At 67.3% G+C, this 56291-nt stretch carries 52 protein-coding genes (2 of these 52 running past the window's edge); 39 read left to right on the top strand and 13 right to left on the bottom strand.

Annotated elements, in window-relative coordinates; translation table 11 throughout:
• Positions 1-253: the 3' end of a methionine ABC transporter permease gene (locus tag AC5P7I_RS03190; protein WP_014648472.1), read on the top strand. It extends 437 nt beyond the left edge of the window; the window shows 253 of its 690 coding nt (coding positions 438-690); the start codon falls outside the window, past its left edge; its stop codon occupies positions 251-253.
• 107 nt (positions 254-360) lie between these two features.
• On the opposite strand, the gene AC5P7I_RS03185 is transcribed toward AC5P7I_RS03190, so the two are convergent.
• The gene (locus AC5P7I_RS03185) at positions 361-963 is read right to left on the bottom strand and encodes a lipocalin family protein (protein ID WP_014648471.1); all 603 of its coding nucleotides are present in this window, start codon (positions 961-963) and stop codon (positions 361-363) included.
• A gap of 128 nt (positions 964-1091) precedes the next feature.
• Between AC5P7I_RS03185 and AC5P7I_RS03180 the strand changes: the two genes are divergently transcribed.
• Both AC5P7I_RS03180 and AC5P7I_RS03175 read left to right on the top strand, forming a co-directional pair.
• The gene (locus AC5P7I_RS03180; RefSeq protein ID WP_049439992.1) at positions 1092-1415 is read left to right on the top strand and encodes a hypothetical protein; all 324 of its coding nucleotides are present in this window, start codon (positions 1092-1094) and stop codon (positions 1413-1415) included.
• A gap of 69 nt (positions 1416-1484) precedes the next feature.
• Positions 1485-3581, top strand: coding sequence for a prolyl oligopeptidase family serine peptidase (locus AC5P7I_RS03175; protein ID WP_495222140.1), 2097 nt, complete (start codon positions 1485-1487; stop codon positions 3579-3581).
• A 118-nt stretch (positions 3582-3699) separates the two neighbouring features.
• Here the strand turns inward: AC5P7I_RS03175 and AC5P7I_RS03170 are convergent, their stop codons facing one another.
• On the bottom strand, positions 3700-4893 hold the full coding sequence (locus tag AC5P7I_RS03170) for a pyridoxal phosphate-dependent aminotransferase (protein WP_262088153.1): 1194 nt from the start codon (positions 4891-4893) through the stop codon (positions 3700-3702).
• A gap of 143 nt (positions 4894-5036) precedes the next feature.
• Here AC5P7I_RS03170 and AC5P7I_RS03165 point away from each other — a divergent pair, with 143 nt between their 5' ends.
• The 8 genes from AC5P7I_RS03165 to hslU all read left to right on the top strand — a co-directional run bounded on the left by AC5P7I_RS03165 (position 5037) and on the right by hslU (position 12528).
• On the top strand, positions 5037-7148 hold the full coding sequence (locus AC5P7I_RS03165; protein WP_262088152.1) for a S9 family peptidase: 2112 nt from the start codon (positions 5037-5039) through the stop codon (positions 7146-7148).
• A 54-nt stretch (positions 7149-7202) separates the two neighbouring features.
• Positions 7203-7631 (top strand): YbaN family protein, encoded by a 429-nt coding sequence (locus tag AC5P7I_RS03160; RefSeq protein ID WP_262088151.1) that lies wholly within the window; start codon positions 7203-7205, stop codon positions 7629-7631.
• 82 nt (positions 7632-7713) lie between these two features.
• Complete coding sequence (gene lptM / locus AC5P7I_RS03155; RefSeq protein WP_014648465.1) at positions 7714-7986, top strand: LPS translocon maturation chaperone LptM; 273 nt, start codon at positions 7714-7716, stop codon at positions 7984-7986.
• Positions 7979-8830 carry a diaminopimelate epimerase gene (gene dapF / locus AC5P7I_RS03150; protein WP_032961204.1) on the top strand — a complete coding sequence of 284 codons (852 nt, stop codon included), beginning with the start codon at positions 7979-7981 and terminating at the stop codon, positions 8828-8830. Before lptM ends, dapF begins: the two co-directional genes overlap by 8 nt.
• Positions 8827-9501 carry a DUF484 family protein gene (locus AC5P7I_RS03145; protein ID WP_014648463.1) on the top strand — a complete coding sequence of 225 codons (675 nt, stop codon included), beginning with the start codon at positions 8827-8829 and terminating at the stop codon, positions 9499-9501. Before dapF ends, AC5P7I_RS03145 begins: the two co-directional genes overlap by 4 nt.
• Positions 9502-9517: 16 nt before the next feature.
• Complete coding sequence (gene xerC, locus AC5P7I_RS03140) at positions 9518-10414, top strand: tyrosine recombinase XerC (protein WP_046432594.1); 897 nt, start codon at positions 9518-9520, stop codon at positions 10412-10414.
• Between the two features lie 85 nt (positions 10415-10499).
• Positions 10500-11051: an ATP-dependent protease subunit HslV gene (gene hslV, locus AC5P7I_RS03135; RefSeq protein ID WP_005411093.1), complete on the top strand. Its 552-nt coding sequence runs from the start codon at positions 10500-10502 to the stop codon at positions 11049-11051.
• A 103-nt stretch (positions 11052-11154) separates the two neighbouring features.
• Positions 11155-12528: an ATP-dependent protease ATPase subunit HslU gene (hslU, locus tag AC5P7I_RS03130; protein ID WP_014648461.1), complete on the top strand. Its 1374-nt coding sequence runs from the start codon at positions 11155-11157 to the stop codon at positions 12526-12528.
• Between the two features lie 96 nt (positions 12529-12624).
• On the opposite strand, the gene AC5P7I_RS03125 is transcribed toward hslU, so the two are convergent.
• Positions 12625-13617: a Gfo/Idh/MocA family protein gene (locus AC5P7I_RS03125; RefSeq protein WP_014648460.1), complete on the bottom strand. Its 993-nt coding sequence runs from the start codon at positions 13615-13617 to the stop codon at positions 12625-12627.
• A 46-nt stretch (positions 13618-13663) separates the two neighbouring features.
• Positions 13664-14323, bottom strand: coding sequence for an efflux transporter SmeDEF transcriptional repressor SmeT (gene smeT, locus AC5P7I_RS03120; protein ID WP_032961200.1), 660 nt, complete (start codon positions 14321-14323; stop codon positions 13664-13666).
• Between the two features lie 224 nt (positions 14324-14547).
• Between smeT and smeD the strand changes: the two genes are divergently transcribed.
• From smeD to smeF, 3 genes are all read left to right on the top strand, one after another.
• Positions 14548-15732: a multidrug efflux RND transporter periplasmic adaptor subunit SmeD gene (gene smeD, locus AC5P7I_RS03115; RefSeq protein WP_049439978.1), complete on the top strand. Its 1185-nt coding sequence runs from the start codon at positions 14548-14550 to the stop codon at positions 15730-15732.
• Between the two features lie 12 nt (positions 15733-15744).
• A complete protein-coding gene (gene smeE, locus AC5P7I_RS03110) occupies positions 15745-18867 on the top strand; it encodes a multidrug efflux RND transporter permease subunit SmeE (protein ID WP_014648457.1) in 3123 nt (1040 codons plus the stop codon).
• A gap of 92 nt (positions 18868-18959) precedes the next feature.
• Positions 18960-20360, top strand: a complete 1401-nt coding sequence (gene smeF / locus AC5P7I_RS03105; RefSeq protein WP_115444190.1) for a multidrug efflux RND transporter outer membrane subunit SmeF — start codon at positions 18960-18962, stop codon at positions 20358-20360.
• A gap of 142 nt (positions 20361-20502) precedes the next feature.
• Here smeF and AC5P7I_RS03100 read toward each other — a convergent pair whose 3' ends face one another.
• From AC5P7I_RS03100 to AC5P7I_RS03085, 4 genes are all read right to left on the bottom strand, one after another.
• Positions 20503-20925: a low affinity iron permease family protein gene (locus tag AC5P7I_RS03100; RefSeq protein ID WP_032961193.1), complete on the bottom strand. Its 423-nt coding sequence runs from the start codon at positions 20923-20925 to the stop codon at positions 20503-20505.
• Positions 20926-20992: 67 nt separating this feature from the next.
• Positions 20993-21328, bottom strand: a complete 336-nt coding sequence (locus tag AC5P7I_RS03095) for a hypothetical protein (RefSeq protein WP_005411085.1) — start codon at positions 21326-21328, stop codon at positions 20993-20995.
• 75 nt (positions 21329-21403) lie between these two features.
• Positions 21404-21664 (bottom strand): hypothetical protein, encoded by a 261-nt coding sequence (locus AC5P7I_RS03090; RefSeq protein WP_014648454.1) that lies wholly within the window; start codon positions 21662-21664, stop codon positions 21404-21406.
• 199 nt (positions 21665-21863) lie between these two features.
• Complete coding sequence (locus AC5P7I_RS03085; RefSeq protein ID WP_005419409.1) at positions 21864-22316, bottom strand: nucleoside deaminase; 453 nt, start codon at positions 22314-22316, stop codon at positions 21864-21866.
• 80 nt (positions 22317-22396) lie between these two features.
• Here AC5P7I_RS03085 and ubiE point away from each other — a divergent pair, with 80 nt between their 5' ends.
• From ubiE to AC5P7I_RS03065, 4 genes are all read left to right on the top strand, one after another.
• On the top strand, positions 22397-23158 hold the full coding sequence (gene ubiE / locus AC5P7I_RS03080) for a bifunctional demethylmenaquinone methyltransferase/2-methoxy-6-polyprenyl-1,4-benzoquinol methylase UbiE (protein WP_005411082.1): 762 nt from the start codon (positions 22397-22399) through the stop codon (positions 23156-23158).
• A gap of 330 nt (positions 23159-23488) precedes the next feature.
• A complete protein-coding gene (locus AC5P7I_RS03075) occupies positions 23489-25417 on the top strand; it encodes a M1 family metallopeptidase (RefSeq protein ID WP_041863838.1) in 1929 nt (642 codons plus the stop codon).
• Positions 25418-25544: 127 nt separating this feature from the next.
• Positions 25545-26276, top strand: a complete 732-nt coding sequence (locus tag AC5P7I_RS03070) for a hypothetical protein (protein WP_008265071.1) — start codon at positions 25545-25547, stop codon at positions 26274-26276.
• Positions 26276-26896, top strand: a complete 621-nt coding sequence (locus tag AC5P7I_RS03065) for an HAD family hydrolase (RefSeq protein ID WP_049439974.1) — start codon at positions 26276-26278, stop codon at positions 26894-26896. The genes AC5P7I_RS03070 and AC5P7I_RS03065 overlap by 1 nt, the downstream gene beginning before the upstream one ends.
• Positions 26897-27083: 187 nt before the next feature.
• Here AC5P7I_RS03065 and AC5P7I_RS03060 read toward each other — a convergent pair whose 3' ends face one another.
• On the bottom strand, positions 27084-28022 hold the full coding sequence (locus AC5P7I_RS03060) for a carbohydrate kinase family protein (protein ID WP_005411078.1): 939 nt from the start codon (positions 28020-28022) through the stop codon (positions 27084-27086).
• Positions 28023-28305: 283 nt separating this feature from the next.
• Here AC5P7I_RS03060 and AC5P7I_RS03055 point away from each other — a divergent pair, with 283 nt between their 5' ends.
• From AC5P7I_RS03055 to rodA (AC5P7I_RS03030), 6 genes are all read left to right on the top strand, one after another.
• The gene (locus AC5P7I_RS03055) at positions 28306-29352 is read left to right on the top strand and encodes a rod shape-determining protein (RefSeq protein ID WP_005419402.1); all 1047 of its coding nucleotides are present in this window, start codon (positions 28306-28308) and stop codon (positions 29350-29352) included.
• A 121-nt stretch (positions 29353-29473) separates the two neighbouring features.
• Positions 29474-30619, top strand: a complete 1146-nt coding sequence (mreC, locus tag AC5P7I_RS03050) for a rod shape-determining protein MreC (protein ID WP_227864090.1) — start codon at positions 29474-29476, stop codon at positions 30617-30619.
• Positions 30616-31101 carry a rod shape-determining protein MreD gene (gene mreD, locus AC5P7I_RS03045; protein ID WP_005419400.1) on the top strand — a complete coding sequence of 162 codons (486 nt, stop codon included), beginning with the start codon at positions 30616-30618 and terminating at the stop codon, positions 31099-31101. The genes mreC and mreD overlap by 4 nt, the downstream gene beginning before the upstream one ends.
• Positions 31102-31104: 3 nt before the next feature.
• Entirely contained in the window at positions 31105-33180 is a 2076-nt protein-coding gene (gene mrdA / locus AC5P7I_RS03040) for a penicillin-binding protein 2 (protein WP_262088150.1), read from the top strand.
• The gene (gene rodA, locus AC5P7I_RS03035) at positions 33177-34289 is read left to right on the top strand and encodes a rod shape-determining protein RodA (RefSeq protein ID WP_014648447.1); all 1113 of its coding nucleotides are present in this window, start codon (positions 33177-33179) and stop codon (positions 34287-34289) included. Before mrdA ends, rodA (AC5P7I_RS03035) begins: the two co-directional genes overlap by 4 nt.
• A 123-nt stretch (positions 34290-34412) precedes the next feature.
• Positions 34413-35507, top strand: coding sequence for a rod shape-determining protein RodA (gene rodA / locus AC5P7I_RS03030; protein ID WP_049406772.1), 1095 nt, complete (start codon positions 34413-34415; stop codon positions 35505-35507).
• A 624-nt stretch (positions 35508-36131) separates the two neighbouring features.
• On the opposite strand, the gene AC5P7I_RS03025 is transcribed toward rodA (AC5P7I_RS03030), so the two are convergent.
• Positions 36132-36452, bottom strand: a complete 321-nt coding sequence (locus AC5P7I_RS03025; RefSeq protein ID WP_401730966.1) for a DUF8588 domain-containing protein — start codon at positions 36450-36452, stop codon at positions 36132-36134.
• 45 nt (positions 36453-36497) lie between these two features.
• On the opposite strand from AC5P7I_RS03025, the gene mltB reads away from it, so the two are divergent.
• The 3 genes from mltB (at position 36498) to AC5P7I_RS03010 (ending at position 40229) form a co-directional block, all read left to right on the top strand.
• Positions 36498-37643 carry a lytic murein transglycosylase B gene (gene mltB / locus AC5P7I_RS03020; RefSeq protein WP_032957863.1) on the top strand — a complete coding sequence of 382 codons (1146 nt, stop codon included), beginning with the start codon at positions 36498-36500 and terminating at the stop codon, positions 37641-37643.
• Positions 37640-38908 (top strand): septal ring lytic transglycosylase RlpA family protein, encoded by a 1269-nt coding sequence (locus AC5P7I_RS03015; protein WP_069117853.1) that lies wholly within the window; start codon positions 37640-37642, stop codon positions 38906-38908. The genes mltB and AC5P7I_RS03015 overlap by 4 nt, the downstream gene beginning before the upstream one ends.
• Before the next feature lie 100 nt (positions 38909-39008).
• Complete coding sequence (locus AC5P7I_RS03010) at positions 39009-40229, top strand: D-alanyl-D-alanine carboxypeptidase family protein (RefSeq protein WP_262088149.1); 1221 nt, start codon at positions 39009-39011, stop codon at positions 40227-40229.
• Between the two features lie 247 nt (positions 40230-40476).
• On the opposite strand, the gene AC5P7I_RS03005 is transcribed toward AC5P7I_RS03010, so the two are convergent.
• Complete coding sequence (locus AC5P7I_RS03005) at positions 40477-41535, bottom strand: lipid A deacylase LpxR family protein (protein WP_080281880.1); 1059 nt, start codon at positions 41533-41535, stop codon at positions 40477-40479.
• Positions 41536-41887: 352 nt separating this feature from the next.
• Here AC5P7I_RS03005 and AC5P7I_RS03000 point away from each other — a divergent pair, with 352 nt between their 5' ends.
• The 7 genes from AC5P7I_RS03000 to gnd all read left to right on the top strand — a co-directional run bounded on the left by AC5P7I_RS03000 (position 41888) and on the right by gnd (position 49301).
• On the top strand, positions 41888-42166 hold the full coding sequence (locus AC5P7I_RS03000; RefSeq protein WP_005411067.1) for a YbeD family protein: 279 nt from the start codon (positions 41888-41890) through the stop codon (positions 42164-42166).
• Positions 42154-42864, top strand: coding sequence for a lipoyl(octanoyl) transferase LipB (lipB, locus tag AC5P7I_RS02995; protein WP_014648440.1), 711 nt, complete (start codon positions 42154-42156; stop codon positions 42862-42864). Before AC5P7I_RS03000 ends, lipB begins: the two co-directional genes overlap by 13 nt.
• Positions 42865-42882: 18 nt before the next feature.
• Positions 42883-43893: a lipoyl synthase gene (lipA, locus tag AC5P7I_RS02990; protein ID WP_032960206.1), complete on the top strand. Its 1011-nt coding sequence runs from the start codon at positions 42883-42885 to the stop codon at positions 43891-43893.
• A 247-nt stretch (positions 43894-44140) separates the two neighbouring features.
• On the top strand, positions 44141-46318 hold the full coding sequence (locus tag AC5P7I_RS02985; RefSeq protein WP_142235160.1) for a carboxy terminal-processing peptidase: 2178 nt from the start codon (positions 44141-44143) through the stop codon (positions 46316-46318).
• Between the two features lie 214 nt (positions 46319-46532).
• A complete protein-coding gene (locus AC5P7I_RS02980; protein ID WP_032960208.1) occupies positions 46533-47129 on the top strand; it encodes a DUF2242 domain-containing protein in 597 nt (198 codons plus the stop codon).
• A gap of 2 nt (positions 47130-47131) precedes the next feature.
• Positions 47132-48385, top strand: a complete 1254-nt coding sequence (locus AC5P7I_RS02975; RefSeq protein ID WP_142235161.1) for a hypothetical protein — start codon at positions 47132-47134, stop codon at positions 48383-48385.
• Positions 48386-48395: 10 nt separating this feature from the next.
• Entirely contained in the window at positions 48396-49301 is a 906-nt protein-coding gene (gene gnd / locus AC5P7I_RS02970; protein WP_014648435.1) for a phosphogluconate dehydrogenase (NAD(+)-dependent, decarboxylating), read from the top strand.
• 320 nt (positions 49302-49621) lie between these two features.
• On the opposite strand, the gene AC5P7I_RS02965 is transcribed toward gnd, so the two are convergent.
• Positions 49622-50665: an oxidoreductase gene (locus AC5P7I_RS02965; RefSeq protein WP_197606161.1), complete on the bottom strand. Its 1044-nt coding sequence runs from the start codon at positions 50663-50665 to the stop codon at positions 49622-49624.
• A gap of 170 nt (positions 50666-50835) precedes the next feature.
• Here AC5P7I_RS02965 and AC5P7I_RS02960 point away from each other — a divergent pair, with 170 nt between their 5' ends.
• From AC5P7I_RS02960 to AC5P7I_RS02945, 4 genes are all read left to right on the top strand, one after another.
• Positions 50836-51219: a BON domain-containing protein gene (locus tag AC5P7I_RS02960; RefSeq protein ID WP_014648433.1), complete on the top strand. Its 384-nt coding sequence runs from the start codon at positions 50836-50838 to the stop codon at positions 51217-51219.
• Positions 51220-51411: 192 nt separating this feature from the next.
• Positions 51412-53229 carry a sensor histidine kinase gene (locus tag AC5P7I_RS02955; RefSeq protein ID WP_014648432.1) on the top strand — a complete coding sequence of 606 codons (1818 nt, stop codon included), beginning with the start codon at positions 51412-51414 and terminating at the stop codon, positions 53227-53229.
• Positions 53226-53666, top strand: a complete 441-nt coding sequence (locus AC5P7I_RS02950) for a response regulator (protein WP_005411057.1) — start codon at positions 53226-53228, stop codon at positions 53664-53666. Before AC5P7I_RS02955 ends, AC5P7I_RS02950 begins: the two co-directional genes overlap by 4 nt.
• Positions 53667-53670: 4 nt before the next feature.
• Positions 53671-55182 (top strand): ATP-binding response regulator, encoded by a 1512-nt coding sequence (locus tag AC5P7I_RS02945; RefSeq protein ID WP_014648431.1) that lies wholly within the window; start codon positions 53671-53673, stop codon positions 55180-55182.
• Positions 55183-55257: 75 nt separating this feature from the next.
• Here AC5P7I_RS02945 and AC5P7I_RS02940 read toward each other — a convergent pair whose 3' ends face one another.
• On the bottom strand, positions 55258-56001 hold the full coding sequence (locus tag AC5P7I_RS02940) for a proteasome-type protease (protein ID WP_197621863.1): 744 nt from the start codon (positions 55999-56001) through the stop codon (positions 55258-55260).
• Between the two features lie 89 nt (positions 56002-56090).
• On the opposite strand from AC5P7I_RS02940, the gene folK reads away from it, so the two are divergent.
• Positions 56091-56291 carry the 5' end (the start) of a 2-amino-4-hydroxy-6-hydroxymethyldihydropteridine diphosphokinase gene (gene folK / locus AC5P7I_RS02935; protein ID WP_014648428.1) on the top strand. 285 nt of this gene lie beyond the right edge of the window, so the window shows 201 of its 486 coding nt (coding positions 1-201); it begins with the start codon at positions 56091-56093; its stop codon lies off the right edge, out of view.

Raw genomic sequence — 56291 nt, 5'->3', positions numbered from 1 at the left:
CACCCGGGTGCTGCTGCCGGAAGCACGACCGGGGCTGATCGCCGGGGCGACGGTCACCACCGTGGCCCTGATCGGCTTCACCGCGATGGGCGGTGCGATCGGTTCCGGTGGCCTCGGCGACCTGGCGTTCCGCGATGGTTACCAGCGTTCGCACACCGACGTGGCGCTGGTCACCGTGGTCCTGTTGCTGGTCCTGGTGCAGCTGCTGCAGATGCTCGGCGACCGCCTGGTCGCGCATTACAGCCGCAAGTAACAGAATGCCGGGCGGCAGCCGGGCGGCAGCCGGCCAGCGGCCGGCTCTACCCGATTGCCGGGAAAAAAACGGTAGTGCCGGCCGCTGGCCGGCAATTCCACGTGCGGTCAACGCGCGTTCGGTACTTCGTAGCCCAGCTTCCCGACCTGTTCCGGATGCTGAGGCACGCGCTTGAGCTTGTCGGTGTTCACGCCGTACTCGTCGCGCAGGCGCTCGGCCAGCTCCTTGTACAGGGCTTTGTCCATGTCCGGCTTGCGCGCGAAGATCCAGGCCATTTCGCGGCCCGGATAACCGATCAGTGCCCATGAATAGTCCGGGGCCACTTCCAGTACCCGCGAATGGGTCGGCACCACGCGATAGAACCAGGTTCGCCAGCCATGGTTGCCGCTGTCCGGATCGACGCTGGCACGTGCGCGAATTTCCTGCAGTGGTTCGCCGAAACCATCACGGTAGCGGTAGGTGATGGCGACCTTGTGCTCGTCGCGCAGCTCGTACTCGTTGACGCTGGCGACATGCCCGCGTTCGATGAAGTTCGGCACGCGGCCGATCACATACCAGGTGCCCATGAAGCGCTTCAGGTCGATCGGCGCCCCCGGGTCGGCCGCGTCGGTGGCGCTGGCGCGGGGCGACGGCGGCTCACTGGCGGCCATGGCAGGACCTGCCAGGGACAGAGCCAGCAGCACGGCGCAGAACGGGCGGATCGAAGTCATGCGGGAGCGGGCTCCAGTGGGCTTGCACGCGCATGGTCGACTGTGTGCACGCGATCCGTCAATGGTGTCGCATCCTGTGAGAAGGGGCTTGCCCAAGCTGTGTTGCATTGTCTACCGGAGAAGCCCCCATGAACGCTCGTTCCGTCCGTCGCCCTGCAACTGAACGCGTCATCGAACGCGCCGACCCGCGCCTGCTGCGCGGCGTGCGGCAGCTGGCCCTGGCTGGGCTGGCGCTGGTACTGGTCTGGCCGGCGGCGCGTGGCAGCAGCGCATGGCTGGGCTGGCTGCCGATGTGGCTGGTGGGCATGCCGCTCGCGGCCTGGTGGGCGCTGCTGCGCTTTCCGCTGCCGCACCCGTCATGGCGATGGCGGGCGCGGCGTACCGGTGGACAGGCGCGCCGTCGGCCGGCTTCCGCCGCACGCGGCCGGCGCGGTCCGGCGGCCACGGCCTGACCTTCGACACGGGGGAGGCCGCGACATTCCGTGCTAGCGTTCCCCGGCTTATGACTGCCTGGAGCTGCAATGTCACGACTCGCTTCCGCCTGCCTGCTGGCCGGCATGATGACCGCTGCCTCGGTGGGGACCGCCGTGGCCGCTGAAGACACCGATCGCTACGCCTGGCTGGAGGACGTCACCGGCGACAAGCCACTGTCCTGGGTCAAGGAACAGAATGCCAGGTCCGAGGCGCGCCTGGCGCAGACCCCGACCTTCAAGCAGATGGAGACCAGCATCCGCGAGGTGCTCGACTCCGACGCCAAGATTCCCGGCGTGCAGAAGATCGGTGACTACTACTACAACTTCTGGAAGGACCAGCAGCACGAGCGCGGCCTGTGGCGCCGCACCACCCTGGCCGAGTACCGCAGGGCCTCGCCGCAGTGGGAGACCGTGCTCGACCTGGATGCACTGAACAAGGCCGAGGGCGAGAACTGGGTCTGGCACGGCGCCGACTGCCTGCGCCCGGATTACAGCCGCTGCCTGATCGCGCTGTCGCGCGGCGGCGCCGACGCCGACGTCACCCGTGAGTTCGACCTGGCCAACAAGACCTGGATCAAGGACGGCTTCTTCCGTCCGGAGTCGAAGGGCGGCCTCAACTGGGTCGATCGCGACACCGTGTTCGTCTACACCGACTTCGGTGCCGGCTCGATGACCACCTCCGGCTACCCGCGCGTGGCCAAGCTGTGGAAGCGTGGCACGCCGATGTCCTCGGCCACCGTGGTGTACGAAGGCAAGCCGGAGGACATGTACATCGCGGCGATGCACGATGACACCCCGGGCTTCGAACGCAACCTGGTCAGCCGCACCCTGGCGTTCTACAACAACGAGCTCTACCTGCGTGGCGACGACGGCACGCTGACCAAGATCGACGCGCCGAACTCGGCCGAGAAGGGTTTGCACAAGCAGTGGCTGACCCTGGAACTGCGCGATCCGTGGACCGTGGGCGGCAAGACCTACGCGTCCGGTTCGCTGCTGGCGACGAAGCTGGACGATTTCCTGGCCGGCAAGCGCGACTTCGACGTGCTGTTCACCCCGACCGCGACCACCTCACTGGCCAGTGCCAGCTGGACCAAGAGCCACCTGGTGCTGAACGTGCTGGACGACGTCAAGAACCGCCTGTCGGTGCTGACCCCGGGTGCCGACGGCTGGCAGACCAGCCGCTTCGTCGGTGCCCCGGCCTTCGGCACGCTGGGCGTGGCTGCGGTGGACAGCAATGACAGCGACGCGGTGTGGCTGACCGCCACCGATTACCTGACGCCGACCACGCTGGCCCTGGCCGAGATCGGCCAGGCACCGGAAACGCTGAAGACCATGCCGGCCTTCTTCGATGCCAAGGGCAAGGTGATCGAGCAGCACTTCGCCACCAGCAAGGACGGCATCCGCGTGCCGTATTTCGTGGTGCACGACAGGGCGATGAAGCTCGATGGCTCCAACCCGACCCTGCTGTATGGCTACGGTGGTTTCGAGATCTCGCTGACCCCGAGCTATTCCGGTGGCATGGGTCGCGCCTGGCTGGAGAAGGGCGGCGTGTACGTGGTCGCCAACATCCGCGGCGGCGGCGAGTACGGCCCGCGCTGGCACCAGGCGGCGCTGAAGCAGAACCGTCACAAGGCCTATGAAGACATGGCCGCGGTGGCGCGGGACCTGGTCAAGCGCAAGATCACCAGCGCCAAGCACCTGGGCGTGCAGGGCGGCAGCAACGGTGGCCTGCTGACCGGCAACATGCTGACCCAGTACCCGGAGCTGTTCGGTGCGGTGGTGGTGCAGGTGCCGCTGCTGGACATGAAGCGCTACAGCCACCTGTTGGCCGGCGCCTCGTGGATGGCCGAGTACGGCAACCCGGACACCAGCGACTGGGAATTCATCAAGACCTTCTCGCCGTATCACCTGTTCAACGCGAAGAAGAACTACCCGCCGGTGCTGTTCACGACCTCCACCCGCGATGACCGCGTGCACCCGGGCCACGCCCGCAAGATGGCGGCGAAGATGATCGACGCCGGCAAGGACGTGACCTACTACGAGAACATCGAAGGGGGCCACGGCGGCGCAGCCAACAACGCACAGGCCGCGCATATGTCCGCGCTGGCCTACAGCTTCCTGTGGGAGCGGTTGGGCGGCAAGTAAGCAGAACGGAAAACGCCGCCCCAGGGCGGCGTTTTTCTTTACCGGTAGTGCCGGCCGCTGGCCGGCAACCGCATCATTCAGGCATTCCCGGGTTGCTGGCCAGCGGCCGGCACTACCCTCAACGTGATCCCTGCCAACGCTTCAACCCGCGCGCGATCCGCGCCACCGCCTCCTGCAACCGCGGTACCTGCTGGGTATACGCCAGCCGCACATGCTGGTTGGCGCGATGGAAGCCGAAATCCAGGCCCGGGGTGAACGCCACGTGCTCGGTTTCCAGGAAGTGCGCGCAGAACGCCTGCGCGTCGTCGGTGAACGCGCTGACATCGGCGTACAGGTAGAACGCGCCCTGCGGCTCGACTTCAATGCGGAAGCCGAGCTCACGCAACGCGGGCAGCAGGAAGTCGCGGCGTTGGCGGAACGCTTCCCGGCGCTGTTCGAAGATCGCCATCGATTCCTCGCTGAAGCAGGCGAGCGCGGCGTGCTGGGCGATGCTGGAGGCGCTGATGTACAGGTTCTGCGCCAGCTTTTCCAGGTCCGGTACCGCTGCAGGCGGTGCCACCAGCCAGCCCAGCCGCCAGCCGGTCATGCCGAAGTACTTGGAAAAGCTGTTCAGCACGAACGCGCTGTCGTCCACCTGCAGCACGCTGGGCGCATCCAGGCCGTAGGTCAGGCCGTGGTAGATCTCGTCCACCACCAGGTGGCCGCCCCGCGCGTGCAGGGCCTGCGACAGTGCCGCCAGTTCGTCGGCGGACAGCACGGTGCCGGTCGGATTGGCCGGTGAGGCGACCAGCGCGCCGACGCTGTCGTCATTCCAGTGCTGTTCCGCCAGCGAAGGGGTCAGCTGGTAGGCGGTGTCCGGGCCGACCGGCACCAGCTGCGCGCCGCCCTCGACGAGGCGCAGGAAGTGGCGGTTGCAGGGGTAGCCGGGGTCGGCCAGCAGCCAGTGGCGGCCGGGATCGACCAGCAGGCTGCTGGCCAGCAGCAGCGCACCGGACCCACCCGGGGTGACCAGGATGCGTTCGGGATCGACATCCAGCCCATAGTGGCTGCGGTAGAAACCGCTGATCGCCTGGCGCAGGGCCGGCAGGCCGCGCGCGGCGGTGTAGCGGGTGTGGCCGGCGGCCAGTGCGGCCTGGCCGGCACGCACGACGGGTTCGGCGGTAGTGAAGTCCGGTTCGCCGATTTCCAGGTGGATCACATCGTGGCCTGCCTGTTCCAGCGCCTGCGCGCGGGCCAGCAGGGACATCACGTGGAACGGAGCGATTTCATGGCTGCGCCGGCTGTAGCCCGGCGTGTGGGGCGGGGTGCTCATGTGCCCATGGTACGCCGGCCGGCGCAACCCATGACGTTCCGCAGGGTTGCCGCATTGCCGAGATTGGGGTCAGATCCCTTTTCGGGAAAAGGGATCTGACCCCGTCGAAGACCATTGCATTGATGCGCCAGGAGCCTTATCTCATGAAGTCCACCCTCTGCCTGTTGCTCGCCAGCCTGATGACCACGACTGCTACCGCCGCCACGCCGCCCGTTCCGCCGGATGCCGCCAAGCATCCGCATGTGGTCAAGGCGCCGTTCGGCGCGACCCGCAACGATGACTATTACTGGCTGCGCGACGACAAGCGCGAGAACAAGGACATGCTGGCCTACCTGCAGGCCGAGAATGCCTACGCCGACCAGCTGCTGGCACCGCTGAAGCCCCTGGAAGACACCTTGTACAAGGAGATCGCCGGCCGCATCAAGCAGGATGATTCCAGCGTGCCGGCGCGCGAGCGCGGCTACTGGTACTACAGCCGCTTCGAGACCGGCCAGGATTACCCCATCCACGCGCGCCGCAAGGGCAGCATGGAGGCGGCCGAGGAAATCCTGCTGGACGTCAACGCAATGGCCGCCGGCAAGGGCTACTTCAGCGTCGGCTCGATGGAAGTCAGCCAGGACAACCAGCTGCTGGCCTGGGCCGACGATGACGTCGGCCGCCGCCAGTACACGATCCGCTTCAAGGACCTGGCCACCGGCACGGTGCTGCCCGATGTGATCACCGGCAGCTCCGGCGACCTGGTCTGGGCCGACGACAACCGCACCGTGCTGTATGTCGAGAACGATCCGGAAACGCTGCTGACCGTGCGCGTGAAGAAGCACGTGCTGGGCACCCCGGCCAGCGCCGACACCGTCGTCTACGAAGAGAAGGACGACAGCTTCTACATGGGCATCGGCCGCACCCGCGACGATCGCTTCATCACCATCGGCGTGCACAGCACCGTGTCCTCGGAAGAGCGCTACGCGCCGGCCAGCGACCCGACCACCTTCACCGTGCTGGCGCCGCGCCAGCGCGATGTCGAGTACGACGCCGACCACCATGACGGCCGCTGGGTGATCCGCACCAACGACGGTGCGAAGAACTTCAAGCTGGTCACCGCGCCGACCGATGCCACCTCGCGCGCGCAATGGAAGGATTGGATCGCGCACGACGATGCGGTGTTCATCGAAGGCTTCGAACTGTTCGACACGTACACCGCCATCGCCGAACGGTCCGAGGGCCTGGAGCGCATCCGCCTGCTGTTCAAGGACGGGCGCAGCGACTACGTGAAGGCCGACGAGCCGGCCTATTCGATGGGCCTGGGCGACAACACCGAGGCCGATACGCCGTGGCTGCGCTACGTCTACACCTCGATGACCACCCCGACCACCGTGTTCGAGCTGAACACCGCCACCGGCGAGCGTCGCCAGCTGAAGGTGCAGCCGGTGATCGGCTATGACGCCTCGAAGTACGAGACCGACCGCGTCTGGATCACCGCGCGCGATGGCGTGAAGGTGCCGGTGTCGCTGGTCTACCGCAAGGGCTACCAGAAGGACGGCAAGGGCGCGCTGTTCCAGTACGCCTACGGCAGCTACGGCATGTCGATGGATCCGTACTTCAACCAGACCGCGGTCAGCCTGCTTGATCGTGGCGTGGTGTATGCCATCGCCCACATCCGTGGCGGCCAGGAGATGGGGCGCGACTGGTACGAGAACGGCAAGCTGCTGCACAAGCAGAACACCTTCAACGACTTCATCGACGTCACCCGTGGCCTGGTAGCACAGGGCTGGGCGGCGAAGGATCGCGTGGCCGCGTCCGGTGGCAGCGCCGGCGGCCTGCTGATGGGCGCGGTGGCCAACCAGGCGCCGCAGGATTACCGGGTGATGGTGGCGCAGGTGCCGTTCGTCGACGTGGTCACCACCATGCTCGACCCGACCATTCCGTTGACCACCAACGAATACGACGAGTGGGGCAACCCGGAGCAGAAGCCGTATTACGACTACATGCTGTCCTACTCGCCCTATGACAACGTGAAGCAGCAGGCGTACCCGGCGCTGTACGTGGGTACCGGCCTGTGGGATTCGCAGGTGCAGTACTGGGAGCCCGCCAAATGGGTGGCCAGGCTGCGTGATGACAACACCGGCCACTACCCGATCCTGTTCCGCACCAACATGGAAGCTGGCCACGGCGGCAAGTCGGGGCGCTTCCAGCGCTACCGCGAACTGTCCGAGTCGTACGCGTTCGTGCTGCAGCAGCTGGGCATCGCCCAGCCGTAACGGCGAAGGGGCGCCGGGCGCTGCCTGGCACCCCGAACCGGTATCCTTGCGGCCATGAGCCTGCCCGAGCCATCTGCACCCCGCGATAGCGCCACGACGCCGCGCGTGGTGCGTTTCCGCTGGGCATGGTGGCTGCTGGCGTACGTCAGCCTGGGCACCGGCATCGTCGGCATCTTCGTTCCGGGGCTGCCGACCACCGTATTCATCCTGATCTCGGCCTGGGCCGCCTCGCGCGGTTCGGAGCGCCTGCATACCTGGCTGCTGCAGCATCCGCGTTTCGGCCCGGCCATCGCCAACTGGCAGGCACACGGGGCGGTCAGCCGCTATGGCAAGTGGATGGCCACGATCACCATGGCGGTATGCGCCGGCATCATGCTGTGGTGCGTGCCGATCGCCTGGGTGAAGTGGTTCTCGATCGGCAGCATGACCGTGGTCGCAATCTGGCTGTGGACGCGGCCGCTGCCACCGCCGCCCGCGGATTGAGCGCCGGCGGTAGTGCCGGCCGCTGGCCGGCCACCCGATTCCCTGCACCAACCGCTCAGCCGCCAATGGCTATACTCGGGGCATGAAGATCCCCCATCGAAACGCCATCCTGATTCCGCTGGCAGCGGCCTCGCTGCTGCTCCTCGCCGCCTGCGGCAACAAGGGCCCGCTGGTACTGCCGCAGAAGCCGGTGCCGGTGGAAGAAACTGTCGAACCCGCTGCCGAGCCCGCCACCGAGGCGACTGCGCCGCAGACCCAGGGCAGCGGCACCCCGGCCACGACCGTGGAGCCGGCCGCACCGGCCACCCAGCCGGCGCCCACGCCCGCGAAGAAGGCGGGCAGCGGGAATGAGTAAGGCCGGTTCCAGGGCCCTGCGTTTCAGCAAGATGCATGGCGCGGGCAATGATTTCGTAGTGATCGACCTGCGTGACGGCACCGCACCGCCCACGCCCGAGCTGGCCGCGCGCCTGGCCGACCGCCACACCGGCGTTGGCTGCGACCAGATCCTGACCATCGAGGCACCGCGTGCGGACGGTTCGGTGGCCTCGTACCGCATCTGGAATGCCGACGGCTCCAATTCCGAGCAGTGCGGCAACGGCGCGCGCTGCATCGCCGCCTGGCTGGTGCGCGAGGGCAGTGCGCAGGGCGATGCATTCGTCATCGACAGCCCGCTGGCCAGCCATGAAGTGAAGGTGCTGGGCGAAGGGCAGTTTGCGGTGACGATGGGCGTGCCCGCCTTCGAGCCGGCCAACGTGCCGCTGATGGGCTTTGCGCACGCGCGCGAGGAATACCTGCTGCCGCTGCAGGGCGAGAGCGTACGCTTCGCCGCGGTGTCGATGGGCAACCCGCATGCGGTGATCGAAGTGGGCCTGGTCGATGCTGCACCGGTCGAGCGCGTCGGTGCGCTGCTGCAGCAGCATGCGTCGTTCCCGCGCTCGGTGAACGTGGGCTTCGCCCAGGTGATGAGCCCGGCCCACGCCCGCCTGCGCGTGTTCGAGCGCGGTGTCGGCGAGACCCTGGCCTGCGGCAGTGGTGCCTGTGCCGCCGCGGTGACCCTGATGCAGCGCGGTCGCCTGCAGCGCGATGCCCGCATCAGCCTGCCCGGTGGCGACCTGCGCATCCAGTGGCCGGGCGATGGCCAGCCGGTGGTGATGGCGGGCCCGACCGCATTCGTCTTCGAAGGGGAGTGGATCGCATGACCGAAACCGTCGACAAGCTCGGGGCCCATGAAGTCGCTGCCTGGTTGCGGCGTCATCCCGGCTTCCTCAAGCAGTTCCCGGACCTGGCCCTGACCCTGGTGGTGCCGCGTGACGACGGCCCGACCGCGTCGCTGGCCAGCTACCAGCTGGAAGTGCTGCGCGAGAAGAACCGCGAGCTGGCACGACGGTTGGCCGATCTGGGCGCGACCGCCCAGGTCAATGAGCGGCTGGCGGTGCGCACGCACCAGCTGACCCTGGCGCTGATGAAGCAGGACAACGCGGCTGACACCCTGCGCGCGATGGCCGCCTCGTTGCAGGAAGACTTCGCCGGCGACCTGGTGCGGCTGGTGGTGCACACGCCAGTGGCCGGGCTGGAACAGGCCGACTGGCTGCAGGTGATTGCCGCGGATGATCCGCAGCTGGGCCCGTTCCGCGATTGCCTGAACGATGGCGAGCCGATCTGCGGCCGCCTGCAGCCGGAAAAGAATGCCGTGCTGTACGGCGTGCGCAGCGAGGAAGTGCAGACCACCGCGCTGCTGCCGCTACCGGGCGTGGGCCTGATCGCGGTCGGCAGCCACGACCCGAACCGCTTCTACCCAGGCATGGGGACGTTGTTCCTGCGCATGATGGGCGACGCGCTGGTCACTGGCCTGAAGCGCTTCCCGGGCTGAGCAGGTTGCGACGGCGATGAGCGCGGTACAGGCCTTCCTGCAGCACCTGCAGGTGGAGCGGCGGATGTCGGCGCATACGCTCGACGCCTACCGCCGCGACCTGGACGCGCTGTCGGCCTGGGCCGAGCCGCGTGGCGTGGCGGTGGAGGCACTGGATGCCGAGGCCGTGCGCCAGTTCGTTGCCGACGAGCACCGGCGTGGCCTGTCGGCCAAGAGCCTGCAGCGCCGCCTGTCGGCCTGCCGAAGCTTCTATGCCTGGCTGCTCAAGCACGGGCGTATCGAGGTCAGCCCGGCAGCGACGCTGAAGGCACCGCGCGCACCGCGCCGGTTGCCACAGGTCCTCGACGCCGATGAGGCGGTGCAGCTGGTCGAGCTGGAGCCGGAGGGTGAGCTCGGCCGCCGTGACCGCGCGTTGCTGGAACTGTTCTATTCCTCTGGCCTGCGCCTGAGCGAAGTCTGCGCGCTGACCTGGCGCGATCTGGATTTCGACAGCGGGTTGGTGAACGTGCTGGGCAAGGGCAACCGCCAGCGCCGGGTGCCGTTCGGCCGGCCCGCGCGCGAAGCCCTGCAGGCGTGGCGCACGGAAAGTGGGGGCGGCCCGGCCTCGCCGGTGTTCCCCGGCCGCAACGGGCCGATCAGCCAGCGCGCGGTGCAGATCCGCATCCGCCAGCTGGCGCAGCGCCAGGGCCTGTTCAAGCACGTGCATCCGCACATGCTGCGGCACAGTTTCGCCAGCCACATCCTGGAATCGTCCGGCGACCTGCGCGGTGTGCAGGAGCTGCTGGGCCACGCCGACATCGCCACCACGCAGATCTATACCCACCTCGATTTCCAGCACCTGGCCAAGGTCTACGACGCCGCGCATCCGCGCGCGAAGCGCCGACGCAGCAACGAGGGCAGCGGAGAAAGCTGAACGTTGCCCCTGCGGCAGCCGGTCGCGGGTGGCTTGAAGGGCGCAGCGCAGTCCCCACCTCTGGTTCTGTCACCCCGGAGGCATCATGGACCCCAGTCAGAACCCCAACGTTTTCCACGCCACCACCATCGTCTGCGTCCGTCGCGGCGAGCACGTGGCCATTGCCGGCGACGGCCAGGTCACGCTGGGCCACACCGTGATGAAGGGCAACGCGCGCAAGGTGCGCCGCCTCGGCCGTGATGGCCAGGTGCTGGCCGGCTTCGCCGGTGCCGCCGCCGATGCCTTCACCCTGTTCGAGCTGTTCGAGGCCAAGCTGGAAAAGCATGGCCAGCTGCAGCGTGCTGCGGTCGAACTGGCCAAGGATTGGCGCACCGAGCGCCGCCTCGGCAAGCTGGAAGCTCTGCTGGCGGTGGCCGACAAGGAAACCTCGCTGATCATCAGCGGCACCGGCGATGTGATCGAGCCGGAGGACGGCATCATCGCCATCGGCTCGGGTGGCTCGTATGCACTGTCGGCCGCACGCGCCTTGATGGCGCACACCGAACTGGATGCGCGCACCATCGCCAGCGAAGCGATCGGCATCGCCGGCGACATCTGCATCTACACCAACCGCAACGTGGTGGTCGAGGAGCTGTGAGGGTAGCGTCGGGCGCTGGCCGGCAACCTCATGATTCCCCGCACGCGTGCCTGGTTGCCGGCCAGCGGCCGGCACTACCGACAAAGAATCCGTGAGCACATCCATGTCGAAGATCGAAGTTTCCTCCGCCACCATGACCCCGCGCGAGATCGTGCAGGAACTGGACCGGCACATCGTCGGCCAGCACGACGCCAAGCGCGCCGTGGCCATCGCCCTGCGCAACCGCTGGCGCCGCATGCAGCTGGTGCCCGAGCTGCGCAATGAAGTGATGCCGAAGAACATCCTGATGATCGGCCCGACCGGCGTCGGCAAGACCGAGATCGCGCGTCGCCTGGCCACGCTGGCCAACGCGCCGTTCGTGAAGGTCGAAGCCACCCGCTTCACCGAAGTCGGCTACGTCGGCAAGGACGTCGAGCAGATCATCCGCGACCTGGCCGATACCGCGGTCAAGCTCTATCGCGAACAGGCCAAGGTGCGCGTACGCACCCAGGCCGAAGAGCGTGCCGAAGACCGCATCCTGGATGCGCTGCTGCCGCGCCGCAGCGGTGGCATCGGCTTCGATCCGGAAGTCGCCCGCAACGAGCCGTCGGCGCAGGACAACGAGACCCGCATCAAGTTCCGCAAGATGCTGCGCAACGGTGAGCTGGACGAGCGCGAGATCGAACTCGACCTGGCCGCCAACGTCAGCATGGACATCATGACCCCGCCGGGCATGGAGGAAATGGGCCAGCAGCTGAAGTCGATGTTCGCCAACCTCGGCGGCGGCGCCAAGGCGCACAAGCGCACGCTGACCATCAAGGCCGCGCGCCCGCTGCTGATCGAGGAAGAAGCGGGCAAGCTGGTCAACGAGGACGACATCCGCACCGCCGCGATCGAGGCCTGCGAGCAGCACGGCATCGTCTTCATCGACGAGATCGACAAGGTCGCCAAGCGTGGCGACAACGTGGGTGGTGGTGACGTGTCGCGCGAAGGCGTGCAGCGCGACCTGCTGCCGCTGGTGGAAGGCTCCAACGTGTCCACCAAGTACGGCACGATCAAGACCGACCACATCCTGTTCATCGCGTCGGGCGCGTTCCATCTGGCCAAGCCCAGCGACCTGATTCCGGAGCTGCAGGGCCGCTTCCCGATCCGCGTGGAGCTGGGTGCGCTGAGCAAGAACGATTTCGTGCGCATCCTGACCGAACCGAAGGCCGCGCTGACCAAGCAGTACGAAGCACTGCTGGCCACCGAAGGCGTCAAGGTCAGCTTCACTGCCGATGCCATTGATCGTCTGGCCGAGATCGCTTTCCAGGTGAACGAACGCCAGGAAAACATCGGCGCGCGTCGCCTGCATACGGTGCTGGAGCGCCTGCTGGATTCGCTCAGCTACGAGGCACCGGACCGCGACGGCGAAACCCTGGCCATCGACAGCGCCTACGTGGACAAGCACCTGGGTGAGCTGGTGCAGGACCCGGACCTGAGCCGCTACATCCTGTAATGCCTGGTGGGGTCGGATCCCTCGCCGTGGCGAGGGCGCTGACCCCGCCCACTGCAGCAGAAAAGGCCGCCGCAAGGTGGCCTTTTTCCTGTGCGGTCAGTGCGATTGCCGGGTGCGGTAGTCCCGCAGCACCTGGTCGATCACTGCACTGGTGCGGGCGGCGCTGATGCCGTTCGAGGGCGAGTGCCCGTTGCCGCGCAGTTCGTCGACGAGGGAGGCGATCAACGGCTGCTGGATCGACGACGGGTTCGGGATGTCGAAGGCCTGCACGCCCGCTTCGGTTTCCAGCTCCACCGGAACGTCCTCGAAGGTGGCAAAGCGCAGCTGCCCACGGTCGCCGGTGATCTCGATCTGATCCTGGCGGCGGAACGCGCAGAAGCTCCATTGCGCGATGCCGTGTGTCCCCGTCCCGGTGCGGAAGCACATCGAGACGCTGTCCTCGGCGGCGTAGGCGCCGGTCAACGAGCTGGCCAGGCCACGCACATCGCTCAGCGGCCCCAGCAGATGGTCGAGCAGGTCCAGGGTATGCGAGCCCAGGTCGACGAACAGCCCGCCGCCGGCGATCGCGGGGTTGGTCCGCCAGAAGTCAGGCGATGCGGCATCCACTGAATGCGGCCGGTGCAGGGTGGCGCGCACGGCGCGCACTGTGCCGATCGCGCCGTCGTCCAGCAGCTGCTTCACCTGTGCGAAGCGGGGCAGGGCACGGCGGTAGTAGGCCACGAACACGGGCACGCCGCTGCGGGCGCTGGCCGCGATGATGCGCTGGCACTCGTCGTGGTCCATGGCCATCGGCTTTTCGATGTAGACCGGCTTGCCCGCAGCAATCGCCTGCAATGCGTAGTGCATGTGCGTGGAGGGCGGTGTTGCAACGTAGACCGCGTTCACCTCCGGATCGGCGATGAGTGCATCGGCGTCCGCGTACCAGCGCGGAATCGCGTGGCGGCGTGCATAGTCTTCGGCCAATGCGGCATTGCGGCGCATGACCGCCACTACCCGTGAGCCCGGCGTGTTGGCCAGGGCTGGCCCGCTCTTCTTCTCGGTGACGCTGCCACACCCGATGAAGCCCCACACCACGTTGTCCAGGATCATCGATCTGCCCTTGCAGGGGGTGCCGCAGTGATGGGAGCAGCCTCGTTCACGCCTCGGGCAGCGGCTCGGGGACGGTGCCGGGAACGAACACACCATCCTTCACGTAGGCGGCCAGGGTCATGTCCAGCGCGAGCATGCCATCGCGCTTGAGGTCCATCAGTTCCGGTTCGACCATCGCGCCGTGCAGCACGCCCAGCACGGTGGCGTGCAGCATGCGCGCGGCGATTTTCGGGTCGGCGCCTTCGCGCAGCTGGCCCAGATCGCGGGCGCGGCGCAGGGCACGCTCCATCCGGTCCAGCGCATCGCGGAATCCGGCCTGCTGCATTTCGGTCAGCACCCTGGTGTCCGCCGACGCATCGCTGCGCAGCATGATCTCCATGGTCTTGCGCAGGCGCTCGTCCTCGGACAGCTCGATGAACGAGTGGATCATCACCGCGCGCAGGTCGTGCACCGGGGTGTCGCGCTGGTCGGTGGAGGTGCGCTCCAGTTCCTGCATGAAGGGCAGGTGCACGCGCTCGACGATGGCGGCCAGCACCTCGCTCTTGTTCTTGAAGTGCCAGTAGACCGCGCCACGGGTGTAGCCGGCGCGGGCACCGATCATCTCCAGCGTGGTACGGGCCACGCCGTGTTCATGGAAGCAGGCTTCGGCGGCGTCAAGGATGCCTTCCCGGGTTGCCTGGGTGTCCTCTTTGGTCTTGCGGGCCATGGGTGTGGGTACGAGTGCGGGTGAAACGTGGCTGAATTGTACCGGTTTACAAACAAACAATCATGTATGTATATTTCGCACCCATCATTCCCGTCGTGTGCGTGGCAGGCCGGTCCGGCGCCTACTCCACCCGGGTGGGCGCGATCTGCGGGCTTTCACCGGAAGGGGAACGTCCATCGATATCAGCTCCCTCTGAGATTCCTTCCTCCAAGAGCCTTTCCGTCATGTTGCTGAGCCGAATCCGACCCTTTGCACTGTCGCTGGCAATCGCCGCGACCGTGGCTGCCTGCGGCGGCCAACCCCAGGCCCCCGAGCAGGGCCCGGGTGACGTCACCGTGGTCACGCTGAAGTCCGAGACCGTGGGCCTGACCCGCGAACTGCCGGGCCGTACCAATGCCTTCCTGGTCGCCGAAGTGCGCCCGCAGGTCAATGGCATCGTGGCCAAGCGCCTGTTTACCGAGGGCGGCATGGTCAAGGCCGGCGAGCCGCTGTACCAGCTCGACGATGCCAGCTACCGGGCCCAGGCCAACAACGCCCGCGCCCAGCTGGCCCGCGCCGAAGCCACCGCCAATGCCGCGCGCCTGAGTGCCAAGCGCATCACCGAGCTGGCCAAGGTCGATGCGGTCAGCCAGCAGGACCTGGAGAACGCCGTCGCCGCGCAGAAGCAGGCCGAGGCCGACGTCGGTGCCGCCAGGGCCTCGCTGGATGCGGCCAACGTCACCCTGGGCTACGCCCGCATCACCGCGCCGATCAGCGGCCGCATCGGCAAGTCCAGCGTCACCCAGGGTGCGCTGGTCAGCGCCGGCCAGGCCAACGCACTGGCCACCGTGCAGCAGCTGGACCCGATCTATGTCGACCTGACCCAGTCCTCGGCCGAGCTGCTGCAGCTGCGCCGCGAACTGGCCGCCGGCCGCCTGCAGGACAACCAGACCCTGCCGGTCAGCATCCTGATGGAAGACGGCAGCACCTTCGAGCACAAGGGCACGCTGGAGTTCTCCGAAGTCAGCGTCGATCCGACCACCGGCAGCTTCGGCCTGCGCGTGAAGGTGGACAACCCGGACGGCCTGCTGATGCCGGGCATGTACGTGCGTGCGGTGATCGGCGGCGGCGTGCGCAGCGATGCGGTGCTGGTGCCGATGCAGGGCATCGCCCGCGACCCGAAGGGCGACACCACCGCGATGGTGGTCGGCAAGGACAACAAGGTCGAAGTGCGCCCGGTCAAGGTCAGCCGCACGGTCGGCGACAAGTGGCTGGTCGAGGACGGCCTGAAGGCCGGTGACAAGGTCATCGTCGAAGGCCTGCAGAAGATCGGCCCCGGCATGCCGGTCAAGGCCACCGAGAAGGGCGACGCACCGGCCAAGCCGGCGGCAGCCGCCCAGCCTGCCGCCCCGGCCGGCGACGCGAAGTAAGCGGAGAACCCCATGGCACGCTTTTTCATCGATCGACCCATCTTTGCGTGGGTGATCGCCATCATCATCATGCTCGCCGGCGGCCTGGCGCTGTTCAAGCTGCCGGTCTCGATGTACCCCAACGTCGCACCGCCGGCGGTGGAAATCAGCGCCACCTACCCGGGTGCATCGGCCAAGGTGGTCGAGGACTCGGTGACGCAGATCATCGAGCAGAACATGAAGGGCCTTGATGGCCTGATCTACTTCTCCTCCAACAGCTCGTCCAACGGCCAGGCCACCATCACCCTGACCTTCGAGAGCGGCACCAACCCGGATATCGCCCAGGTGCAGGTGCAGAACAAGCTGCAGCTGGCCATGCCGCTGCTGCCGCAGGAAGTGCAGCGGCAGGGCATCAACGTGGCCAAGTCCAGCTCGGGCTTCCTGAACGTCATCGCGTTCGTGTCCGAGAACGGCAGCATGGACGCCAACGACATCGCCGACTACGTCGGTTCCAATGTCGTCGACCGCCTGAGCCGCGTGCCGGGCGTGGGCAACATCCAGGTGTTCGGTGGCAAGTACGCCATGCGCATCTGGCTGGACCCGAACAAGCTGCATACCTATGGCCTGTCGGTGCCGGAAGTGACCGCCGCGATCAAGGCGCAGAACGCCCAGGTGGCGATCGGCCAGCTCGGCGGTGCGCCGTCGGTGAAGGGCCAGCAGCTCAACGCCACCATCAACGCGCAGTCGCGCCTGCAGACCCCGGAACAGTTCCGAAACATCATCGTGCGCGGTGCGCAGGACGGTGCCGAGCTGCGCCTGGGTGATGTCGCCCGCGTCGAGCTGGGTGCCGAGTCCTACGACTTCGTCACCCGCTACAACGGCCAGCCGGCCAGTGGCCTGGCGGTCACCCTGGCCACCGGCGCCAACGCGCTGGATACCGCGGCCGGTGTGGATGCCGCGCTGGAAGACATGAAGGGCTTCTTCCCGGCCGGCCTGAAGGCCGAGATCCCGTACGACACCACCCCGTTCGTGCGCGTGTCGATCAAGGGCGTGGTGCAGACCCTGATCGAAGCGATCGTGCTGGTGTTCGTGGTGATGTACCTGTTCCTGCAGAACTTCCGCGCCACCCTGATTCCGACCATCGCCGTGCCGGTGGTGCTGCTGGGTACCTTCGGCGTGCTGGCGATGCTGGGCTTCTCGGTGAACATGCTGACCATGTTCGCGATGGTGCTGGCGATCGGCTTGCTGGTGGACGATGCCATCGTGGTGGTGGAGAACGTCGAGCGCATCATGTCCGAGGAAGGGCTGTCGCCGCTCGAAGCGACCCGCAAGTCGATGGGCCAGATCACCGGTGCGCTGGTGGGTATCGGCCTGGTGCTGTCGGCGGTGTTCGTGCCGATGGCCTTCATGAGCGGCTCCACCGGCGTGATCTATCGGCAGTTCTCGGCCACGATTGTCTCTGCGATGGCGTTGTCGGTGCTGGTGGCGATCGTGCTGACCCCGGCACTGTGCGCGACCATGCTCAAGCCGCTGAAGAAGGGTGAGCACCACGTCGCCCACCGTGGCCTGGCCGGTCGCTTCTTCAATGGCTTCAACCGTGGCTTCGACCGCACCAGCGAAAGCTACCAGCGCGGCGTGCGCGGCATCATCCACCGTCCGTGGCGCTTCATGGGCATCGTGGCGGCGCTGTTCGTGCTGATGGGCGTGCTGTTCGTGCGCCTGCCCAGCTCGTTCCTGCCCAATGAAGACCAGGGCGTGCTGATGGCGCTGGTGCAGGCGCCGGTCGGTGCCACCCAGGAACGCACGCTGGAATCGATCGCGGCACTGGAAAACCACTTCCTGCAGAACGAGAAGGATGCGGTGGACTCGGTGTTCTCCGTGCAGGGCTTCAGCTTCGCCGGCATGGGCCAGAACGCGGGCATGGCGTTCGTCAAGCTGAAGGACTGGAGCGAGCGTGACGCCGACAATGGCGTGATGCCGATCACCGGCCGTGCGATGGCGGCCCTGGGCCAGATCAAGGATGCCTTCATCTTCGCCTTCCCGCCGCCGGCCATTCCGGAGCTGGGGACCGCCTCGGGCTACACCTTCTTCCTGAAGGACAACAGCGGCCAGGGCCACGAGGCACTGGTGGCCGCGCGCAACCAGCTGCTCGGCCTGGCCGCAGGCAGCAAGAAGCTGGCCAACGTACGCCCGAACGGCCAGGAAGACACGCCGCAGTTCCGCATCGACATCGACGCGGCCAAGGCGACCTCGCTGGGACTGTCGATCGATCAGATCAACGGCACGCTGGCCGCGGCGTGGGGCAGCTCATACATCGATGACTTCGTCGATCGTGGCCGCGTCAAGCGCGTGTTCGTGCAGGCCGACCAGGCGTTCCGCATGGTGCCGGAGGACTTCGATCTCTGGTCCGTGAAGAACGACAAGGGTGAGATGGTGCCGTTCAGCGCCTTCGCTACCAAGCACTGGGATTACGGTTCGCCGCGCCTGGAACGCTACAACGGTGTGTCGGCAATGGAAATCCAGGGCGAACCGGCCCCGGGTGTCGCCTCCGGTGATGCCATGGCCGAGATCGAACAGCTGGCCAAGCAGCTGCCGGCGGGTTTCGGCATCGAATGGACGGCGATGTCCTACCAGGAACGCCAGGCCGGCTCGCAGACGCCGCTGCTGTACACGCTGTCGCTGATGATCGTGTTCCTGTGCCTGGCCGCGATGTATGAAAGCTGGAGCGTACCGACCGCGGTGCTGCTGGCGGCCCCGCTGGGTATCCTCGGCGCGGTGCTGGCCAACACCTTCAAGGGCCTGGAGCGCGACATCTACTTCCAGGTGGCGATGCTGACCACGGTGGGCCTGACCAGCAAGAACGCGATCCTGATCGTCGAGTTCGCCAAGGAAAACCTGGAAAAGGGCGCCAGCCTGATCGAGTCGATCATGCACGCCGTGCGCGACCGCCTGCGCCCGATCGTGATGACCTCGCTGGCCTTCGGCATGGGCGTGGTACCGCTGGCGATCTCCACCGGTGCCGGCTCCGGCGCCAAGCAGGCGATCGGCACCGGCGTGCTCGGCGGCATGATCGTCGGCACCGTGCTCGGCGTGTTCTTCGTGCCGCTGTTCTTCGTGGTGGTGCAGCGCGTGTTCAAGCGCAGATCCACGACGTGACCTGAAACGGTCATGCCGGCCTCAGGCTGGCGTTATCGAAACGGTAGTGCCGGCCGCTGGTCGGCACTGCCTCCTGCCATCCGGCAGTACCGATGGAAGTGATCCCCATGAAAAGTGCATCCCTGTTCCTCTCCATTGCCGCCACGCTCGCGCTGGCCGGCTGCTCCACCCTGGCGCCGAAGAACACCGCCGTCGCTCCGGCGATTCCTGCGCAGTGGCCGGCCGAGGCCGCGCAGGGCGAGGTGGCCGATGTCGCCGCCGTCGGCTGGCGCGATTTCTTCACCGATGCGCGCCTGCAGCAGGTGATCGAGCAGTCGCTGCAGAACAACCGCGACCTGCGCGTGGCCGTGCTCAATGTCGAGCGCGCGCGTGGCCAGTACCGCGTGCAGCGCGCCGATCGCGTGCCCGGCGTGGCCGTGACCGGCCAGATGGACCGCCGTGGTACCGATGCCGGTGTCACCGAGCAGTTCAGCGCGGGCGTGGGTGTGGCCGAGTTCGAGCTGGACCTGTTCGGTCGCGTGCGCAACCTCAGCGAGGCGGCGCTGCAGCAGTACTTCGCCGTGGCTGCCAACCGCCGCAACGCGCAGCTGAGCCTGGTGGCCGAGACCGCCACCGCGTGGCTGACCTATGGGGCTGATGCGCAGCGGCTGAAGATCGCCGATGCCACGCTGAAGACCTACGAGGATTCGCTGCGCCTGGCCGAGGCCCGCCACGAACGCGGCGGCAGTTCGGCGCTGGAGCTGACCCAGACCCGTACCCTGGTCGAGACCGCACGCACCGATGCCGCGCGCCTGCGCGGCCAGCTGGCCCAGGACCGCAACGCACTGGCGCTGCTGGCCGGTGGCCAGCTCGATCCGGCACTGCTGCCGGACAGCATCGAACCGCAGCTGCTGGCGCTGGCCCCGCCGCCGGCCGGCCTGCCCAGCGACGTGCTGCTGCAGCGCCCGGACATCATGGCCGCCGAACACCAGCTGCTGGCCGCCAATGCCAACATCGGTGCGGCACGCGCAGCGTTCTTCCCGAGCATCTCGCTGACCGGCAGCATCGGCAGCGGCTCCAGCGAACTGTCCAACCTGTTCGACAGCGGCACCCGTGTGTGGAGCTTCCTGCCGAAGATCACCCTGCCGATCTTCCAGGGCGGCAAGCTGCGCGCCAACCTGGCCATCGCCAACGCGGATCGTGATATCGCACTGGCGCAGTACGAGAAGTCGATCCAGGTGGGATTCCGCGAAACGGCCGATGCGCTGGCGTTGAATGTCAGCCTGGATGAGCAGGTGAGTTCACAGCAGCGCCTGGTGGAAGCGGCCGAACAGGCCAATCGCCTGTCGCAGGCACGCTACGACGCGGGGCTGGACAGCTTTGTCACCCTGCTTGACGCGCGGCGTACCGCCTACAACGCGCAGCAGACCCAGCTGCAGGCGCAGCTGGCGCAGCAGGCCAACCGCATCACCCTGTACAAGGTGCTGGGCGGCGGCTGGCACGAGCGCGGGTAAGCAATGCTTCTGGTAGGTGCCAACCTTGGTTGGCACGGATGCGTCAGCGCAGGCGGCTGGCCCTGTGCCAACCAAGGTTGGCACCTACCTGGAGATCGAGGGTAGTGCCGGCCGTTGGCCGGCATTGTCATTCGGAGGCCTGCTATACCGCTTCATCGTCGCGCCGCGCCGCATGGCAGGCGCGAACGCGCGCCAGCGCATCGCCGGCTTCGCGCGCCATCTGCTCGTACTCGGCGCGGATCTCTTCCAGGCGCGCTTCATCCAGTTCTTCCAGATCCAACAGTTCGTTGTTGGCTTCGGCCGTCGCCCGGATCAGCTCGTCCAGCTTGATCTGCATCGCGGCAGTATCCGCGTTCTGCGTGTGCTGGATCAGGAACACCATCAGGAAGGTGATGATGGTGGTGCCGGTGTTGATCACCAGCTGCCAGGTGTCGTTGAAACCGAACACCGGGCCACTGATGCCCCAGATCACCACGATCGCTACTGCAGCCAGGAAGGTCCACGGCGAGCCGGTGGCGGCCGCGGCCTTCTTGGCGATCGTATTGAACAGGTTGCGTGCTTTCATCGTCGTCGTCCCACTCATGTGACGAGGATGATCGGCAGTGGCCCGTGCAGGGGTTGTGCAGCGGCGGTCAGGCGCGCATGCGCTGCAGTCGTGGCGCCTGCAGGCTGCGCACCGGGCTGCTCTGGTAGACGTGCTGCCAGCAACGGTCGACGAACTCACGGGCCTGGGCTTCGCTCAGCCGCGGCATGATCTGCAGGGCGTATTGGGTCTGGAACATCTCGTCACGTTCGGCCTCGCTGGCGCGCGGCTGGGTGATCAGCGAATCACAGGCGAACTTGATCCACGGCACGTACGAGCCGAACGAGTTGTGCGGCAGTGCGCCTTCGGCATGTTGGCGGCGCCAGTGGTCAAGCTCGGCGTCAACGTTGATGACCGGAGGAATGGTGGGGACTTCAGCGTGCATGACAATCCAGTTCGGTTGAGTGGAAAGGGAGTGGGGGTTCATCCGAGTGTGGCGTATATGGCGGTGCATGCCGCGTCAGCGGGATGTGGAGCCTGCGTTGGCATGGCCGATCAACTGCGCATGTTCGACCGCACCGAGGTCTTCGGCCAGAGTGGCCATCGCATTGCACAGGCGTTCGTGGTCGAGCGGGTGGCGGCGGACCAGCTCCAGTTGCATGTGCTGATAGGCAGTCCAGAACGGCGCGCCGCGCCGGTGCAGCGCATATTGCTGCTGCAAGCGTTCGCGGATCGGATCGAGGATCGGGTCTGTCGTAGGGCGTACGGCGTGCGCGCACATGGCTGGCTCCGCCGGGGAAAGGGTGCCCCGGTGAACCCACCGTAGGCGTGTCAGCCGCGTGGGGTGTTACCGCAATGTGTGCGCGTGGCCTGGCTGACTGTGCGCGCGGTCACGCCGATGCCCGCAAAGGCCGCCGGCGCAAGGGCGCACCGGCGCTGAAGCGTTCATTAAATGTGTTACAGAGACGAGCGCGCGTGGCTCATTCGCCGATGTCCTCGTTCCAGATGTCGGGATGACGGCTGATGAAATCGCCCAGCAGGTCCACGCATTCCTGGTTGTCCAGGTCGATCACGTTGACGCCGTTTTCGCGCAGCCAGTCGATGCCGCCCTGGAAGGTGCGCGATTCGCCCACCACCACGGTGCCGATGTTGAACTGGCGCACCAGGCCCGAGCAGTACCAGCACGGGGCCAGGGTGGTGACCATGATGGTGTCCTGGTAACGGCGCTGGCGGCCGGCCTTGCGGAAGGCGTCGGTTTCCCCATGCACCGACGGGTCGCCTTCCTGCACGCGGCGGTTGTGGCCGCAGCCGAGCAGGCGGCCGTCGTTGTGGTACAGCGCCGCGCCGATCGGCACGCCGCCCTCGGCCAGGCCCTGGCGGGCTTCGGCGATGGCGGTCTGCAGCAGGGCCTGGTAGTCGGGCGTGGTGATCATGCGGGGCTCCGGTAAGTCGTGGCCCGCCATCATACGGGCAGGGGGTGCCGCTGGCCCCCGGCGGTGCGATAATCGGGGCCATGAGCGAATCCCCCTACAAAGCCGGTACCACCCATTTCGGGTTCCGCGACGTCGCCGCCAAGGACAAGCAGAAGCTGGTCGGCCAGGTGTTCACCTCGGTCGCGCGCAACTACGACCTGATGAACGACCTGATGAGCCTGGGCGTGCACCGGGCGTGGAAGCGCTACTACGTGGCCACCGCGCAGGTGAAGCCGGGCGACCGCGTGCTCGACCTGGCCGGCGGCACCGGCGACATCGCCGCCCTGCTGAAGGAGCGCGTCGGCGCCGAGGGTTCGGTGGTGCTGGGCGACATCAACGCCGGCATGCTGTCGGTCGGCCGTGACCGCCTGACCAACCGCGGCCTCGTGCTCGGCCTGGACTACGTGCAGTGCAACGCCGAAGCCCTGCCGTTCCCGGACAACAGCTTCGATCTGGTCACCATTGCCTTCGGCCTGCGCAACGTGACCGACAAGGACGCTGGCCTGCGCGAGATGTACCGCGTGCTGAAGGTGGGCGGCCAGGCCCGCGTGCTGGAATTCTCCGAAGTCACCGCGGACTGGTTCAAGCCGATCTACGACTTCCACTCGTTCAAGATCCTGCCCAAGCTGGGCAAGCTGTTCGCCAACGATTCGGACAGCTACCAGTACCTGGCCGAGAGCATCCGCAAGCACCCGCCGCAGGACGAACTGAAGGCGATGATGGGGCAGGCCGGCTTCGAGCGCTGCCACTACAAGAACCTGACCGGCGGCATCGTCTCGATCCACTCCGGCTACAAGCTGTAAGCCCTGCTCTGGTGGGTGCCAACTTGGTTGGTACTCGCCCGCTGCGGTCATCCGCTCTGGTAGGTGCCGACCTTGGTCGGCACGGGCCTGCCGCGTGCGTTGATGGATCCGTGCCAACCAAGGTGGGCACCTGCCTGTAGATGCCAGCCAAGGTTGGCACCTACCTGTAGATGCCAGCCAAGGTTGGCACCTACCTGTAGATGCCAACCTTGGTTGGCATGCGCCGGAGGCGCAGGAACGGCCCCGGCCTGCATTACCCCGCACCGCGCAACGCCTGCGCGGCCGGAGGGAGGTACCATTGGGGTTTGATCCCCGTAACGGTCCCGATTCATGCGTAATCCGCTGATGCTCCTTCCGCTGGCCGTGGCCCTGGCCGCCGGCTGCTCCCAGGAGGCGGCCGCGCCCGCCGCCGCCCCGACTGCCGCAAAGGCCCCCGCCGCCCCCGTGAACGCCGAGAACCGCAGCCACGACGAAAGCTCGTATGCCGAGCCGGACAAGGTCGTCATCAAGGACATCGCGCTGGATCTGAAGCTGGACTTCGACCAGAAGCAGATCGGCGGCACCGCCACCTACACCCTGGAATGGAAGCAGAAGGACGCCAGGCAGCTGGTGCTCGACACCCGCGAGCTGACCGTGTCCAAGGTCGAGGCCGTCGGTGCCGATGGCGCGCGCAGCCCGCTGCAGTTCGCGCTGGCCCCGGTCGACAAGGTGTTCGGCAGCAAGCTGACCATCGAGACCCCGGAACAGCCGGCCAAGGTGGAAGTGACCTACCACACCGCACCGACCGCCTCTGGCCTGCAGTGGCTGGCGCCGTCGATGACCGAAGGCAAGAAGCTGCCCTTCATGTTCAGCCAGTCGCAGGCCATCCACGCCCGTTCCTGGGTGCCGCTGCAGGACACCCCGAGCGTGCGCTTCACCTACAGCGCGCACGTGGTCTCGCGCCCGGACGTGATGGTGCTGATGAGCGCCGATAACGATCCGAAGGCCGCGCGTGACGGTGACTACACCTTCAAGATGCCGCAGCCGATTCCGTCCTACCTGCTGGCCATCGCCGCCGGTGACCTCGTGTTCGAGCCGATCTCCGGCCGCTCCGGCGTCTGGGCCGAGCCGACCATGGTCAACAAGGCCGCCAAGGAATTCGAAGACACCGAGAAGATGATCGGTGCCGCCGAGAAGCTGTACGGCGAATACCGCTGGGGCCGCTACGACATGCTGGTGCTGCCGCCGTCGTTCCCGTTCGGTGGCATGGAGAATCCGCGCCTGACCTTCGCCACCCCGACCGTGATCGTCGGTGACAAGTCGCTGGTCTCGCTGGTCGCCCATGAACTGGCGCACAGCTGGTCGGGCAACCTGGTGACCAACGCCAGCTGGAAGGACATCTGGCTCAATGAAGGCTTCACCACCTACGTCCAGGGCCGCATCACCGAAGCCCTGTACGGCAAGGAGATGGCCGAGATGGAGAAGCAGATCGACCAGACCGACCTGCTGGCCGAAGTGAAGGACATGAGCCCGGCCGACCAGGCGCTGGCGCTGCCGCCGCTGAACGAGCGTGACCCCGACGAAGCCCTCAGCCAGGTCGCCTACGTCAAGGGTTCGTGGTTCCTGGAATTCCTGGAGCAGCGCTTCGGCCGCGAGACCTTCGATCCGTTCCTGCGCGGCTGGTTCGATGACCATGCCTTCCAGAGCGCGAACACCGACCAGTTCGTCGCGTACATGAAGAAGAACCTGCTGCCGAAGAATCCCTCGGCAGTGACCGAGGCCGAACTGAAGGCGTGGCTGGACGAGCCGGGCATTCCGGCGTTCGCGGCCAAGGCGCAGTCGCGCAACTTCAGCAGCGTCGATACCGCGCGCATTGCCTTCGCCAGCGCCGGCACCGTGCCGAGCAGCCAGGTCATCGCCGACTGGAGCACGCAGGAATGGGTGCGCTTCATCGACGGCCTGGGTGCGACCCAGCCGCTGGACAAGCTGGCCACGCTGGACAAGGCGTTCCACTTCACCGGCACCCCGAATGGCGAGATCGCCATGCGCTGGTACCCGCTGGCGATCCGCAGCGGCTACGAGCAGGCCAATGAAGGTGCTGCCGCGTTCATCGAGCGCGTCGGCCGTCGCAAGCTGATCCTGCCGATCTACGCCGAACTGGTGAAGACCCCGAAGGGGCTGGAGCTGGCCAAGCAGGCCTTTGAAAAGGCCAAGCCGGGCTACCACCCGATCACCACGGCCTCGGTCCAGGACATGCTGGCCAAGGCTGAAGCCAAGTAACCGGTGGTGCCGGCCGCTGGCCGGCAACCGGTCACTGCTTCACCAGCTACGGCGGGGAAACCCGCCGTTGCTGTATCCGCTTTTCGCTGCCGATAGAATCGGGATGCACTCGCATAGGACCTCCGCCATGAAACGACTGATCCTGCTCACCGCCTGCACCCTGGCCCTGGCCGCCTGCAGCAACCCCGAGGAAGAGCGCAAGGCGCAGGAAGCCGCCGCGGCCGCCGTGCAGGCGCAGAAGGAAGCCAAGGCCGAGGACGTAGCCAAGCAGTACGACATGGCCGTGGCCGCGCAGGACTGGGAACGCGCGCGCCTGCATGGCGCCTCGCTGTTGGACCAGTACAAGGACACCGCCGCCGCCGAGCGCATCGCCGCGGGCTTCGACGAGGTCAAGGCCAAGGGCGATGCCGCGCGCGACCTGCGCCGCATGCAGGCGCTGTGGCAGTACAACCAGATCCCGGTGGGCAACAAGGGCAACCAGGTTTCGGCGCAGATCTACAGCAAGGAACGGGTGGACGTGGATGGCAGCGGCGCCAAGCCGGTGCAGCTGGTGTTCCGCGATCACCCGGAGTGGAAGCGGCACGCTTACCTGGTGCTGCAGGCCGGCGATTTCCGCTGCCCGCAGTGCACGGTGAAGGTGACCGTGGACGATGGCAAGCCGGTGTCGATGGCGGCCTGGCGCCCGAAGACCGATGAAGCCATCGCCCTGTTCATCACCGACCAGAAGGCGTTGTGGAAGCTGGCGCGCAAGGGCAAGTCGATCAGCATCGAGTTCCCGGTCAAGGCTGGCGGCACGCGTACGGCCGTGTTCGAGACCGGCGGTGTCGACGCCAGTCGCATGCCGCAGTGGTGGCAGTGATGATCGCGACGGGCAGCGCAGTGCACGCGTTGTCCGCGATCCGGCACTGGATCTTCGACATGGATGGCACGCTGACCGTCGCCGTGCATGATTTCGCCGCGATCCGCCGTGCGCTGCAGATCGCGGCCGAGGAGGACATCCTGGACCATATCGCAGCGTTGCCGGATGCGCCGGCGCAGGCCAAGCGTGAGTGGCTGCTGGATCACGAACGTGTGCTGGCCGAGGAGGCGCTGCCGGCGCCGGGTGCGGTGACGCTGCTGCGTGCGCTGGCAGCCGACGGTTGCCGGCTGGGCATCCTGACCCGCAACGATCATGCGCTGGCGAAGCTGACGCTGGACGCGATCGGGGTCGGGGAACTGTTCGATGATGCCGACATCGTCGGCCGTGATGAAGCGGTGCCCAAGCCCTCGCCGGATGGCCTGCAGCAGCACCTGCGGCGCTGGGGCATTGCAGCGAGGGAGGCGGTGATGGTCGGCGACCACGCCTACGACCTGGAGTGCGGCCGCGCCGCGGGCGCCCATACCGTACTGGTCAACCTGCCGGAAAACCCGTGGCCCGGCCGTGCCGACTGGCATTTCGCCGATTGCCGCGCGCTGTTGGCGGCCTGGCAGGCCGCATGACCGTGTAGAGCCGAGCCCACGCTCGGCTGCTCTGCGGTCAGATCGCGCAGGCGCGCGCAAGCCGAGCATGGGCTCGGCTCCACAGAGAGCAGGCAACGTGTCGGTCGGAAGTTCCGGTAGTGCCGGCCGCCGGCCGGCAGTGTCGACCCAGGTCGACACCCACCGAGCGATGCGCCGGCAGTTCGGTTTACGCGCCCAGCGCGTAACCGAACTGCTGCTTGAACTGCTCGTTGAACTCATCGAAGGTGAAGCGCTGGTTCTGCGTGCCCGGGTGCTCGACCTTCAGTGCGCCCATCAGGTTGCCCATGCGGCCGATGGTCAGCCAGTCGTAGCCCTTCTGGATGCCGTAGATCAGGCCGGCGCGGAAGGCGTCGCCACAGCCGGTCGGGTCGACCACGCGGCGCTCGTGCGCCGGCGGGATGTCGTAGCTCTTTTCCGGGGTGTGGATGACCGCGCCCTTCGGGCCGCGGGTGGTGATGTAGGCCTTGACCCGGCTGACGATCTCCTTTTCGTCCCAGCCGGTGCGTTCCTGCAGCAGGTTCGACTCGTAGTCGTTGACCACCACGTAGTCGGCCTGGTCGATGAAGGCGCGCAGCTCGGGGCCGTTGAACAGCGGCATGGCCTGGCCCGGGTCGAAGATGAACGGGATGCCGTCCTCGTGGAATTCCTGCGCGTTCTGGATCATGCCTTCGCGGCCATCCGGGCCGACCAGGCCCAGGGTCACGCCCGGCACGCCGCGCACATGGTTCTCGTAGGAACGCATCATCGCGCCCGGGTGGAAGGCGGTGATCTGGTTGTTGTCGTGGTCGGTGGTGATGAACGCCTGCGGGGTGAACAGCTCATCGATCACGCGCACGCGCGACAGGTCGATGCCCAGGCCTTCGAAGTACTCGCGGTACGGGCCGAAGTCCGAACCCACGGTGCCCATCGGGATCGGCTGGCCGCCCAGCAGGTGCAGGTTGTAGGCGATGTTGCCGGCGCAGCCGCCGAACTCGCGGCGCATGCGCGGCACCAGGAAGGACACGTTCAGGATGTGCACCTTGTCCGGCAGGATGTGATTCTTGAACTGGTCCGGAAACACCATGATGGTGTCGAAGGCAAGAGAACCACAGATCAGAGCGGACATCGATGTAAGCCTATGCGGTGAATTTTGGGGTGGGCCAGCCCGGTTCAGCGGGCAAGCAAACGGCGCCCTTGGGCGCCCGACGGCGCAAAGGTTACCCGCTGGTGCCGCTCAGGGCCAGAACCGGGTGATGCCCAATCAGGCCGAAAGCCTGTGAAGACGCGGGTTCAGCTAGTTTTTTCCTTGCTCGGCGGCAGGCGGGTTGCTAGGCTTGTCGGCCTCGATTTCTGCCCATTTTTTCGCCATCCCGCGGCGGGCACGACACCCCTCAGGACTCCTTCCTCAGATGTTCAAGAAACTCCGTGGCATGTTCTCCAACGACCTGTCCATCGACCTGGGCACGGCCAACACCCTCATCTACGTGCGCGGGCAGGGGATCGTGCTGAACGAGCCGTCGGTCGTGGCCGTGCGCCAGGACCGTGCCATCGGTGGCACCCGCTCGGTGGCAGCCGTGGGCGCCGAAGCCAAGCAGATGCTGGGCCGTACCCCGGGTCACATCACCACCATCCGCCCGATGAAGGACGGCGTCATCGCCGACTTCACCTACACCGAGGCGATGCTCAAGCACTTCATCAAGAAGGTGCACAAATCGCGCGTGCTGCGCCCGAGCCCGCGCGTGCTGGTCTGCGTGCCGGCCGGCTCGACCCAGGTCGAGCGCCGCGCGATCAAGGAATCGGCCGAGGAAGCCGGTGCCCGTGACGTGTTCCTGATCGAAGAACCGATGGCGGCCGCGATCGGCGCCGGCATGCCGGTCACCGAGGCCCGTGGCTCGATGGTCATCGACATCGGCGGCGGCACCACCGAAGTGGCGGTGATCTCGCTCAACGGCATCGTCTATTCGGCCTCGGTCCGCATCGGCGGCGACCGCTTCGACGAGTCGATCACCAACTACGTGCGCCGCAACCACGGCATGCTGATCGGTGAAGCCACCGCCGAGCGCATCAAGGTCGAGCTGGGCTGCGCCTACCCGCAGGCGGAAGTGATCGAGATGGAAATCTCCGGCCGCAACCTCGCCGAGGGCGTGCCGAAGATGATCAAGATCAGCTCCAACGAGGTGCTCGAGGCCCTGCACGAACCGCTGTCGGGCATCGTCAGCGCGGTCAAGCTGGCGCTGGAGCAGACCCCGCCGGAACTGTGCGCCGACGTCGCCGAGCGCGGCATCGTGCTGACCGGTGGTGGCGCCCTGCTGCGCGACCTGGACCGCCTGATCTCCGAGGAAACCGGCCTGCACGTGCAGGTGGCCGACGATCCGCTGACCTGCGTGGCCCGCGGTGGCGGCCGTGCGCTGGAGCTGGTTGACATGCACGGCAACGAGTTCTTTGCGCCGGAATAAGCCGTCCCGGCCGTTCCTGCCTGCCGCGCCCTTCCGGGGTGCGGCCCGCCGTGATGGCGGGCCGGCACCGGCGGGGCGCCCGCGTGTTTCCCTTTCGCCTTCTGCCAGTTGAATCGTTGCCGTGCCGCCCTACGCCGGTCCTCCCGTTGCCTCCCGATCCGGTGATGCCGCCAGCCCCCTGCGGTTGCTGGCCTATCTCGCGTTGGCCATCACCCTGATCGTGCTCGATGACCAGGCCGGCTGGCTGGCGCGCCTGCGCGAGCAGGCCAACAGCCTGGTGCAGCCGGTGTGGGCGCTGGCCGGCCTTCCCGGCAAGCTCGGCAACCAGGTCAAGGATTCCGCCGCCAGCCATACCCAGCTGGTGACCGAGAATCGCGAACTGCGCAACCAGCTGCTGCTGGCCAACGCGCGCCTGACCCGCCTGCAGACCGCCGCGCTGGACAATGCCCAGCTGCGCGAACTGCTGAACGTGGCCGAGCGCAGCGGCCTGGACGTGCAGCTGGCGCCGATCCTGGACATCGACCTGGACCCGGTGAAGCAGCGCCTGGTGCTCGACGCCGGCACCCGCGAAGGCGTGCACGTCGGCCAGGCGGTGATCGATGCCGGCGGCTTGATGGGGCAGGTGATCAGTGTCACCGGCGGCACTTCCACCGTGCTGCTGCTGACCGACCCCGACCACGCGGTGCCCGTTACCGTGGCCCGCAACGGCGTGCGCCTGATCGTCTACGGCCGCGGCGATACGCTGGAGCTGCGCGACATTCCGCTCAGCGCCGGCGTGGAAGTGGGCGATGAGATCGTTACCTCCGGCCTCGGCGGGCGTTTCCCGGCCGGCTTCCCGGTCGGCACCATCACCGGCCTGCGCCCGGACGACACCCACGCCTTCCTGGTCGGCGAACTGAAGCCGGCGGCCCAGCTCGACCGCGGCCGCGACGTGCTGCTGCTGCGCCCGGGCGCGGCGATCCGCATTCCGCCGGAACTGCGCCTGCAGCTGGAAGAAACCGCCCCGGGGGGGCCGGCCACCGGCGCCAGCGTGCCTGCGGGAGCCGCGCCAGCGGCAACGACGCCGGCTCCGGCCAGCTCCCCGGTAGTGCCGGCCGCTGGCCGGCAACAGCCCTCGTCGCAAACGAGGACTGTTGCCCCCGCATCCTCCCTTACCCCCGCGCCGTTGGCGCGCCCCCCTCAACAAGAGGGGGGCTCCACCCCAGCCGGGTCCACGGTAGTGCCGGCCGCTGGCCGGCAACCGACCACGCCGGAGGCCCAGCGATGAGCCGCCTGCGCGACAACCCGTGGGTGCTGCCGGCCAGCCTGGTGGTGGCGCTGCTGCTGGGCCTGCTGCCGTTGCCGGCGCTGCTGCAGCCGCTGCGCCCGTACTGGCTGGCGCTGGTGCTGGCGTACTGGGTCATCGAAGCCCCCGAACGCGTCGGCCTGGGCATCGCCTTCGCCAGCGGCGTGGTTGCCGACCTGCTGTACGGCGGCGTGCTGGGCGAACAGGCGCTGCGGCTGGTGATGCTGGCCTTCATCCTGCAGCGCTTCCGCGCCCGCATCCGCTTCTTCCCGATGTCCCAGCAGATGCTGGCCATCGGCGGCCTGCTGTTCAACGACCGCATCGTCAGCGCGCTGGTCCACATCGTGGTGGATGAGCCGACCCTGCCGTGGTCGTACTGGTGGGCACCGCTGCTGGGCATGGGCCTGTGGCCGCTGGTGTTCGTGCTGCTGGACGCGGTGCGCTTCGGCAAGCGCGGGCGCTGAGCCATGATCCCGCGCCGCCAGGTCAAGAACCCGCACGCCGAAGCCGAACAGTTCCGCCGCCGCGCGGCGCTGGGCTTCCTGGGCGTGCTGGTCTGCCTGCTGGGCCTGGGCGGCTGGTACTTCAAGCTGCAGGTGCTGGACCACGACGTCTATGCCACGCGCTCGGAAGCCAACCGCATCAAGCCGCGGCCGGTGGTGCCCGGGCGCGGCATGATCTACGACCGCAATGGCCGCCTGCTGGCCGAGAACGTGCCGGCCTTCCGCCTGGACGTGACCCCGGACAAGGTCAAGGACATGGACGCCACCCTGGAAGGGCTGGCGAAGATCATCAACATCAGCCCGGAAGAGCTGGAAGCGTTCAACAAGTCGCGCAAGGCGCGCCGCAAGTTCCTGCCGGTCACGCTGAAGCTGCGCATGAGCGACGAGGAGATGGCGCGCTTCGCGGTCGACCGCTGGCGCTTCCCCGGCGTCGAGCTGGAGCCCTACCTGACCCGCCGCTACCCCTACGGCGATCTGTTCGCGCACATCATCGGCTACGTTGGCCGCGTTGATGACAAGGATCTGGAGATCCTCGGCGAAGGCAATGCCGCGCTGACCCACATCGGCAAGTCCGGCCTGGAGCGCTACTACGAGCAGCAGCTGCGCGGCAAGGTCGGCTACGAGCAGGTCGAGACCAACGTGCAGGGGCGCGCGATCCGCACCATCGGCCGCGTCGCCGCGCAGTCCGGCGCCGACCTGCGGCTGTCGATCGACGCCGACCTGCAGCGCGCCATGGTGGCCGCCTTCGGCGACCAGGAAGGCTCGGCGGTGGCGATGGACCCGCGCACCGGCGAAGTGCTGGCGATGGTCAGCCTGCCGTCCTACGACCCCAACCTGTTCGTCAACGGCATCTCGCATGCCGACTTCAAGGCGCTGAACGAAAACCCGTCGCGGCCGCAGTTCAACCGCCTGGTGCTCGGTGGCGTCGCCCCCGGTTCCACGCTGAAGCCGCTGATCGGCCTGGCCGGCCTGGATTCGGGCGTTCGACGCCCGGAAGACAAGGTGCTGTCCACCGGCATGTTCTATCTGCCGGGCACTTCCCGCGGCTGGGGTGACGCCCACCGTGGCGGCCATGGCTGGACCGACCTGCGCAAGTCCATCGCCGAATCGGTCAACACCTACTACTACAAGCTGGCGCTGGACCTGGGCATCGAGCGCTTCGACCATTACATGGAGTACTACGGCTTCGGCCAGCCGACCGGCATCGACCTTACCGGCGAGATCGGCGGCATCCTGCCGTCGCCGGCCTACAAGCGGAAGAGCCGCAAGGAAGCCTGGTACCCCGGTGATACGGTCAACATCAGCATCGGCCAGGGTGACTGGAAGGTCACCCCGCTGCAGCTGGCGCGCGGCGTCAGCGGTCTGGCCGATGGCCAGCTGCGCACCCCGCACCTGGTGATCCAGCAGCGCGAGGGTTTCGACAGCGACTGGTCGGCGATGCCGGCTGGCGAGAGCAAGCCGGTCAGCCCCAACCCCGCCAACGTGCAGGCCGTGCGCGAGGGCATGATGGCGACCATGCGGCCCGGCGGCAGCGGCTGGCGCGTGGCAGTGGGTGCGCCGTACGTGATGGCCGGCAAGACCGGTACCGCGCAGGTCATCAGCCGAAAGGGCACGGCGGCAGTGAATCCGAAGAGCCTGCCGATGCACCTGCGCCACCGCGCGCTGTTCGTCGGCTTCGCACCGGTGGAAAACCCGGTGATCGCGATCGCGGTGGCCGTGGAAGGCGGCGGCTATGGTGGTTCGGCGGCCGCGCCGATCGCACGCAAGGTGTTCGACGCCTACCTGCTGGGCAAGATGCCCGAAGGCATGCAGCCACTGGACAGCGAGCGCGGCACCACCGCCATCGGCGCCACCGCGTTCGACAACGAAGATGCCGGCGCGCGCCAGGCTGGCGACCTCGCCGCGGCGCAGCTGGGTGAACATCCGGTGCTGGTCGGCGTGCCGGCGCCGGAACCTGTACCCGCACCGCAGCCGGCGACGCCGGCCGCCGCCGCGTTGCCCGCCACGCCACGCCCGACCGTCGCGGAGCCCGTACGATGAGAGTGTTCCTGCGCTGGGCCGGCGACATGCTGCGCCGCTTCTTCAGCACGCTGGACTGGGTGCTGTGCCTGGCCCTGGGGACGCTGATGGTGATCGGCCTGGCTACCCTGAAGAGCGCCGGTGGCGACAGCCTGGTGATGGCCCAGGGCGCGCGCTTCGCCGTGGGCATGGCCGCGCTGTGGGGCATCTCGCGGGTGCCGATCCTGCGCATCCGCTCGGCTACGCCGATGATCTACGCGATCTCGATGATCCCGTTGCTGGCGGTGTTCGTGCTGGGCACCGGCAAGTACGGCCGGCAGTGGCTGGACCTGAAGTTCTTCTACCTGCAGCCGGCCGAGCTGCTGAAGGTCAGCCTGCCGATGATGGTGGCCTGGTACCTGCACAAGATGCCGCTGCCGCCGCGCTTCAACACCGTGCTCGTGGCCCTGGTCATCATCGGCGTGCCCACTGGCCTGGTGATGCTGCAGCCGGACTTCGGTACTGGTGTGCTGATCGCTGCCAGTGGCGTGTTCGTGCTGTTGTTGGCCGGCCTGCCGTGGTGGTGGGTCGGCCTGGGTGTGGGGGGCGTGGCTGCGGTCGCGCCGGTGGCCTGGTTCTGGTTGCTGCGGCCGTACCAGAAGGACCGCATCATGATGTTCCTGGACCCGGAGATGGATGCGCTGGGGGCCGGGTGGAACATCATCCAGTCGAAGATCGCGATTGGTTCCGGCGGCTTCGATGGCAAGGGCTGGGGCGAGGGCTCGCAGTCGCACCTGAACTTCATTCCCGAACAGACCACCGACTTCGCGTTCTCGGTGCTGAGCGAGGAGTTCGGCTGGATCGGCGTGGCCACCGTGCTGGCGCTGTACCTGGTGGTGATCGGGCGCTGCCTGTGGATCGCCAGCCAGTCGCGCGATTCGTATTCGCGCCTGCTGGCCGGCGCCACCGGCCTGGCGTTCTTCGTCTATGTGCTGGTGAACGGCGGGATGATTTCCGGCCTGCTGCCGGTGGTGGGCGTGCCGATGCCGCTGATCAGCTACGGCGGTACCTCGGCGGTGTCACTGCTGGCCGGCTTCGGATTGGTGATGGCGGTGCGCAGTCACAACCCGGTGCACGGCGGCTACGGCTGAGTACGGCGTCGGGGTCAGATCCCTTTTTCCACAGGGAAAAGGGATCTGACCCCACAGCCCGGCTACGGAGATCAGAAGCACCCTGACAGCTTCACGCAAGCGCCCGTTGCTAGCGTGCTGCGCGTGGAATGGAAACGACTGTTTGGCGGCTGCCGCGAGGCAGTGCGCACGATCGATCTGCCGTTGCTGGTCGCATTGCTGATCCTGATGGGCGCGGGCCTGGCGGTGCTGCACAGTGTGTCCGGGCCGGTAGCCGGGCAGGCGGCGCGCTTTGCGGGTGGACTGCTGGCGATGTGGCTGCTGTCACGTGTTTCGCTGCTGCGCCTGCGCGCGTGGACACCAGCGTTGTACGCGCTGTCGATGCTGCCGCTGATGGCGGTGTATGTGATCGGCACCGGCAAATATGGGCAGCGCTGGCTCAACCTCGGCGTGTTCTACCTGCAACCGTCGGAGCTGCTCAAGCTCAGCCTGCCGTTGATGATGGCCTGGTACCTGCACCGGCAACCGCTGCCGCCGTCGCCGCGCACGGTACTGACCGCGGCGGTGCTGATCGGCGCGCCGGCGGTGTTGATCCTGATGCAGCCCAACCTCGGCACCGCCACGCTGGTCACCGCCAGCGGCGTGTTCGCGTTGTTGCTGGCGGGCCTGCACTGGGGCTGGGTGGCGACCGGCGCGGCGGGGCTGGCAGTGGCCGCGCCGCTGGCGTGGTTCGGTCTGCTGCGTCAGTACCAGAAGGATCGTGTGTTGACCTTCCTCGACCCGGCGGCCGACCCCCTGGGCACCGGCTGGAACATCCTGCAGTCACGCATCGCGATCGGCTCCGGGGGATGGCAGGGACGCGGCTGGGGGCAGGGCACCCAGGCCACGCTGGATTTCCTCCCCGAATACACCACCGACTTCGCGTTTTCGGTGCTGGCCGAAGAGTTCGGCTGGATCGGCGTGGCGACGCTGTTCGCGCTGTACCTGTTCGTGGTCGGGCGTTGCCTGTGGATTGCCGTGCACGCGCGCGACACGCATGCACGGTTGCTGGCCGGCAGCCTGGGGCTGGCGTTCTTCGTCTACGTGCTGGTGAACGGCGGAATGATTTCCGGCCTGCTGCCGGTGGTGGGCATTCCGATGCCGCTGATCAGCTACGGCGGGACATCGGCGGTTTCGCTGTTGGCCGGCATCGGGTTGGTGATGGCGGTACGCGGGCACCGGCCCGTGCACGGGGGATAGGGTTTCCAGCCAACGGCGCAGCCCCTCGTGGGTGGTGTCTGGGTGGCTGCGGAAAGCAGAAGCCGCGGGTGGGCCGGTCGGGTTGGGTACGCGGGGGACGCCGTGAATCCGTCCCTGGAGGCTTGGCAGCCGCATCCATGCGGCTGACACCCCCGCGTACCCAACCCGACCGGCTTCTGACAGATTTCGGAGGTCTGCCACCCACGGAGAAGAAAAAGAAGATCAAAAGCCGATCGCGACGCTGCGCTTGCTCGTGAGCCGAGCATGGCTCGGCTCTACACACGGCAATGAAGCGACCCGCCAGGCCGCCTTTGCTTTTGATCTTCTCTTTACTTCGCCGTGGGTAGACGCGCACGGAACCTGTCCGTGGCCGGGTAGAGGGGCTGCGCAGGGGCGTGAGCCGCATGGATGCGGCGACCGAGCTTACATGGACGTACTTGCAGCGGCCCCTGCGCAGCCCGTCTACCCGGCCCCACCCATGAACTGCTTTTCGCGGCCACCCACGAGGGGCTGCGCCGTTGGCTGGAAACTTCCTGACTGCGCAACGCCCGTTGTGTAAGCGTTCTCACACCGATGCACGACAGCACGCCCGCTGACGAAAGTCCGCAAAAAACGTTAGCTGGTTCACACTTTTACACCGCGTTGATCTTGATCAATGGACTTGTCGTAATCGGCCTGCACAATGGCGGCCCGTTCGGCACGGCGCGCCGTCAATCGTTGCAGCGCGAGGGGGCGTCGGGCGGGAAGCAGTACTGATCCAACGGGTACAGGGAGCGCGGGGTACTGCCACTGGGGAGCGGCAGCCGCGCAGGTACCGACCGGATCCGGTCGCCGGTTGCGTCTGCGGGGATGGGGACGCAACCGGCAACCTCTATCTGAATGGGGAAGGGCGATCACGATGCCTTCACATTTCCCGCTGGTCGCAGGCAAATCGTTGTGATTCATGGTGTTAGGGGTTTTAATTCATCCATGACCTGCTAACCTGCGACGATGATTCGACGCACTCTGGCCTGCATGCTCACCCTCGGCCTGGTCGCCTGCGCGACCCAGCCGAAGTCCCCACCGTCTTCGCCCCAGGCCAGCAGTACGCCGCGCCAGCCCGCCGCCAAGGCCCATGGCCCGGCCGAGGCCGCGCCTGAAGCCACCGCCGCCACCGCGGCGCCTGTCGATCTCACCCCGGTGCCGTTCGAGGTCGCACGGGCCCGCTTCATTGCCGATACCGCCAAGCGCTATGGCCTGAAGCCGGAGCAGATCAGCAGCGTGCTCGACCAGGCGCAGGTGCGCCAGCCGATCATCGCCGCGATGTCGCGCCCGGCCGAACGGGTCAAGCCGTGGAATGAGTACCGGCCGATGTTCATCAGCAAGGCGCGCATCGATGGCGGCCGCGCGTTCCTGGCCGAACACCGCGCCGAACTGGATCGCGTGCAGCAGCGCACCGGCGTGCCGGCCGAAGTGATCGTCGCGATCATCGGTGTGGAAACCAGCTACGGCAGGAATGCTGGCAGCCATCGCGTGCTCGATGCGCTGTACACGCTGGCGTTCTATTACCCGCGCAGCGGCGACCCGGCCAAGCTGGAACGCGAAGTGCGCCGCGAGCTGTTCTTCCGCGATGAGCTGGCCAAGCTGTTCGAGTTGGGCCACGAAGAGAAACTGGATATCACCACGCTCAAGGGCAGTTATGCCGGTGCGATGGGCATGGGCCAGTTCATGCCGTCCAGCTATCTCGACTACGCCGTGGACGGAAACGGTGATGGCCGCCGCGACCTGTTCACCAGCTACGACGACGTGTTCTCGTCCATCGCCAACTACTTCGTGAAGAAGGGCGGCTGGGTGCGTGGCGGGCAGGTGGCCGTGCCGGCCACGCTGGCGCCGGGCCGCGAGGAGTTCAATCCGACCGAATGGATGCCGACCTGGACGATGGCCGACCTGGCGCAGCGCGGCTACCAGCCGGGCGCGCCGGTGCAGCCGGGCGCCACCGCCACGCCGATCACGCTTGAAGGCAGCACCGGCAAGCAGTACTGGCTGGGCTTCCAGAACTACTACGCGATCACCCGCTACAACCTCTCGAAGATGTACGCGATGGCCGTGTTCCAGTTGTCCCAGGCCATCGCCGGACAGGAGCTGCCCCCGGCATGAACATCAGATGGCTGGTCCCAGGCTTGATCGTCCTCGCGCTGGCTGCCTGCAGCAGCGCGCCGAAGAAGCCGGCCACGGCCGGCCATGGTGGCAAGTCCGGCGGCACGCTGGTGCAGGGGCGTGGCTCGCGCCCGGCACACTGCCCGGAAGGGTCACCGTACGCGGCGGCCAAGGAAGACCTGAGCACCCGCGGCAACTACACTGCCGGTGGCCTGTACAAGCCGGGCGTGCGTGACAGCACGCCGGATTACATTCCCAACGTGGCCTGCATTCCCGAGCCGGAAGTGACCGCCGAGGAGCGCTCGGCGATCGGCAACAAGTCGCCGTACGTGGTGCTGGGGAAGTCGTACAAGGTGCTCGACGATACCCACGACTATGTCGAGCGCGGTACCGCGTCGTACTACGGCGCCAAGTTCCATGGCCGCCTGACCTCCAACCGCGAGGTCTACGACATGTACCAGTTCACCGCCGCGCACAAGACGCTGCCGCTGCCCAGCTTCGCCCGCGTGACCAACCTCGACAATGGCGAGTCGGTGATCGTGCGCGTCAACGACCGCGGCCCGTTCCACGATGGTCGCGTGGTCGATCTCAGTTATGCCGCCGCCGTGCGCCTGGGCATCACCCAGCGCGGTACCGGCAACGTGGAAGTGCGCGCGCTGCAGCCGGGCGAGAGCAACCTGCTGGCGCAGAAGCCGTCCCGCCGCGAGCGTCGTGCCGCCGAAGCGGCAGCTGCGGTGGCCAGTGCACGCCCGGCAGCGACCGCGCGCGCCACTGCCGACAGCGATATCGATCGCCTGGTCAAGCGCCTGCCGGCCGATGGCATGCCGGCACGCGGCCAGCCGGCCACCACCCAGGGCGTGGCCAGCACCGTGCCGGACGTGGCGGTCAGCAGCCTGCCGCCGAGTGCACCGCTGCGCAGCACCGCACCGGCGCCGGTTGCAGTCGCCAGCGCCGCGCCGCGCGCCGTCGCGCCGGCACCCGTGCGCACCGTCGCCGCCACGCCGGCGGCACCCAGCCTGTCGCAGCAGGTGGTGGGCGCGGTGATGGTGCAGGTCGCCAGCTTCTCCAGTCGCGACAACGCCAACCGTGCGATGGGCCAGCTCAACGCTGCCGGCATCGTCGGCGCGACCATCAGCGACATCGCCGCCGGTGGCCGCACCCTGTTCCGTCTGCGCGTTCCTGCCACCGACCATGCCAGTGCCGCGGAACTTGCCGGCCGCATCGCCGGTCTGGGCCTGGGTTCGCCGCAGATCGTCAAGGATTGATCCGCCCGGGCCGGTGCTGCCGGCCCAGGCTCCCCCGGCCTTACAATGGCCGTTACGTTCCACCCTCCATTCCCGGCCGTCCCCTGGAGCCTGCTGTCCAATGAATTTCCGTTCCGCCGCCACCGCCCTGGCCGCCACCCTGGTGGTGGGCCTGGCTTCCGCCCAGACGCCGCTGCCGACCCCGGCCACGCCGGCGCCTGCCGCCGCCGCTGCCGCCCCGGCCACCGTCGCGACCCCGCCGGCCCCGGCCCCGAGCGTGTCCAAGGCCTGGGTCCTGATGGACTACGCCACCGGCCAGGTGCTGGCCGGCGAGAACATCCACGAGCAGCTGGCCCCGGCCAGCATCACCAAGGTGATGACGTCGTACGTGGTTGCCGCCGAGGTCAAGAACGGCAAGGTCCGTGCAGATGACCAGGTGATGATGAGCGAGCGCGCCTGGCGCGAAGGTGGCGCCGGTACTGACGGCAGCTACAGCGGCTTCCCGGTCAACCAGACCGCACGCCTGGAAGACATGGAAAAGGGCATGGCGATCCAGTCCGGCAATGACGCCGCGATCGCCTTGGCCGAGCATGTGGCCGGCAGCGAAGAGGCCTTTGCGTCGCTGATGAACAGCTACGCCGCCAAGATCGGCATGAAGGACTCGCACTTCGTCAACGCCCACGGCCTGACCGCACAGGGCCACCACAGCACCGCCTACGACCTGGCGCTGCTGGGCCGCGCGATGGTGCGTGATTACCCGGAAACCTACGCGTACAACAAGATCAAGGAATTCCAGGTCGGCAACATCAAGCAGCCGAACCGCAACCTGCTGCTGTGGCGCGATGGCAGCGTGGATGGCATCAAGACCGGCCACACCTCCGAAGCCGGCTACTGCCTGATGAGCTCGGCCCAGCGTGGCGACCAGCGCCTGATCGCCGTGGTGCTGGGCGGCCAGTCGGAAAAGCAGCGTGCCGATGACAGCCTGGCCCTGCTGAACTGGGGTTTCCGCTTCTTCGAGACCCACCGCCTGTACGAGCCGGGCAAGGCCGTGGCCGAGCACAAGGTCTGGAAGGGCACCACCGACAAGGTACAGCTGGGCGTGGCCCAGCCGATGCTGGTGAGCGTGCCGCGCGGCCGCTACAACGACCTGAAGCCGAGCATCGACGTGCCCAAGACCCTGGAAGCACCGTTCACTGCCGGCCAGCAGATCGGCACCGTGAAGGTCACGCTGGATGGCAAGGTCATCGCCGAGGCACCGCTGGTGGCCGTGGCCGCCGTCGAGCAGGCCGGCTTCTTCAAGCGCCTGTGGGACAGCTTCTGGATGTGGTGGGAATCGGAATGATCCACGCCTTTGCGTGGTGAACGAAAAGGCCGGCAAATGCCGGCCTTTTCTGTTTCGGAAGGCCGCTTCCCCCCGCACGCGGGGGGTAGAGCCGGGCGCTGGCCGGCTCCCCAGCAACTCATCCGGAACTGCCGGCAGCCGGCCAGCGGCCGGCACCACCTGCAGCGCCTGACTTGCAGCGAGCGATGCGGTAACCGGTGTGCCGACCAACGGTCGGCACCTACCCGCTTCACCCTCAGCCCCTCGCCTACAGCGAGCGGCTGATGGTGAAACTGCCGAACACCGGCGATTGGCGCTGGCCGTTGAATTCTCGCGTGCTGTGGTAACGCGCAGCGGCGAACTTCCAGCGTCCGTACATCACGGCCACGCCATAGCCGCCGTAGGCCACCACATGGCGCTTGTCCACGCTGTGACTGTTGCGGAACGTGTTGCCATCCAGCGTGATGTCGCGGATCACCCAGGCCGCGTCCGAGGTCGCGAACAGGTGCCAGGACCAGCCATTGGGACGGCCGCTGCGGGTCGGTGCCGTGTTCTCACCGGCCGGGCGCAACGGCGTGCTGCCGAAGTCGTCCGGCAGCTTCCAGCCGAAGCGCACTTCACCGCCGAGGTTGGCCTTGGTTTCCAGGTTGCCGATCGAGCCGCCGTAGTGGCTGATCGCGTCCCAACCCCAGCCGTCGGCATTGATGCTGGCATCACCCGGCCAGCGGCGCATGCGCTCATGGGTCAGCATGAACAGCGGCTCGTTGTGCAGCTGGTTGTCCCAGCCCTTGAATTTCTCGTCGCCCAGCACTTCGTGCACGGCATTCTGCACCTGCTTGCCCTGTGCCCACGGGCCAACTACGCCCAACGTCAGCTGGGTGGTCTGCAGGCGGTCGCCGCTGCGCGCATTGAAACCGAAGTTTGCGATCAGTACGCCCGCGTAAGGGCGGTCGTCCTCGATCAGGTCCCTGCGGCTGAAATCGGTCGGGGTGAAGATGCCCTGGCCGATGCTGAAGATCATGTTCTGCTGTTCGAACCTGCCCGGATGCAGGCCTTCCAGGTACTGGTTCACCCAGCGCGCCATGCGTGGAAGGCACGGGTCGTCGGTGTAATCGACCAGATTGGGCGAGACCAGGGTCAACAGCGCACCGTTGGTATAGCCCTGGTCCTGGTGGCGGCCGCCGAACAGGTCGTTGTCGACGCGGAAATTGACCTGCGGCGGGTGATCGCGCATCGCGTCCGGGCCACATTGTTCGGCCGCCTGGGCGGCAAAGGGGAGGGCAGAGGCCAGCAGGCCGGCCAGCCCGAGGGCTGCGACACTACGCATGGATGGAATGCTCATGGGGAAGGGGGCGGTTTTCTGTCGTTTTCTGCAACGCTACGGTACTCGTGCCCGCGCGCCGGAACGAGCACGCTGGGATCACTTGTCTGTTCCGAAAACAACATTGTCCGGCGGACACAATTCGTTACCCGCGCACGCGCCGCAGGCCTGGCGTGAAGGCGACTGCAGGCCGCGCGCACGATGCCCCGGTCAGTGAGGGGCCGAAAGAACCAGTCAGCTGCCGTTGGGCTCTCCGCCCGCGCTGTTGGGCCAGCTGCAACGCAGCAGGCCGCCAGTGCTGTCTTTGACGTTGATGAATACTCTTGGGTTTGTTGCCCTGCGGCCCGATAATGGGGCCATGGAAATCAAGTCCGACAACCCCGACCACGGCTTCCAGTTCCCCGGCCAGTTCGAGCTCAGCGCCATGGGCCCGGCCAACCGCGGCCTGGAGCATGAGCTTCCCCGTCTGCTGCTGGCTGCCGGCATCGATGTGGTGAACGAACGCATCAGCTGGAAGCATTCGTCCAACGGCAAGTACGTGTCCGTGCGCATCGTGTTCAAGGCCGAGAGCCGCGAGCAGTACGACCTGGCGCACCAGGCACTGCGCGACCACCCGGAAGTGAAGTGGACGCTGTAGCCGACAGCTGCCCGGCCGAAGCCGCCCCGGAAGACCGCGCGCCGCGTCCGGCGGTGGTCCGCGACCTCGGCCGCCAGGCGTACGAGCCGGTGTGGCGCGCCATGCAGCGCTTCACCGACCAGCGCAGCGACGCCGACGCCGACGAACTGTGGGTAGTCGAGCACGATCCGGTGTTCACCCTGGGCCAGGCCGGCAAGGATGAGCACGTGCTGGCGCCGGGTGACATCCCCGTGCTGCACGTGGACCGTGGCGGCCAGGTGACCTATCACGGGCCCGGCCAGATCGTGGTCTACCCGCTGTTGCGCCTGCCGCGGCTGGGCATCGGTGTGCGCGACTACGTGTGCCGCATCGAGCAGGCCCTCATCGATACCCTGGCCGAGTGGAACATCGGCGCCGAACGCCGCGAGGGCGCCCCGGGCGTCTACGTCGGTGGCGCCAAGATCGCTGCGCTTGGCATCCGCGTGCGCCGCGGCTGCACCTTCCATGGCCTGGCCTTCAATGTGGCCATGGACCTGGAACCCTTCCACCGCATCAACCCCTGTGGCTATCAGGGGTTGCAGGTGACCTCGGTGGTAGACTTGGGCGGCCCCTCCGGGCTGGATGCCGTCAAGCCGGTGCTGCTGGACCACCTGGCCCGCCAGTTCGGCCTGCTGCTGCAGCACACGCCGGAGCTGCCCGATCTTTCTGCGGCCGCCTGACCGCCCCCCGGAACTGCCATGACTGAAACCACCGCCCGTTCCATTCCCCTGCAGATCGTGCAGGGCGACTCTCCGTCCGCCGCGCCGTTGCAGGCCGGGGTCAAGCAGCTGGGCGGTGACAAGATCAACCGTTCGCCGGTGCAGTTCGCCGACGCGCCGGTGCTGCGCAAGCCGTCCTGGATCCGCGTGCGCATTCCCTCGGGCAACGCCGTGCAGAACCTCAAGGCCAAGCTTCGCGAGAACCGCCTGGTGACGGTGTGCGAGGAAGCCAGCTGCCCGAACATCCACGAATGCTTCGGCCATGGCACCGCCACCTTCATGATCCTCGGCGAGGTCTGCACCCGCCGCTGCTCGTTCTGCGACGTGGCCCATGGCCGCCCGAAGCCGCCGGATGCCAACGAACCGGCCAGCCTCGGCCAGACCGTGGCCGACATGGGCCTGAAGTACGTGGTGGTGACCAGCGTCGACCGCGATGACCTGCGTGACGGCGGTGCCCAGCACTTCGTCGACTGCATCACCGCCATCCGCGAAAAGTCGCCGGGTACCCGCATCGAAGTGCTGACCCCGGACTTCCGTGGCAAGGGCCGCATGGAGCGCGCGCTGGAGATCCTGGCGCAGAACCCGCCGGATGTGTTCAACCACAACATCGAGACCGTGCCGGACCTGTACCGCAACGTGCGCCCGGGTGCGGACTACCAGTGGTCGCTGAACCTGCTGAAGAACTTCAAGGCACAGCACCCGGACGTGCCGACCAAGAGCGGCATCATGCTGGGCCTGGGCGAAGACTTCGAACAGATCAAGGCCACGATGCGCGACCTGCGCGCGCACGATGTGGACATGATCACCATCGGCCAGTACCTGCAGCCGACCGCGCATCACCACCCGGTACTGAAGTACTGGACCCCCGAGGACTACAAGGCGCTGGAAGACTACGGCTACGCGCTGGGCTTCAGCCACGTGGCGTCCGGCCCGATGGTGCGCTCGTCGTACCACGCTGACGTGCAGGCCAAGGGCGCCGGCATCTCCTGAGGTGGGTGCGGACCGTTGGTCCGCACGCCTCTGCCTGCCGTAGAGCCGAGCCCATGCTCGGCTGCTTGCTGCCGGCCAGCCGAGCATGGGCTCGGCTCTGCATGCATTCACAATTTGCTACACCGGCCCGGCTAGGCTGGTTTTCCACCGAGCGCGGCCGGATGACAAACCCGGCAACTTTCGGCACTGTCGTGGTGTCTGAACACCCTGCAGTCTCCCCCTTGGCAAGGCGCCTTCGAGCACGTCAATGAAATTCAAAGCCCCCGCATTCCTGATGGCCCTGGCGCTGGTCGCGCCGCTGGCGCTGGCGGCCAAGGCCGACTCGCCCGCATTGCCCGCGGCGGCCACCGCCGATCAGGTGACCACCTCCAAGCTGGTGTACGGCCTGTTGTCCGACAGCCGCTACGCCTACCGCCCGCGCGCGCTGGACGAGGCCACCTCCAAGGACGTGTTCAAGCGCTACCTGGAGACCCTGGACGGCGGCAAGCAGTACTTCACCCAGGCCGACGTGGCGCGCTTCGCGCCGTTCGAAGCCAACATCTCTTCGGCCATCCGTGGCGGCGAGCTGGAGCCGGCGTTCCAGGTGTTCGCGGTCTACAAGCAGCGCGTCGGCGAGCGCGTGGCCTATGCGCGCAAGCTGCTCAAGCAGGAGCCGGACTTCACCACCGACGAGCGCTTCGAATACGACCGCAAGAAGGTTCCGTGGGCGGCCAGCAGTGCCGAACTGGATGAGCTGTGGCGCAAGTCGGTGAAGAACGACTGGCTGCGCCTGAAGCTGGCCGGCAAGAAGCCGGACGACATCCGCAAGACGCTGGACAAGCGCTACGCGACGCTGGAGAAGTCGGTCAACGAGCTGAAGGGCGAAGACGTCTTCCAGTTCTTCATGAACGCCTACACCAGCGCTGTCGATCCGCACACCGACTACTTCACCCCGCGCACCGCCGAGAACTTCAACCAGGCGATGTCGCTGTCGCTGGAAGGCATCGGTGCGCAGCTGCAGCGGCAGGACGACATGGTGGTGATCCGCGAGATCATCGCCGGTGGTCCGGCCGCAGTGGACGGCACCCTGAAGCCGGGGGACCGCATCGTCGGCGTTGGCCAGGGCAAGTCCGGCCTGGTCGAGGATGTGATCGGCTGGCGCATCGACGACGTCGTGGCCAAGATCCGCGGTGCCAAGGATACCCAGGTCAAGCTGGAATTCATCCCGGCCGCCGAGGGCGTGGACGGCAAGCACCACACGCTGGTCCTGACCCGCCAGAAGGTGCGCCTGGCCGAACAGGCCGCCAAGGGCGAGACCATGAGCATCCCGGCCGCCAACGGCGAACCGGCGCGCAGGATCGGCGTGATCAAGCTGCCGACCTTCTACCAGGACTTCGAAGGCCGTCGCCGCAATGCCGCTGACTACGCCTCGGCCACCCGCGACGTCGCCAAGCTGCTGGCCGGCTTCAGGAACGACAAGCTGGATGGCGTGGTGCTGGACCTGCGCAACAACGGGGGCGGCTCGCTGGATGAAGCGATCGAACTGACCGGCCTGTTCATTGAACAGGGCCCGGTGGTGCAGGTGCGCGAGTCCGGTGGCCGCGTTACCGTCAACAGCGACCGCAACCAGGGCGTGGCGTGGGATGGCCCGCTGGCGGTGCTGATCAACCGCGGTTCGGCCTCGGCCTCGGAGATCTTCGCCGGTGCCATCCAGGACTACGGCCGTGGCTTGGTGATCGGTGAAACCAGCTTCGGCAAGGGCACCGTGCAGAACATCGTCGACCTCGATCGCTGGCCGAGCGGCGAGACCCAGCGCTTCGGCCAGGTCAAGCTGACCATCGCCCAGTTCTTCCGCATCAGCGGCAGCAGCACCCAGCACAAGGGTGTGGTGCCGGACCTGGCCTTCCCGGCCAGCGTCGATGCCACCGAATTCGGCGAAAGCACCTACGACAACGCCCTGCCGTGGACCCGCATCGCCGCCGTGCCGCACACCCAGTACGGCAACTTCGCGCCGCTGCTGCCGAAGCTGGAGACCCGCCACGACGCGCGCATCGCCACTGACAAGGAATTCCAGTGGTGGAACGAGGACGTGGAGCAGTTCCGCACCGAGGCCGCGAAGAAGTACATCTCGCTCAACGAGGCGACCCGTCGTGCCGAGCGCGAGCGCCAGGACGCCCAGCGCAAGGAGCGCCAGGTGCAGCGCAAGGAACTGGGCCTGGCCCTGGACCCGCTGGCCGACGACAGCAGCGACGATGGCCTGACCGGCAACGAGCGCGACATCGTCAAGGATGCCGCCCGTGAGAAGGCCGCTGAAAAGCGTCCGGACCCGCTGCTGCGCGAGTCGGCCTCGATCCTCGCTGACGCGGTCAATCTGCTGGCCAATGACCGCCCGCTGTCGGCCCAGGTGCTGCCGCAGTCCACCGGCGCGGGGCGCTGGGCGGACTGAGCCGGCCACGGCATGTGACACCTCAGGGGCCGGCATTGCCGGCCCCTCGGCGTAAAAGGGGACGGAGGGAATTAAGTCGTTTGTGGCACAAACGACTTAATTCCCTCCGTCCCCTTTTTCGTGCATGAACCGGGAGCAACGTGGGAGGGTATGTCGACCCGCCGCACACGGGGGTGGGAATACCCTTGGTGCTTCCGTTCTCGCAGGAGTACCCATGCGGGCCTCCCGTCTTTCCAGCGCCGCCGTGGCGCTCACCAGCGCCCTGATCCTCTCGGCCTGCGGTGGCCGTGCCGCCGACAGCACCGTGTTGCGCGAGTCCTTCGATTCCGGCGATACCTTCTCGCGCACGGTCGATGGGCGCCCGGGCGAAGCCTGCGAAGCGGCGCGCCGCACGCTGCTCAGCCAGGGCTATGCCATCGCCCGTTCCGACGATGCACAGGTGGAAGGCAACAAGAACTTCCAGCCGCGCGAGGATGACCATGAGCAGCTGGTGCTGCGCATCTCCTGCGCCCCGCGTGGCGGCCAGACGCTGGTGTTCGTCAGCGCAGTGCAGGATCGCTACGCGCTGAAGAAGAGCCCGACCTCGGCCAGTGTCGGTGTGGGAGCGCTGGGTTCGGTATCGCTGCCCTTCGGCAGCAACGACGACTCGCTGGTGAAGGTGGCCAGCAGCACGGTCACCGATGCCGAGTTCTATCGTCGCTTCTTCCAGCGCCTGCAGCAGTACCTGCCGGCCGCGGCGGGCAAGCCGTCGCCATCGCCGGCGGCAGCACCGGAGCCCGCACCCGCACCGGCGGTCACGGACCAGGGCTGAGCGTGCGCGGCAGGTGGCTGATTGCAGCCCTGCTGCTGGCGCCCGCGTGGGTCGTCGCAGCGCCATCCCCGGACTGTACGCAGGGCCTGCTGCAGCGGTTGGGGTGGCGCTTCGAGGATGCCGGGCTGCGTGCACCGCAGGTACACAAGGGCCCGGTGTGTACGCGTTCCTCGCTCGCCGCGGCACAGGCAGCGGGTGACCTGCGCGTACGCTGGCCGGCGGATCTGCCTGCAGGCGAACGACAGGCACTGCTGCAGCAGCTGCTGGAAGACCCTGCCACGGTCTGCGCCTATGCCTTCGAGCTGGGGGCGGCCACGCGGCGCGCGACCTCGGCATTGCAGGGCAATGCCACGTTCCGTTTCTCCGGCCCGCAACTGGGCTGGATCGGCTTTGGTCTGCGCGGCGCGCCGGCACAGGGCTGGCAGCGTACGCGCAGTTTCGGCCGTGGCTTCGTGCCCAGTGCGGGCAACAGCCATGCGCTGCAGGCGTTCTACAGCGGTGCCGTGCGCGCCGAGTGCGGTGTCGGCCGCCAGGTCGCGCAGCTGGCCACCCAGCGCGAGCTGTATGGCGATGCTGCGTTCGATACGGAGTTCGCAGCGGATGAACTGTCGATCGGCACCTTCCTCGCGCTGCACGCCACCGACAGCATCCTGCTTGGCGCGCACGCGGGCGAGTTCTTCGCCGATGGCAAGGCGGTGCGCACCTCGGCGATGGGGCGGCAGGCGTTCGTGGGTGTGCCCGGCTTCATCGAACATGTGTACGACAACGGTACGCTGGATGACCTGAGCAACCAAGCCGAGAACTTCGTGGTCGTCACTGTGGGCGAGGGCGCTGCGCAGGCCCTGGCGCAGCACGGCGGCCTGGCCTGGTACGACCAGCGCAATGCCGAACTCTGGAAACTGGCGCAGGACATCCCGCGCATCGGCCAGCGCTACTTCGAGCGCCTGCTGTTCGAGCGCGATCCGCAGTTGCGCGCACGGCTGGCGCCGCGCTACCACGACACGCTCGCGCGCATGGACCAGCTGCTGGACGATCCGTTCTACCAGCAGTTCGTGATCTATGTGCATCCACGCGGTATACGTCCCATCGGCTACCACGTCGCCCGCCTGCTCGATCGCAACCCGCGAACCCCGTTTTCAATCGACCTGGCGGTGCACAATCTGCATACCACGCTCTACCGGCGTTGGCGCGAGGCGCAGCTGCGCCACTGCGCGGCTACCGGCAGGCCAGGCAGCCTGACCCTAGACCCCAACTGAAGGTGAAACAATGGATATTGCAATGATCGGCCTCGGCCGCATGGGCGCCAACATGGCCCAGCGCCTGCATCGCGGCGGCCACCGCGTGGTCGGCTACGACCCGGGCGAAGGCGCCCGCCAGCGCGCCGCCGAGGCCGGCCTGGAGGTGGTTGATTCGCTGGCCGCCGCCGTGGCCGCGCTGCCGGTGCCGCGCGTGGTGTGGCTGATGGTACCGGCCGGCGAAACCGTCGACCAGACGCTGGGCCAGCTGACCCCGCACCTGGCCGAGGGTGACATCGTCATCGACGGCGGCAACTCCAACTACCAGGACTCGATCCGCCGCGCCAAGGCGCTGGCCGAGGATGATCTGGGCTACGTCGACTGCGGCACCAGCGGTGGCGTGTGGGGCCTGCAGGAAGGCTACAGCCTGATGGTCGGTGGCGAAGCGTCGGTGGTGGAGCAGATCGCACCGTTGCTGCGCACGCTGGCCCCGGCCGAAGATCGTGGCTGGGGGCGCGTCGGCCCGTCCGGTGCCGGCCACTTCACCAAGATGGTCCACAACGGCATCGAGTACGGAATGATGCAGGCCTATGCCGAAGGCTTCGCGCTGATGGAGCGCAAGCAGGAGATGGAACTGGACCTGGCGCAGGTGGCCGAGGTGTGGCGCCACGGCAGCGTGGTGCGTTCGTGGCTGCTGGACCTGAGCACGGAAGCCCTCAAGCGCAATCCTTCGCTGGATGGCATTGCCCCGTATGTGGAGGATTCCGGCGAAGGCCGCTGGACCGTGGCCGAAGCCATCGCGCTGGATGTGCCGGCGCCGGTGATCACGCTGTCGCTGCTGGAACGCCTGCGCTCGCGCGAATCGAATTCGTTCACCGACCGCCTGCTGTCGGCGATGCGCAATGAATTCGGTGGCCACGCCATCAAGAAGTCGTAAGCACTGCGGTGGCGTCAGAGCCCTTCGGCGTTGCCGAAGGGATCCGGCCCCAGGCAGATCGGGGTCGGATCCCTTTCCGCGGGAACGGGCTCTGACCCCATGCAGCCAATCGAGCATGGCTCGACTCTACAGAAGCCTGCTCCGATCGCTTCCACGTTGACGTGTCGACCAAGGTCGACACCTACCGTCGGGCGCGGATAACTGTCGAAGGCGGGTGGGTCCGCCATCTCACGGGTAGCCGTTTTTTGCCGTTGCTGTTGAGGTTGCCGGCCAGCGGCCGGCACTACCGTTTCTGCGGGTGCAGGGCGCAGCCCTGCCGATCACCCCAACGCGATCCGCCGCCCTTCGCGCGCGCTGTCCATGCCGGCCTGCAGCAACCGCATCAGCTGCAGCGCCTGCACCGGGCTGACCGTGGCTTCGCCCTCGCCGTGCATCGCCGCTGCGAACTGCGCATACAACCGGCGATAGTCGCCGGGCAGGTTGTCGACGGTGCTGCGTTGCACGTTGTCTTCGGTATCGCAGCGCACCAGCTCGCCATGCCGCGGATCGAGGCCCCAGCCTGGTGCGCCCGGCGCCACGCCGCGGCGCAGCTGCGCCTCCTGCACGTCCAGGCCGTGCTTGATCCAGCTGGCGGCGCTGCCATGCACACTGAAGTGCGGCGTCTGCGCTGCCACCAGGGAACCGGCGTGGACGATCGCCCGATGCCGTGGGTAGTGCAGTATCGCGTGGAAGTAATCGATGCCGCCGCCACCTTCGCGCTGCACGGCCAGGTCGGCATCGATTGCCTCGGGCCAGCCGAACAGCACCAGCATCTGGTCCAGCAGGTGCGGACCGAGGTCGTACCACAGGCCACTGCCGGGCCCGTCCTGTTCGCGCCAGCGGTCGCGCACCTGCGGACGGTAACGGTCGAAGTGCGCGTGGCACTCGGCCACGTCGCCCAAGCTGCCTTCGGCCAGCAGCGACTGCAGGGTGAGGAAGTCGGCATCGAAACGCCGGTTCTGGAACACGGTGGCGATGCGCCCGGCATCGCGTGCCGCAGCCAGCACCGTTTCCGCTTCGGCCACATCCAGCGCGAACGGCTTGTCGACCAGCACATGCTTGCCTGCCGCCAGTGCCGCGATGGCCAGTGGCGCGTGCTGTTCGTTCGGCGTGGCGATCACTACGGCATCCACGGCCGGATCATCGAATACCTGCTGCGGCGTGGCACGCACGTGCACATCGCTGAACGTCCGCAGCAGGGTGTCGCGTTGTGAACTGACGATGCTGTGCAGCGCCAGCCCGGGGCTGTGCTGGATCAGCGGTGCATGGAAGACGCGGCCGGCGAAGCCGTAGCCGATCAGGGCCAGTTGCAGGTCGGGGCGCATGGCAGGGCTCCGGCAGTGGGAAGGGCAGGGTAAACGACGGGGACTGGCCGTCCAAAACTGAACGGTTGCCATTGGAAACGTTTCGATTCACGGCGGCATGACCGCAACGCCACGCCTGCTCTACGGTGGGTTGTCCAGACTGGCAGCACATTCCGAAGGAGTACGACACGATGAGCAATACCACCCGCACGCTGATTGCTTCCGCCCTGACCCTGGGCCTGGCGCTGTCCTCCTCGGCCGCATTCGCCAAGGACCCGGCCGCGAAGAGCCCGCCGACCAGCACCCATCCGACGACCCATGCCGATCGTCACGACTCCAATGAGCCGGTGACCGATACCTGGATCACCACCAAGGTGAAGGCCGATCTGCTGGCCAGCAGCAACGTTCCGGGCACCGAGATCAAGGTGGAAACCGTGAACGGCGTGGTCAGCCTGAGCGGTGCCGTCGCTACGCAGGCGGAGAAGGACAAGGCGGTCAACACCGCCAAGGGCATCAAGGGCGTGACCCGCGTCGATGCCGCCGCGCTTAAGGTCAGCGCCGCTGCCAAGCGCTGAGCATCCACCGACCGTTGAACAGGGTGGGCGCCCCGAAGGGGGCGCCCACTCGCGTATGGGGCCGGCTGCGGGGGCCCGTTCAGCCTGCCGCGCTTTGGACTCCAGAGTTGTGATTGCCTGCGCTATATTGCCGGTTCCGCCGCAGCCGGGCTCGTCCCGGGTCCCGCTCCGCGGCCGTGCTGACGAGGAACTATGGCGCTGGTTTTCAGTGACGACATCTGGGACCGCTGGCGGTTGCCGGCCCTGGCGCTGGCGGCTGCCGCGATCATCGTGGTGCCGTGGTTGACCCTGCGCAAACTGCAGCAGGACAGCGAAGAGGCGATGGCCTGGGTCAACCACACCCAGTCCGTTGGTGTGGCGCTGCAACAGTTGCAGGCCGATGTGCGCGACGTCGAATCCGCCGCCCTGACCCTGTCCAAGGGCGTGGATGCGCCCGGCCTGCGCGAGCGGATGGCCAAGGCCAACGATATCCCCGGGCGCCTGGCCGAACTGGGCCGGATGACGCGCGACAATCCCGATCAGCTGATCCGCATTGGTCGGATCGAATCGATGCTCGAAGGCCGCATGGCGCTTGCCCGCGAGCTGGCCCGGTCCGAACCGAACTCCGACCAGCGTGAGCTGGTGCAGGACCTGAGCACGCGTTATCCGATCCGTGGCCTGGTGGAGGAGCTGCAGGCCAGCGAGCAGAATCTGCTGGCACTGCGCGCCCAGCAGGCCGCGCGCCAGCGCAAGCAGACCGAACTGGTGTCGTGGAGTTCGCTGGCGATCCAGCTGGCCCTGCTCGGCCTGGTGCTGTGGCTGCTGCAGCGGCAGATCGGCCGCCGCCTGCATGCGGAACGGCAATCGCTGCGCTCGGCCGCACGCGCGGCGTCGGTGCTGCAGACCGTGCGCGAACCGATCGTGCTGCTCGACCGCGACCTGCGCGTGCAGCTGCACAACCCGGCGTTCGCCGAACTGTATGACCTGCAGGACGAGCGCGCCGATGGCCTGCTGCTGGAAAACATCGGCGACGGCGCCTGGCGGGATCCGGTGGTGCGCCAGCGCCTGGCCGATGTGCTGTCGCGTGGCCGCGAACTCTGGGACTTCGAGCATGAGCAGCGTACCGCCGATGGCATGGTGCGCTACATGCTGCTCAACGCACGGCGCATGCCGCTGCCCGACACCGATGACGAAGTGGTGCTGCTGACCATCAGCGACGTCACCATGCAGCGCGCAGTGCAGCTGCGCGTGGAAGAGCTGAACCGCCAGCTGGAGGGCAAGGTCGCGCAGGTGTCCGAGGTCAACCGCGAGCTGGAAGCCTTCAGCTACTCGGTTTCGCATGACCTGCGTGCGCCGCTTCGCCACGTGGCCGGATTCTCCGACAAGCTGTCGCGCCACCTCGGCGACGCCGCCGATGACAAGAGCCGGCATTACCTGGAGGTGATCTCCAGTTCGGCCCGGCGCATGGCGGCGCTGATCGACGACCTGCTGGTCTATTCGCGGCTGGGCCGCGCGGCGATGCGCCAGCAGGCGGTGGACATGCAGTCGCTGGTGGCCGATACCCGCGCCATGCTCGATGCCAACCTGCAGGCCGAGGCCGAGAACAGCGGCCATGCGCACCACGTGGAGTGGAGCATCGCGCCGCTGCCGATCGTGGTGGGCGACGAGAACATGATCCGCCAGGTCTGGCTGAACCTGCTCGGCAACGCGGTGAAGTACTCGGGCAACCGCGAGCCGGCGAGGATCCGCGTGGACTACCAGCCGCAGCCCGATGGCGGCCATCAGTTCACGGTCAGCGACAATGGTGCAGGCTTTGACATGGCCTACGCCGGCAAGCTGTTTGGTGTATTCCAGCGCCTGCACAAGGCCAGCGACTACCCGGGTACCGGCATCGGCCTGGCCAGCGTGCGCCGCGTGCTGACCCGCCATGGCGGCCGTATCTGGGCCGAGGCCGAACCGGACGTCGGCGCCACCTTCCACTTCTACCTGCCTCCCGCGATCGACGCGGACAAACAAGGGCCTTCTGCATGACCACTCTGCGCACCATTCTTCTCGCCGAAGACAGCCCGGCGGATGCCGAAATGGCGATCGATGCCCTGGAAGAGGCGCGTCTGGCCAATCCCATCGTGCACGTCGAAGACGGCGTGGAAGTGATGGACTACCTGCTGCGCCGCGGCGCCTTCGCCAATCGCGAGGAAGGCCTGCCGGCGGTGCTGCTGCTGGACATCAAGATGCCGCGCATGGATGGCCTGGAAGTGCTTCGGCAGATCCGCGAGCACGAAGAACTCAAGCGCCTGCCGGTGGTGATCCTGTCGTCCTCGCGCGAGGAAAGCGATCTGGCCCGCAGCTGGGACATGGGCGTGAACGCCTACGTGGTCAAGCCGGTGGACGTGGACCAGTTCTTCGGCGCGGTGCAGACCCTGGGCAAGTTCTGGGCGTTGATCAACCAGGCACCGGAACTCGAGTGAGCCCATGCCCCTGACCGGTCCCGCCCTGGGGGCGCTGCGCATCCTGCTGGTGGAAGACTCACCAGAGGATGCCGAGCTGATGTCCGAACAGATGCTCGACGCGGGCCTGGACGCCCGCTTCGAGCGTGTCGAGAGCGAGGCGGAACTGCGCCAGGCACTGGCTGCGTTCCAGCCGGACATCGTGCTGTCCGACCTGAGCATGCCGGGGTTCTCCGGTGATGACGCGCTGCGCATCGTGCGCGAGACCTCGCCGGACGTGCCCTTCATCTTCGTCTCCGGCACGATGGGTGAGGAGAACGCGGTGGCGGCGCTGCAGAAGGGCGCCAATGACTACATCATCAAGCATCTGCCGGCGCGCCTGCCGTCGGCGGTGGCGCGTGCGATCCGCGATGCACGCAGCGCGGTGGAGCGTGCACGGGTGGAAACCGAGCTGATGCGCGCGCAGCGCCTGGAAAGCCTGTCGCTGCTTGCTGCCGGCCTCAGCCATGACCTGCGCAACATCCTGCAGCCATTGCTGATCATGCCGGACCTGCTGAAGGCGCGCACCGAGGATCCGCAGCTGCACCACCTGGCCGATGTCATCGCCGAGTGCGGTCGCCGTGGCCATGAGATGGCCGAATCGATGCTGTCGTTCGTGCGCGGTTCGCGCAAGCCGAGCGAGCGCATCGAGATCGATGGCCTGTTCGATGCGGTTGCACTGCTGTTGCGCAGCAACGTGCCCGATGCCGTGCGCCTGGAACTGCAGGTGCAGGACGAAGGCCTGGTGGTCGATGCCAACTACACCGAGCTGCAGCAGGTGATGTTGAACCTGGCGCTCAACGCGATCCAGGCGATGCCCAACGGCGGTCGCCTGAGCCTGATCGCCAGCCATGCCGGCCAGCGCGATGGCGTGGACTGGATGCGGATCTGCGTGGCCGATGAAGGCATCGGCATGGATGCAGACACGCTGTCGCACCTGTTCAATCCGTTCTTCACCACCAAGGCCGACGGCACCGGCCTGGGCCTGATTTCCTGCAAGCGCATCGTCGAAGGTGCCGGCGGCAGCATCCATGTCAGCAGCCAGCCGGGGCAGGGCACCTGCTTCGAACTGCACTTGCCGATGCACGAAGCCAGCGACGGTAGTGAGCCGATCGAGCAGCTGGTGGCCCTGGGCAGTGGCCAGTCGATCCTGGTGGTCGATGGCGAGGCCACGCGCCTGTCGTTGCTCGGCAATGCGCTGTCAAGCCAGGGATATCAGCTGCAGCTGGCCTCCGATGGCCCGGCGGCGCTGCGCTGGATGCAGCAGGAGGCAATGCCGGCGCTGGTGATTGCCGACGCCGGCTCGAAGTTGTTGCCGGCCAGCCAGCTGCTGGGCGAGATGGCCACGCTGGGCTATCGCGGCCCGGCGCTGGTGCTGGAAGACGCAGCGGTGGAGGTGGCGGCCGATGCATTTCCCGCTGGCGTGCAGGTGCACGTGCTGCGCAAGCCGCTGCAGATGCAGCAGGTGTTCCGCGCGGTGTCCGAAGCGCTGGGCTGATGTCGCGGTAGTGCCGGCCGCTGGCCGGCATCCCTGTGTGGTGGGATCAACGCGGTTGCCGGCCAGCGGCCGGCACTACCGTTCGGTAGGTTCCCAGGGGAAGCGCGGCAGGGCGTCCACTGCCTGTTCCAGCCGCCGCGACCAGTTCTGGTGGATGTCCGCATACAGCGTGGAATCCGCACCCAGCCGCAGCTGCTGGCCGATGCGCAGTTCGCCGTCGCGCAGCAGCGCCAGGTCGATCGGCAGGCCCACCGACAGGTTGGAACGGATGGTGGAGTCCAACGAGACGATCGCCGTGCGTGCGGCATCCTCCAGGCGCGTGGCCGGGCTGAGGATGCGGTCGAGGATCGGCTTGCCGTACTTGGATTCACCGATCTGCAGGTAGGGCGTCTCCGGCGAGGCGGCGATGGCGTTGCCGAGCGGATAGATCATGTACAGCCCGGGGCGCTCGCCGGCGATCTGCCCGCCGAAGATCAGCGTGGCCTGGGTATTGACCCCATCGTGGCCATGTTCGCTGTGGTTGGTGTGCACCTGGCTGTCCACCAGCAGCTGGCCGACGTACTCGGCGGCTTCGAACAGGTGGGGCATGTCGCGCAGGTTGGGCACGCGCCGCTCTGCGGCGTCGCGGCCCAGACGCGACACCAGCAGCTGGGTGGTGGCCAGGTTGCCAGCCGCCATCAGCACGTAGGCTGCCTGGCCGGGATACTCGAACACGTGCAGCTTGCGATGCACGCGCACATCGTCCAGCGAGGCATTGGTCCGGGTGTCGGCAGCGAAGACCAGGCCCTCGTCCACCTCGATTCCAACGCAATAGGTCATGTCGGTGCCCTATCATGTGCATCCCGGATTGTAGGCAGGCCGCCGTGACGACGGCATGTCCACGCCCCCATTGCTGCCACCTGAACCGCATGACGACCGTGCTCCTGAGCCTGGGCAGCAATGTCCAGCCCCGCCGCTACCTCCACGCCGCGGTGGCGGCCCTGCGCGAGCGCTTCGGCGCGCTGCAGGTATCGCCGGCCTACCGTACCGCCGCGGTCGGCTTCGATGGCCCGGCCTTCCTCAACAATGCGGTGGCGATCGAGACCGATCTGCCGCTGCAGGAGCTGGAC

This window comes from Stenotrophomonas sp. YJH_SMC_138 (assembly GCF_059369855.1).
This window is presented reverse-complemented; position numbering and strand designations above follow the sequence as displayed.

Bases quoted from the DNA above. Each gene is read 5' to 3' on its own strand.
- AC5P7I_RS03185 (WP_014648471.1), bottom strand. From the start codon at position 963: ATGACTTCGATCCGCCCGTTCTGCGCCGTGCTGCTGGCTCTGTCCCTG.
- AC5P7I_RS03180 (WP_049439992.1), top strand. From the start codon at position 1,092: ATGAACGCTCGTTCCGTCCGTCGCCCTGCAACTGAACGCGTCATCGAA.
- AC5P7I_RS03175 (WP_495222140.1), top strand. From the start codon at position 1,485: ATGTCACGACTCGCTTCCGCCTGCCTGCTGGCCGGCATGATGACCGCT.
- AC5P7I_RS03170 (WP_262088153.1), bottom strand. From the start codon at position 4,893: ATGAGCACCCCGCCCCACACGCCGGGCTACAGCCGGCGCAGCCATGAA.
- AC5P7I_RS03165 (WP_262088152.1), top strand. From the start codon at position 5,037: ATGAAGTCCACCCTCTGCCTGTTGCTCGCCAGCCTGATGACCACGACT.
- AC5P7I_RS03160 (WP_262088151.1), top strand. From the start codon at position 7,203: ATGAGCCTGCCCGAGCCATCTGCACCCCGCGATAGCGCCACGACGCCG.
- lptM (WP_014648465.1), top strand. From the start codon at position 7,714: ATGAAGATCCCCCATCGAAACGCCATCCTGATTCCGCTGGCAGCGGCC.
- dapF (WP_032961204.1), top strand. From the start codon at position 7,979: ATGAGTAAGGCCGGTTCCAGGGCCCTGCGTTTCAGCAAGATGCATGGC.
- AC5P7I_RS03145 (WP_014648463.1), top strand. From the start codon at position 8,827: ATGACCGAAACCGTCGACAAGCTCGGGGCCCATGAAGTCGCTGCCTGG.
- xerC (WP_046432594.1), top strand. From the start codon at position 9,518: ATGAGCGCGGTACAGGCCTTCCTGCAGCACCTGCAGGTGGAGCGGCGG.
- hslV (WP_005411093.1), top strand. From the start codon at position 10,500: ATGGACCCCAGTCAGAACCCCAACGTTTTCCACGCCACCACCATCGTC.
- hslU (WP_014648461.1), top strand. From the start codon at position 11,155: ATGTCGAAGATCGAAGTTTCCTCCGCCACCATGACCCCGCGCGAGATC.
- AC5P7I_RS03125 (WP_014648460.1), bottom strand. From the start codon at position 13,617: ATGATCCTGGACAACGTGGTGTGGGGCTTCATCGGGTGTGGCAGCGTC.
- smeT (WP_032961200.1), bottom strand. From the start codon at position 14,323: ATGGCCCGCAAGACCAAAGAGGACACCCAGGCAACCCGGGAAGGCATC.
- smeD (WP_049439978.1), top strand. From the start codon at position 14,548: ATGTTGCTGAGCCGAATCCGACCCTTTGCACTGTCGCTGGCAATCGCC.
- smeE (WP_014648457.1), top strand. From the start codon at position 15,745: ATGGCACGCTTTTTCATCGATCGACCCATCTTTGCGTGGGTGATCGCC.
- smeF (WP_115444190.1), top strand. From the start codon at position 18,960: ATGGAAGTGATCCCCATGAAAAGTGCATCCCTGTTCCTCTCCATTGCC.
- AC5P7I_RS03100 (WP_032961193.1), bottom strand. From the start codon at position 20,925: ATGAAAGCACGCAACCTGTTCAATACGATCGCCAAGAAGGCCGCGGCC.
- AC5P7I_RS03095 (WP_005411085.1), bottom strand. From the start codon at position 21,328: ATGCACGCTGAAGTCCCCACCATTCCTCCGGTCATCAACGTTGACGCC.
- AC5P7I_RS03090 (WP_014648454.1), bottom strand. From the start codon at position 21,664: ATGTGCGCGCACGCCGTACGCCCTACGACAGACCCGATCCTCGATCCG.
- AC5P7I_RS03085 (WP_005419409.1), bottom strand. From the start codon at position 22,316: ATGATCACCACGCCCGACTACCAGGCCCTGCTGCAGACCGCCATCGCC.
- ubiE (WP_005411082.1), top strand. From the start codon at position 22,397: ATGAGCGAATCCCCCTACAAAGCCGGTACCACCCATTTCGGGTTCCGC.
- AC5P7I_RS03075 (WP_041863838.1), top strand. From the start codon at position 23,489: ATGCGTAATCCGCTGATGCTCCTTCCGCTGGCCGTGGCCCTGGCCGCC.
- AC5P7I_RS03070 (WP_008265071.1), top strand. From the start codon at position 25,545: ATGAAACGACTGATCCTGCTCACCGCCTGCACCCTGGCCCTGGCCGCC.
- AC5P7I_RS03065 (WP_049439974.1), top strand. From the start codon at position 26,276: ATGATCGCGACGGGCAGCGCAGTGCACGCGTTGTCCGCGATCCGGCAC.
- AC5P7I_RS03060 (WP_005411078.1), bottom strand. From the start codon at position 28,022: ATGTCCGCTCTGATCTGTGGTTCTCTTGCCTTCGACACCATCATGGTG.
- AC5P7I_RS03055 (WP_005419402.1), top strand. From the start codon at position 28,306: ATGTTCAAGAAACTCCGTGGCATGTTCTCCAACGACCTGTCCATCGAC.
- mreD (WP_005419400.1), top strand. From the start codon at position 30,616: ATGAGCCGCCTGCGCGACAACCCGTGGGTGCTGCCGGCCAGCCTGGTG.
- mrdA (WP_262088150.1), top strand. From the start codon at position 31,105: ATGATCCCGCGCCGCCAGGTCAAGAACCCGCACGCCGAAGCCGAACAG.
- rodA (WP_014648447.1), top strand. From the start codon at position 33,177: ATGAGAGTGTTCCTGCGCTGGGCCGGCGACATGCTGCGCCGCTTCTTC.
- AC5P7I_RS03025 (WP_401730966.1), bottom strand. From the start codon at position 36,452: ATGAATCACAACGATTTGCCTGCGACCAGCGGGAAATGTGAAGGCATC.
- mltB (WP_032957863.1), top strand. From the start codon at position 36,498: ATGATTCGACGCACTCTGGCCTGCATGCTCACCCTCGGCCTGGTCGCC.
- AC5P7I_RS03015 (WP_069117853.1), top strand. From the start codon at position 37,640: ATGAACATCAGATGGCTGGTCCCAGGCTTGATCGTCCTCGCGCTGGCT.
- AC5P7I_RS03010 (WP_262088149.1), top strand. From the start codon at position 39,009: ATGAATTTCCGTTCCGCCGCCACCGCCCTGGCCGCCACCCTGGTGGTG.
- AC5P7I_RS03005 (WP_080281880.1), bottom strand. From the start codon at position 41,535: ATGCGTAGTGTCGCAGCCCTCGGGCTGGCCGGCCTGCTGGCCTCTGCC.
- AC5P7I_RS03000 (WP_005411067.1), top strand. From the start codon at position 41,888: ATGGAAATCAAGTCCGACAACCCCGACCACGGCTTCCAGTTCCCCGGC.
- lipA (WP_032960206.1), top strand. From the start codon at position 42,883: ATGACTGAAACCACCGCCCGTTCCATTCCCCTGCAGATCGTGCAGGGC.
- AC5P7I_RS02985 (WP_142235160.1), top strand. From the start codon at position 44,141: ATGAAATTCAAAGCCCCCGCATTCCTGATGGCCCTGGCGCTGGTCGCG.
- AC5P7I_RS02980 (WP_032960208.1), top strand. From the start codon at position 46,533: ATGCGGGCCTCCCGTCTTTCCAGCGCCGCCGTGGCGCTCACCAGCGCC.
- gnd (WP_014648435.1), top strand. From the start codon at position 48,396: ATGGATATTGCAATGATCGGCCTCGGCCGCATGGGCGCCAACATGGCC.
- AC5P7I_RS02965 (WP_197606161.1), bottom strand. From the start codon at position 50,665: ATGCGCCCCGACCTGCAACTGGCCCTGATCGGCTACGGCTTCGCCGGC.
- AC5P7I_RS02960 (WP_014648433.1), top strand. From the start codon at position 50,836: ATGAGCAATACCACCCGCACGCTGATTGCTTCCGCCCTGACCCTGGGC.
- AC5P7I_RS02955 (WP_014648432.1), top strand. From the start codon at position 51,412: ATGGCGCTGGTTTTCAGTGACGACATCTGGGACCGCTGGCGGTTGCCG.
- AC5P7I_RS02950 (WP_005411057.1), top strand. From the start codon at position 53,226: ATGACCACTCTGCGCACCATTCTTCTCGCCGAAGACAGCCCGGCGGAT.
- AC5P7I_RS02945 (WP_014648431.1), top strand. From the start codon at position 53,671: ATGCCCCTGACCGGTCCCGCCCTGGGGGCGCTGCGCATCCTGCTGGTG.
- AC5P7I_RS02940 (WP_197621863.1), bottom strand. From the start codon at position 56,001: ATGACCTATTGCGTTGGAATCGAGGTGGACGAGGGCCTGGTCTTCGCT.